We start from the raw sequence: 57,671 nt of genomic DNA, 5'->3' as shown, positions 1-57,671 counted from the left end.
GGTTCGTACGGAATTTGGTGACGCGAAGGAGAAGGCAGATGTCCGGCCACTCTAAATGGGCTACGACGAAGCACAAGAAGGCCGTGATTGACGCCAAGCGCGGCAAGCTCTTCGCGAAGCTGATCAAGAACATCGAGGTCGCGGCCCGCACCGGCGGTGTGGACCCCGAGGGCAACCCGACCCTCGTGGACGCGATCCAGAAGGCGAAGAAGAGTTCGGTCCCGAACAAGAACATCGACTCCGCGGTCAAGCGCGGTGGCGGTCTCGAGGCGGGCGGCGTCGACTACCAGACGATCATGTACGAGGGTTACGGCCCCAACGGTGTCGCGGTGCTCATCGAGTGCCTCACCGACAACCGCAACCGTGCCGCGTCCGACGTCCGGGTCGCCATGACCCGCAACGGCGGCTCGATGGCCGACCCGGGTTCCGTCTCGTACCTCTTCAACCGCAAGGGCGTCGTCATCGTCCCCAAGGGGGAGCTGACCGAGGACGACGTGCTCGGTGCCGTCCTCGAAGCGGGCGCCGAGGAGGTCAACGACCTCGGCGACAGCTACCAGGTCGTCAGCGAGGCCACCGACATGGTCGCGGTGCGCACCGCGCTCCAGGAGGCGGGCATCGACTACGACTCGGCCGAGGCCGACTTCCTGCCCACCATGCAGGTCGACCTGGACGAGGAGGGCGCCCGCAAGATCTTCAAGCTGATCGACGCGCTGGAGGACAGCGACGACGTGCAGAACGTCTTCGCCAACTTCGACGTCAGCGACGAGGTCATGGCGAAGGTCGACGCCTGAGTCGCCTGTGACACAGCCGTTCCGGACGGGCCGGCGGGGGACACACCCCGTCGGCCCGCCGCATTGTCGGTGCCGACCGATAGCCTGCTGAAACAGTGGAACAGTTGACCGATCGGCAGGGAGGGGCGACCGTGCGCGTGCTCGGCGTGGACCCGGGACTGACCCGGTGCGGGGTCGGCGTGGTCGAGGGCGTCGCGGGCCGCCCGCTCACCATGCTCGGCGTGGGCGTCGTGCGCACCCCGGCCGACGCGGAGCTCGGTCACCGCCTGGTGGCCGTCGAGCGCGGCATCGAGGAATGGCTGGACGAGCACCGCCCCGACTGCGTCGCCGTCGAGCGGGTCTTCGCCCAGCACAACGTGCGTACGGTGATGGGCACCGCCCAGGCCAGCGCCGTCGCCATGCTCTGCGCCGCCCGGCGCGGACTCCCCGTCGCCCTGCACACGCCCAGCGAGGTCAAGGCCGCCGTCTCCGGCAGCGGACGCGCCGACAAGGCGCAGGTGGGAGCCATGGTGACCCGGCTCCTGCGACTGGACGCCCTGCCGAAGCCGGCCGACGCCGCGGACGCCCTGGCGCTCGCCATCTGCCACATCTGGCGCGCCCCCGTCCTCAACCGCCTCCAGCAGGCGCAGGCGGCGGCCGCCGCCCGCACCCCGCGCGTCCCGCGCACCGCAGCCGTACCCGTCCGGAAGGTCCCCCGATGATCGCCTTCGTCACCGGCCCCGTCGCCGCGCTCGCCCCGGCCACGGCCGTCATCGAGGTCGGCGGCATCGGCATGGCCGTGCAGTGCGCGCCCAACACGCTGGCCGCCCTGCGCGTCGGCCAGGAGGCCAGGCTCGCCACCTCACTCGTCGTCCGCGAGGACTCGCTGACCCTCTACGGCTTCGCCGACGACGACGAGCGGCAGGTCTTCGAGCTGCTCCAGACCGCCAGCGGCGTCGGCCCCCGGCTCGCCCAGGCCATGCTGGCCACGCACACCCCGGACGCCCTGCGGCTCGCCGTGGCCACCGGCGACGAGAAGGCGCTCACCGCCGTCTCCGGCATCGGCAAGAAGGGCGCCCAGAAGCTCCTGCTGGAACTGAAGGACCGGCTCGGCGAACCGATCGGCACCCACGCCCCCGGCCAGGGCATCGGCACCGCCGTCTCCGCCTCCTGGCGCGACCAGCTCCAGGCCGCCCTGATCGGCCTGGGCTACGCCACCCGCGAGGCCGACGAGGCGGTCGCCGCCGTCGCGCCCCAGGCCGAGGAAGCCCTCGCCGCCGGGGGCCAGGCACCCGTGCCGCAGCTGCTGCGCGCCGCCCTGCAGACCCTCAACCGGGCGCGCTGAGCGGCACGGGCCACCCTTCACACCCGGCCGGGCACCTGCGGCGGGGCACCGAGACATCCGAGGCGGGACAGGACGAGATGAACTGGGACGACACCGGAGCCGGCATGGACGACCGGCTCGACGAGCGGCTGGTCGACGCCGGCGCGGACGGCGACGACACCGCGGTCGAGGCCGCGCTGCGCCCCAAGGACCTGGACGAGTTCGTCGGACAGGAGAAGGTCCGCGAACAGCTCGACCTGGTCCTCAAGGCCGCCCGCGCCCGCGGCGCCACCGCCGACCACGTCCTGCTCTCCGGCGCGCCCGGCCTCGGCAAGACCACCCTCTCCATGATCATCGCGGCCGAGATGAACGCCCCGATCCGGATCACCTCGGGACCGGCCATCCAGCACGCCGGCGACCTCGCGGCGATCCTCTCCTCGCTCCAGGAGGGCGAGGTGCTGTTCCTGGACGAGATCCACCGCATGTCCCGGCCCGCCGAGGAGATGCTGTACATGGCCATGGAGGACTTCCGGGTCGACGTCATCGTCGGCAAGGGCCCCGGCGCCACCGCGATCCCGCTGGAGCTGCCCCCCTTCACGCTGGTCGGCGCCACCACCCGGGCCGGACTGCTGCCGCCCCCGCTGCGCGACCGCTTCGGCTTCACCGGGCACATGGAGTTCTACGCCCCCGCCGAGCTGGAACGGGTGATCCACCGCTCCGCCCGCCTGCTCGACGTCGAGCTGGACGCCGAGGGCGCCGCCGAGATCGCCGGGCGCTCGCGGGGCACGCCCCGGATCGCGAACCGGCTGCTGCGCCGCGTGCGGGACTACGCCCAGGTCAAGGCCGACGGCCGGATCGACCGCGAGATCGCCTCGGCGGCCCTCGGGGTGTACGAGGTCGACGCCCGGGGCCTGGACCGGCTGGACCGGGCGGTGCTCGGGGCGCTGCTCAAGCTCTTCGGCGGGGGTCCGGTGGGCCTGTCCACGCTCGCGGTGGCCGTGGGGGAGGAGCGCGAGACCGTCGAGGAGGTCGCCGAGCCCTTCCTCGTACGAGAAGGACTGCTGGCCAGGACACCGCGCGGACGGGTCGCCACCCCGGCTGCCTGGGCCCACCTGGGGCTCGTTCCTCCGCAGCACGGCGTAACGGGACAACAGGGCCTGTTCGGGGCGTGATGGGTCACAGGTTGACCGGAAGCGGAACCACGGTGCCATGCTGGGCGTTGTTCCATCGATGCGGACTCGCTTAGACTCCGCCGATGCCGCCCGTAACGGGTCGGTGTACCCACCCCCGTAGACCAGGCCGTTCTTCAGTGCGGTCGTGCGAAGGAAATTCGTCCCGTGAATCCCGTGACTCTCCTCCCCTTCATCGTGCTCATCGGGGCCATGTTCCTGATGACGCGGTCCGCCAAGAAGAAGCAGGCGGCGGCTGCGGCCATGCGCAATGACATGCAGCCCGGCACCGGCGTCCGCACGATCGGGGGCATGTACGCCACCGTCAAGGAGCTTCACGACGACACGGTCCTCCTCGAGGTCGCCCCGGGCGTCCACGCCGTGTACGCGAAGAACGCGATCGGCGCCGTCCTGGACGACGCGGAGTACAACCGCATCGTCCACGGTGACGACCCGGAGCTCGACGTCGACGGCGCGGTCGTGCCCGACGACGCCTCCTCGCTGACCGAGGCCGACGACGCCAAGACCGACCTGGTCAAGAAGACGGACTCGGACGACGACGCCGACGCCGCGGACGACAAGAAGTCCGACGGCAAGGCCGACGGCGAGGCCGACGCGAAGTAGCACACCGCGACCCGGGAATGCCGTGAGCCCACAGGCGTCCGGCACCCCGGTGCGTGCGTGCCTTCGCGGGGGCGGGTCCCCACTAAACTTCGTGGCCGCTCGGACGCATACCCGGCGCGGGGCGGTTGGACAGGGAGAAACGACAAGGTGGCAGCACCGAAGAAGGGCCGAGGCGCGGCCGGTGGTCAGGGGAAGCCAGGGCGTTCCCTGGCGCTGATCCTGATCGCCATGGTCGCCCTCACGGGCGGGATGTTCCTGGCCGACCAGCCGACGCCGCGACTCGGCATCGACCTGGCGGGCGGCACCTCCATCACGCTGGAGGCCAAGGCCGAGCCGGGCCAGGAGCAGGCGATCAACAAGACCAACATGGACACCGCGGTCGACATCATGAACCGCCGTGTCAACGGTCTTGGGGTCAGCGAGGCCGAGGTCCAGACCCAGGGCAATCGCAACATCATCGTCAACATCCCCAAGGGCACGAACTCCGCAGAGGCCAGGGCACAGGTCGGCACCACCGCCAAGCTGTACTTCCGGCCGGTGCTGACGGTCGCCCCGGGCACGCCCACCCCGGAGCCGAGCGCCTCGCCCTCCGGCAAGGCCAGCAGCTCGCCCTCGCCCAAGGCGTCCGCCTCGGAGAAGGCGACGGACGGCGACAAGGCCGCCAGCCCCTCGTCCAAGCCGTCCGCGTCGGCCACCACTCAGGGCCGCGCGGTCACCGGCGCCCTGAAGGCCGACTCCTCGCCGTCGCCGAAGGCCAGCGCCACGCCCAAGGCCAGTGAGTCCGCGTCCGCCGAGGACCAGGCCGCCGCCGCCAAGCTCCAGAAGCAGTTCGAGTCGCTCGACTGCTCCAGCAAGGCGTCCCGCTCCAAGGCCGCCCTGGGCAGCAAGGCCGGCGACACGGTCGTGGCCTGCAGCCAAGAGGGCGACATGAAGTACGTGCTCGGCCCGGCCGAGGTGTCCGGCACCGAGGTCGACAGCGCCAAGGCCGCCTTCGACCAGCAGCGCGGCATGTGGATCGTCCAGATGGAGTTCTCCGGCAAGGGCTCCAAGCAGTTCCAGACGATCACCAAGAAACTCTCCACGCAGCAGGAGCCGCAGAACCAGTTCGCCATCGCGCTGGACGGCGAGGTCGTCTCCGCCCCCCGGGTCAGCGAGCAGCTGAGCGGCAGCGCCGAGATCTCCGGCAGCTTCAACCAGGACTCCGCGGAGGCGCTGGCCAACCAGCTCTCCTACGGCGCGCTCCCGCTCTCCTTCAAGGAGCAGAGCGTCACCACCGTCACCGCCGCGCTCGGCGGCGAGCAGCTGAAGGCCGGGCTCATCGCCGGCGCCATCGGCCTCGCCCTCGTGGTCATCTACCTGGTGGCCTACTACCGCGGTCTGGCGTTCATCGCCCTGCTCAGCCTCCTGGTCTCCGGCATCCTCAGCTACACGATCATGTCGCTGCTCGGCCCGGCCATCGGCTTCGCGCTGAACCTCCCGGCCGTCTGCGGTGCCATCGTGGCCATCGGTATCACCGCCGACTCCTTCATCGTGTACTTCGAACGCGTACGGGACGAGATCCGCGAGGGCCGTACGCTGCGCCCCGCCGTGGAACGCGGCTGGCCGCGCGCCCGGCGCACCATCCTGGTCTCCGACTTCGTGTCGTTCCTCGCCGCCGCCGTGCTCTTCGTGGTCACCGTCGGCAAGGTCCAGGGCTTCGCGTTCACGCTGGGCCTCACCACCCTGCTCGACGTCGTCGTGGTGTTCTTCTTCACCAAGCCGCTCATGACGATCATGGCCCGCAAGAAGTTCTTCGCCTCCGGCCACCCGTGGTCCGGTCTGGACCCGAAGCGCCTCGGCGCCAAGCCGCCGCTGCGCCGTTCCCGCCGTGTCAACGCCCCCACCGAACCGAAGGAGGCGTGAGATGTCGCGACTCGGGAATCTCGGCGCCCGTCTCTACCGAGGCGAGGTCGGCTACGACTTCATCGGCAAGCGCAAGATCTGGTACGGCGTCTCCGTCCTGATCACCATCACGGCCATCCTCGGTCTGGTGGTCAGCGGCCTGAACATGGGCATCGAGTTCAAGGGCGGTGCCGTCTTCACCACCCCGAAGACGAGCGTGTCCGTCTCCGAGGCGGAGGACCTGGCGTCGGACGCCTCCGGCCACCAGGCCATCGTCCAGAAGCTCGGCAACGGCGGTCTGCGCATCCAGATCACCGAGGTCGACACCAAGAAGTCCGACGAAATCCAGGACAAGCTCGCCCAGGACCTCGACGTCCCGCGCGAGAAGATCGCGGCCGACCTCGTCGGTCCCAGCTGGGGCGAGCAGATCGCCAACAAGGCGTGGACCGGCCTCGGTGTCTTCATGATCCTGGTCGTGATCTACCTGGCCATCGCCTTCGAGTGGCGGATGGCGGTGGCGGCCCTCGTCGCACTGATCCACGACATCACCATCACGGTCGGCGTCTACGCCCTGGTCGGCTTCGAGGTCACCCCGGGCACCGTGATCGGTCTGCTGACCATCCTCGGTTACTCCCTCTACGACACGGTCGTCGTCTTCGACAGCCTCAAGGAGGGCACGAAGGGGATCACCAAGCAGACCCGGTGGACGTACAGCGACGTCGCCAACCGCTCCATCAACGGCACGCTGGTCCGCTCGATCAACACCACCGTCGTCGCCCTGCTGCCGGTCGCCGGTCTGCTCTTCATCGGCGGCGGTGTCCTCGGCGCCGGCATGCTGAACGACATCTCGCTCGCCCTCTTCGTCGGCCTCGCGGCCGGTGCGTACTCCTCGATCTTCATCGCCACCCCGCTGGTCGCCGACCTCAAGGAACGCGAGCCGCAGATGAAGGCCCTGAAGAAGCGGGTCCTCGCCAAGCGCGCGGCCGCCGCCGCCAAGGGCGAGGCCACCGAGGCCGAGCAGGCCGAGCTGGACGGGGCCGGCTACGAGGACGCCGCCCCCGCCGGTGCGGTCGTCGGTCAGCGCCGTGAGCCCAGGGGCCACGGCCGCACCCCGGGGAAGCACTGATGACCAGCACCACCGAGAGCACCAGGGAACTCCTGCTCAGCCGCATCCGTGACGTGGCGGACTACCCGAAGCCGGGCGTGATGTTCAAGGACATCACCCCGCTGCTCGCGGACCCGGTCGCCTTCACGGCCCTCACCGACGCCCTCGCGGAACTGTGCCTGCGGCACGGCGCCACGAAGATCGTCGGCCTGGAGGCCCGCGGCTTCATCCTGGCCGCCCCGGTCGCGGTCCGGGCCGGCCTCGGCTTCGTACCGGTCCGCAAGGCCGGGAAGCTGCCGGGTGCCACGCTCAGCCAGGCGTACGAGCTGGAGTACGGCACCGCCGAGATCGAGATCCACGCGGAGGACCTGTCCGCCGACGACCGGATCATGGTCATCGACGACGTACTCGCCACCGGCGGCACCGCCGACGCGTCCCTGGAGCTCATCCGCAGGGCCGGCGCCCAGGTCGCCGGGGTCGCCGTCCTCATGGAGCTGGGCTTCCTGGACGGCCGGGCCCGCCTGGCCGACAGCCTGCGCGGGGCCCCGCTGGAGGCCCTGATCACGGTCTGAGGACCTGCCGCACCGACGCCGACGGGCACCCGGGAACAACCGGGTGCCCGTCGGCGTTGTCAGGGCTCTCACGGTCCCCGGGGGAGGACCGGCCGCCAGGTCGTTACGATGGCCCTTCCGGGTGTGTCCGGATCCGCACGAGGAGCGCTCTTGCCAGACGAGGCCCAGCCAGTCGCCGCCCCGCAGCCCGACAAGCCCGCGGCGGCCTCCGCCACGCCCGCGAAGCAGCAGCCCGCGGAGAAGCCCAAGCCTCCGGCGCCCCAGCCCGGCGCGGGCCCGGCGTCCGCCGAGGCGAACGGCCCCGCGCCCGCTTCGCCCGCCCAGCCGGCCGCGCCCGCCCCCACCGCGCCCAAGCCCCCCGCGAAGCCCGCCGCCGGGACCACCTCGCCCACCGGTCCCGCCTCCCGCTCCGGCGGTTCCTCCAACCGCGTCCGGGCCCGCCTCGCCCGCCTCGGCGTCCAGCGCTCCAGCCCGTACAACCCGGTCCTCGAACCGCTGCTGCGCATCGTCCGCGGCAACGACGCCAAGACCGAGACCTCCACGCTGCGCCAGATCGAGCGGGCCTACCAGGTCGCCGAGCGCTGGCACCGCGGCCAGAAGCGCAAGAGCGGCGACCCCTACATCACGCACCCGCTCGCCGTGACGACGATCCTCGCCGAGCTGGGTATGGATCCGGCCACCCTGATGGCCGGGCTGCTGCACGACACGGTCGAGGACACCGAGTACGGTTTGGACACCCTGCGCCGCGACTTCGGCGACCAGGTCGCCCTGCTGGTCGACGGCGTCACCAAGCTGGACAAGGTCAAGTTCGGCGAGGCCGCGCAGGCCGAGACCGTGCGCAAGATGGTCGTCGCCATGGCCAAGGACCCGCGCGTCCTGGTCATCAAGCTCGCCGACCGGCTGCACAACATGCGCACCATGCGGTACCTCAAGCGGGAGAAGCAGGAGAAGAAGGCCCGCGAGACGCTGGAGATCTACGCCCCGCTCGCCCACCGCCTGGGCATGAACACCATCAAGTGGGAGCTGGAGGACCTCGCCTTCGCGATCCTCTACCCCAAGATGTACGACGAGATCGTGCGGCTGGTGGCCGAGCGCGCGCCCAAGCGCGACGAATACCTCGCCATCGTCACCGACGAGGTCCAGGCAGACCTGCGCGCCGCCCGCATCAAGGCCACCGTCACCGGACGCCCCAAGCACTACTACAGCGTCTACCAGAAGATGATCGTGCGGGGCCGCGACTTCGCCGAGATCTACGACCTGGTCGGTATCCGGGTCCTCGTGGACACCGTCCGCGACTGCTACGCGGCGCTCGGCACCGTGCACGCGCGATGGAATCCGGTCCCCGGCCGGTTCAAGGACTACATCGCGATGCCCAAGTTCAACATGTACCAGTCACTGCACACCACGGTGATCGGCCCCAGCGGCAAGCCCGTCGAGCTCCAGATCCGTACGTTCGACATGCACCGCCGCGCCGAGTACGGCATCGCCGCCCACTGGAAGTACAAGCAGGAGGCCGTCGCGGGCGCCTCCAAGGTGCGCACCGACGTCCCCAAGAACAGCGGGCGCGGCCAGGACACGGTCAACGACATGGCGTGGCTCCGCCAGCTCCTGGACTGGCAGAAGGAGACCGAGGACCCCAGCGAGTTCCTGGAGTCGCTGCGCTTCGACCTCTCGCGCAACGAGGTCTTCGTCTTCACGCCCAAGGGCGATGTGATAGCGCTGCCGGCCGGGGCCACCCCGGTCGACTTCGCCTACGCCGTCCACACGGAGGTCGGCCACCGCACGATAGGAGCACGGGTCAACGGCCGGCTCGTGCCGCTGGAGTCCACGCTCGACAACGGCGACCTCGTGGAGGTCTTCACCTCCAAGGCGGCCGGCGCCGGGCCCTCCCGCGACTGGCTGGGCTTCGTCAAGTCGCCCCGGGCCCGAAACAAGATCCGTGCCTGGTTCTCCAAGGAGCGCCGCGACGAGGCGATCGAGCAGGGCAAGGACGCCATCGCGCGGGCCATGCGCAAGCAGAACCTGCCGATCCAGCGCATCCTGACCGGCGACTCGCTCGTCACCCTGGCGCACGAGATGCGCTACCCCGACATCTCGTCCCTGTACGCCGCGATCGGCGAGGGCCACGTCGCCGCGGCGGGCGTCGTGCAGAAGCTGGTCCAGGCCCTCGGCGGCGAGGACGCGGCCAACGAGGACCTGGAGGAGAGCACCCCGCCCTCCCGCAGCCGCGCCAAGCGCCGCTCCAACGCCGACCCCGGGGTCGTCGTCAAGGGCGTCGAGGACGTATGGGTCAAACTCGCCCGCTGTTGTACGCCCGTGCCCGGCGACCCCATCATCGGCTTCGTCACCCGGGGCAGCGGCGTCTCCGTGCACCGCGCCGACTGCGTGAACGTCGACTCGCTCTCCCAGCAGCCGGAACGGATCCTGGACGTCGAGTGGGCGCCCACCCAGTCCTCGGTCTTCCTGGTCGCGATCCAGGTCGAGGCGCTGGACCGCTCCCGGCTCCTGTCGGACGTCACCCGGGTCCTCTCGGACCAGCACGTCAACATCCTGTCCGCGGCCGTGCAGACCTCCCGCGACCGGGTCGCCACCTCGCGCTTCACCTTCGAGATGGGCGACCCGAAGCACCTCGGCCACGTCCTGAAGGCCGTACGGGGCGTGGAGGGCGTCTACGACGTCTACCGGGTGACCTCGGCCCGCCGGCCGTAGTCACGGATACGAAGAGGGGCCCTTCCGCCTGGTGCGGAAGGGCCCCTCTCGCGAAGCACGGGACCGGATCAGCCGCCGAACTCCTCCAGGCCCTTGAGTGCCTGGTCGAGCAGGGCCTGCCGGCCCTCCAGCTCACGGGCCAGCTTGTCCGCACGGGCGTTGTTGCCCGAGGCGCGGGCCGCGTCGATCTGGCCGCGCAGCTTGTCCACGGCCGCCTGGAGCTGACCGGTCAGACCCGCGGCGCGGGCCCGCGCCTCCGGGTTCGTCCGGCGCCACTCGGCCTCCTCGGCCTCCTGGAGCGCCCGCTCCACCGCCTGCATCCGCCCCTCGACCTTGGGACGGGCGTCTCGCGGTACGTGCCCGATGGCCTCCCAGCGCTCGTTGATGCCCCGGAACGCGGCCCTGGCCGCCTTCAGGTCCGTCACCGGCACCAGCTTCTCGGCCTCGTCGGCGAGCTCCTCCTTCAGCTTGAGGTTCTCGCCCTGCTCCGCGTCGCGCTCCGCGAAGACCTCGCCACGGGCGGCGAAGAAGACGTCCTGGGCACCGCGGAAACGGTTCCACAGCTCGTCCTCGGCCTCGCGCTGGGCGCGGCCCGCCGCCTTCCACTGCGTCATCAGGTCGCGGTAGCGGGCGGCCGTCGCCCCCCAGTCCGTCGACCCGGAGAGCGCCTCGGCCTCCACGACCAGCTTCTCCTTGACCTTGCGGGCCTCCTCGCGCTGGGCGTCCAGCGAGGCGAAGTGGGCCTTGCGGCGCTTGGAGAACGCCGAGCGGGCGTGCGAGAAGCGGTGCCACAGCTCGTCGTCGGACTTGCGGTCGAGCCTGGGCAGGCCCTTCCACGTGTCCACGAGGGCGCGCAGCCGCTCGCCCGCGGAGCGCCACTGCTCGCTCTGCGCCAGCTCCTCGGCCTCGGCGACCAGGGCCTCCTTGGCGTGCTTCGCCTCGTCGGCCTGCTTCGCCTTCTGGGCCTTGCGCTCCTCGCGCCGCGACTCGACCGTCGTGACGAGCGCGTCCAGCCGCTTGCGCAGCGCGTCCAGGTCGCCGACGGCGTGGTGCTCGTCGACCTGGGTGCGCAGGTGCTCGATGGCGGTCGTCGCGTCCTTCGCGGACAGATCGGTGGTCTTCACCCGCCGTTCGAGGAGGCCGATCTCGACCGCAATGCCCTCGTACTTGCGCTCGAAGTAGGCCAGGGCCTCCGCCGGTGAACCGGCCTGCCACGATCCGACGACCTGCTCGCCATCGGCTGTACGCACGTACACGGTGCCTGTCTCATCGACACGGCCCCACGGGTCGCTGCTCACAGCGCCTCCTCCACCTGATGCCCGTGAGGGGGTCACCCCCTGGCATCGTCCACAGTTTCCTGGGGCGGGCACCGCCCGCCCTGCACGACGCCAATCTAGGCGACGGGCCGCCCGGCTGTCCGCACTCCGCACGGCCGGATTTATTCGCCGCCCGGCGGACCCGCCCCCGGAATCACACCTTGTCGACGGTCAGCTTCGAGATGTTCACGGCCTTCTTCGGCGCACCGTCGGGGCCGCCGCCCTCGACGCCGGCCTTGCCGACGGTCTCGACGATCTTCAGCGACTTCTCGTCCATCGTGCCGAACGGCGTGTACGTGGGCGGCAGCTTGCTGTCCTTGTAGACGAGGAAGAACTGGCTGCCGCCCGTGTGCGGCTGGCCCGTGTTGGCCATCGCCACCGTGCCCGCCCGGTAGACCACATCGCCCTTCGAGTCGGCCTTGCCCAGCGCGGTCAGGTTCTCGTCAGGGATCGTGTAACCCGGGCCGCCGCTGCTGTCCCCCTTGGGGTCGCCGCACTGCAGCACGAAGATGTTCTCCGTGGTCAGCCGGTGGCACTTGGTGCCGTCGAAGAACTTCTTGTCGGCCAGCGACTTGAAGGAGTTCGTCGTGTGGGGAGTCTTCGACGCGTCCATGGTGAACGCGATGTCGCCCTGGCTCGTCTTGAGCGACATCGTGTACTTGGCCTTCTTGTCGATCTTCATCGCCGGCTCCGGCTTCGCCTCCTCCGTGGGCGAGGGCGACGCCTCGGCCGACGGGCTCTGGCTCGCCGCCGCGTCCGTCTTGTCCTTGTCGTCGTCCCCGCTGGTGGCGAGGTACGTCGCGCCCACGATGACCGCCACCACGGCGACGGCCGAGGTGATGGCGAGCGTCAGCCGCCTGGTGCGCCGGCGGGCCTCCTCCCGGCGCCGCTGCTGCCGCTCGTACTTCTCCCGGGCGAGCTGCCGCCGCCGCTGATCGCTGGTGACCACCGGGTGTTCTCCTTGTACGTCGTGTGTTCGGGCCTGGGTCGCCCCGTACCGTATATGGGTTAGCTGTGGAATGAGGAGCGCCGGTAGGCTCTGAACTGCTGTGACCTCGCGGTCGCTCTTCCGTGCAGGACTACCGATTGAGGACGATCGTGCTGATTGCCGGGTTCCCCGCCGGGGCCTGGGGGACCAACTGTTACCTGGTCGCCCCCGCCGCGGGTGAGGAGTGCGTGATCATCGACCCGGGCCACCAGGCCGCCGCCGGAGTCGGGGAAACGCTGAAGAAGCATCGGCTCAAGCCCGTCGCCGTCGTCCTGACGCACGGCCACATCGACCATGTCGCCTCGGTCGTCCCGGTGTGCGGCGCGCACGACGTCCCCGCCTGGATCCACCCCGAGGACCGCTACATGATGAGCGACCCGGAGAAGGCCCTCGGCCGCTCCATCGAGATGCCGCTCATGGGCGAGCTGACGGTGGGCGAGCCGGACGACGTCCAGGAGCTGACCGACGGCGCCCGGCTCAGCCTCGCGGGCATGGAGTTCGGCGTCTCGCACGCGCCCGGCCATACCAAGGGGTCGGTGACGTTCAGGATGCCCGAGACGCCGGAGGTCCCGCCGGTCCTCTTCTCGGGCGACCTGCTCTTCGCCGGCTCCGTCGGACGCACCGACCTGCCCGGCGGCGACCACGCCGAGCTCCTCGAGTCGCTGGCCCGTGTGTGCCTGCCGCTCGACGACTCGACCGTGGTGCTGTCCGGCCACGGCCCCCAGACGACCATCGGCCGCGAGCGCGCCACCAACCCGTTTCTGACCGGGATGACCGGTGCGGACGCGCCCCGACGAGGAATGTGACGAGAGCGACATCGTGAGCACCTTCAAGGCCCCCAAGGGCACGTACGACCTGACCCCGCCGGACTCCGCGAAGTACCTGGCGGTGCGCGAGGCGATCGCCGCCCCGCTGAAGAACTCCGGCTACGGCTACATCGAGACCCCCGGCTTCGAGGACGTGGCCCTCTTCTCGCGCGGCGTCGGTGAGTCCACCGACATCGTCACCAAGGAGATGTACACCCTCACCACCAAGGGCGGCTCCCAGCTCGCCCTGCGCCCCGAGGGCACCGCATCGGTGCTCCGCGCAGCCCTGGAGGCCAACCTCCACAAGCTGGGCAACCTGCCGGTCAAGCTCTGGTACTCCGGCTCGTACTACCGCTACGAGCGTCCGCAGAAGGGCCGCTACCGCCACTTCTCGCAGGTCGGGGCCGAGGCCATCGGCGCCGAGGACCCGGCGCTCGACGCCGAGCTGATCATCCTCGCCGACCAGGCGTACCGCGCGCTGGGCCTGCGCGAGTTCCGGATCCTGCTGAACTCGCTGGGCGACAAGGAGTGCCGCCCCGTCTACCGGGACGCGCTTCAGGGCTTCCTGCGCGAGCTCGACCTGGACGACGAGACCCGCCGGCGCATCGAGATCAACCCGCTGCGGGTCCTCGACGACAAGCGCCCCGAGGTGCAGAAGCAGCTGAGCGGCGCCCCGGTGCTGCGCGACTTCCTGTGCGACGCGTGCAAGGCGTACCACGAGCAGGTCCGCGACCTGCTCAACGAGGCGGGCGTGAGCTACGAGGACGACGAGAGGCTGGTCCGCGGCCTCGACTACTACACGCGCACCACCTTCGAGTTCGTCCACGACGGGCTCGGCTCGCAGTCCGCGGTGGGCGGCGGCGGCCGCTACGACGGGCTCTCCGAGATGATCGGCGGCCCGGCGCTCCCGTCGGTCGGCTGGGCGCTCGGCGTGGACCGCACGGTCCTCGCCCTGGAGGCCGAGGGCATCGAGCTCGACCTGCCCTCCACCACCAGCGTCTTCGCGGTCCCGCTCGGCGAGGAGGCTCGCCGGGTCCTGTTCGGCGTCGTCACCCGGCTGCGCCGCGAAGGCGTGGCCGCGGACTTCGCGTTCGGCGGCCGGGGGCTGAAGGGCGCGATGAAGAGCGCCAACCGCTCGGGCGCCCGGTTCACGATCGTGGCCGGCGAGCGCGACCTGGCCGAGGGCCACGTCCAGCTCAAGGACATGGAGTCCGGCGAGCAGACGCCGGTCCCCGTCTCCGACGTGGTCGAGACGGTCCGCGCACGCCTGGCCTGAGACAGGGGGCGGGCGGTGCGCGACCGCCCTCTGCCGTCAACGCTGTGGGCGTGGATTCATCCCGCACGGTGATTCCGTCCGTGCGGGATGTGACGCCCGAGGGAGGGGTGGGCGGGACGCGAGGGCCGTCGTCGCGGCTGCGGGGCCCGGGATCCGCCCCCGCACGGGCTCGCTGCGTCGCGTACGCCTTTATGTGCATCGAACGGAAGAGCGGCCGAGTCGTACGGCACAATGACCCTGCCCCAGCAGGCTACTCAGTGACGGAAACGGCGATATGACGACTGCAGCGGTTGACCATCCCTCCTCCGACCAGGACGAGAGGGGCGGGAAGCGGACGATCGGCGGCAGCCGCGCGCTGGCCATCCTGCTCATCATCACGGGCGCCGCCGGAACGCTCGCCGCATGGGTCATCACGCTCGACAAGCTCAAGATGATGGAGGACCCCTCCTTCGTCCCCGGCTGCAGCCTCAACCCCGTGGTCGCCTGCGGCAACATCATGAAGAGCGAGCAGGCGTCCGCCTTCGGCTTCCCCAACCCCTGGCTCGGCATGGTCACCTACCCGGTGATCATCGGCATCGGCCTGGCCCTGCTCGCCGGAGCCCGCTTCCGGCCCTGGTACTGGCTCGGCATGAACGCGGGCACGCTGTTCGGTGTCGGCTTCTGCACCTGGCTCCAGTACCAGTCGCTGTACCACATCAACTCGCTGTGCCTGTGGTGCTGCCTGGCCTGGGTCGCCACCATCTTCATGTTCTGCTACGTCACCACGCACAACATCCGGCACGGGATCATCCCCGCGCCCTCCTGGCTGCGCAACGGCCTCACCGAGTTCCACTGGGTGCCGCCGGTGCTGTGGATCGGCATCATCGGCATGCTCATCCTGACCCGCTGGTGGGACTTCTGGACCAGCTGACCCCCCCCCGCCGCCGGGCCGGACCACCGGCCCGGCCGCGTTGTCAGTGCGGTGACATAGGCTTCGAGACGTGGAGCCCGACCTTTTCACCGCCGCTGCCGAAGACCGCCAGGAGAAGGATCCGTCCAGCAGCCCGCTGGCCGTCCGGATGCGTCCGCGTACGCTGGACGAGGTCGTCGGCCAGCAGCATCTGCTCAAGCCGGGCTCGCCCCTGCGCCGCCTGGTCGGCGAGAGCGGCGGCGGGCCGGCCGGCCCCTCCTCGGTCATCCTCTGGGGCCCGCCCGGCATCGGCAAGACCACCCTCGCGTACGTGGTCAGCAAGGCGACGAACAAGCGCTTCGTGGAGCTCTCCGCGATCACCGCGGGCGTCAAGGAAGTCCGCGCCGTGATCGAAGGCGCCCGCCGCGCCACCGGGGGCTACGGCAAGGAGACCGTCCTCTTCCTGGACGAGATCCACCGCTTCTCCAAGGCCCAGCAGGACTCCCTGCTGCCCGCCGTCGAGAACCGCTGGGTCACCCTGATCGCCGCGACCACGGAGAACCCGTACTTCTCCGTCATCTCGCCGCTCCTCTCGCGTTCGCTGCTCCTCACGCTGGAGCCCCTGACCGACGACGACCTGCGCGGTCTGCTGCGCCGCGCCCTCACCGACGAGCGCGGACTGGGCGGCGCGGTGACCCTCCCGGAGGAAGCCGAGGAGCACCTGCTGCGCATCGCCGGGGGTGACGCCCGCCGCGCGCTGACCGCCCTGGAGGCCGCCGCCGGGGCCGCGCTGTCCAAGCAGGAGGAGGAGATCACGCTCCTCACCCTGGAGGAGACGGTCGACCGGGCGGCCGTGAAGTACGACCGGGACGGCGACCAGCACTACGACGTGGCCAGCGCTCTGATCAAGTCCATCCGGGGCTCCGACGTGGACGCGGCCCTGCACTACCTGGCCCGCATGATCGAGGCGGGGGAGGACCCGAGGTTCATCGCCCGGCGGCTGATGATCTCGGCCAGCGAGGACATCGGCCTCGCCGACCCGACGGCGCTGCCCACCGCGGTCGCGGCCGCCCAGGCGGTGGCCCTGATCGGTTTCCCCGAGGCGGCGCTCACCCTCAGCCACGCCACCATCGCCCTGGCGCTGGCCCCCAAGTCCAACGCGGCGACGCTGGCGATCTCCGCCGCCCGCGAGGACATCCGCAAGGGGCTGGCGGGCCCGGTCCCGGCCCATCTCCGCGACGGCCACTACAAGGGCGCGGCCAAGCTGGGCCACGCCCAGGGCTACGTCTACCCGCACGACGTGCCCGGCGGCATCGCCGCCCAGCAGTACGCGCCGGACGCGGTGAGCGACAAGCAGTACTACCGCCCCACCCGCTACGGCGCCGAGGCGCGGTACGCGGACGTGGTGGACCGGGTCAGGGAGCGGCTGGGCCGGACGGACGGCGAGGGCGGGACGGGCACCACGGCCTGAGTCCCGAGCGTGTGCTCCTCAGCGGGCGGCGGCCGCGAAGAGCGTGTGCATCGCGTGGCTGAGCTCCACCACGTCCCGCACCGGCCGGGGGAACTCGAAGCGCGCGTCGAAGCAGTTGCCGCCCCGCTCGCGGAAGCGCACCCGCAGCCCGAGCCGGTCCAGGGCCAGCGGCACCACGTCCGGCCGGTGCTCGGCGCAGGTGCGCCCGGCCCGCTCGCCGAGCAGTTCGCACAGCGACGCCAGTTCCTCGCCGTGTGCCGCGTACAGATGCTGGAGCAGGTCCGCCTCGTGCGCGGCGAGCGGGTCGGGGGCGGCGTCGCGGAAGCTGTCGGCGTCCACGCCCTCCACGCCCCACAGGTCGTCGATGTGCGCCTCGTCCGTCTCCAGGCACAGCATCGTCCGCCCGGGGCCCGCCATCCCGGGAACGGCGGTCAGCCGGCCGCTGACGCGGGCCCGGCCCCGGATGCGGTGGGGTACCGAGACCGGAGCGACGTCCGTGATCTCCAGCACGGCCGGCAGCCCGTCGTCCCGGGCGTGCGCCGCGGCCCGTACGGCCGGGGAGTCCGCGGGGAATTCCAGGAACAGGTCGCCGTCCGGGCCCACGCCCCGGGACAGCGGCATGAGCTGGTCCGAGCCCGCCGCTTCGAGCCCGGGAACGAGCAGTACCGCGGAGCAGGTACTCTGTACGAGAGTTCGTGTGCGCTCGGCTGCTGACGGCATCCGTGTGATTTCAAGCCCGCTGGGACGCGGCTGACCACGATCTGATCGGTCCTCCGTCATCTCGACGCCCTCAGGCGCGTCGATGCTGTCTGTGCTGTCCGTGACGTGTGTGGTGTTCCCAGGGCGAGACATGCGATCTCCTTGAGTAAGGTGAGCCTAACCTAACCTACAACGGAGGTCTGGAGAACGTGCCTAATCAGTCGCGTCCCAAGGTCAAGAAGAGCCGCGCGCTCGGCATCGCGCTGACGCCGAAGGCGGTCAAGTACTTCGAGGCCCGCCCCTACCCGCCGGGCGAGCACGGCCGCGGCCGCAAGCAGAACTCGGACTACAAGGTCCGTCTGCTCGAGAAGCAGCGTCTGCGCGCGCAGTACGACATCAGCGAGCGCCAGATGGCGCGTGCCTACGACCGCGCCAAGAAGGCCGAGGGCAAGACGGGTGAGGCGCTGGTCGTCGAGCTCGAGCGCCGTCTCGACGCGCTGGTCCTGCGTTCGGGCATCGCCCGGACCATCTACCAGGCCCGCCAGATGGTCGTCCACGGCCACATCGAGGTCAACGGTGGCAAGGTCGACAAGCCGTCGTTCCGCGTCCGCCCGGACGACGTCGTCCAGGTCCGCGAGCGCAGCCGCTCCAAGGTCCCCTTCCAGGTGGCCCGCGAGGGTGGTTACGACACCGACGGTGAGACCCCGCGCTACCTCCAGGTGAACCTGAAGGCCCTGGCCTTCCGCCTTGACCGGGACCCGAACCGCAAGGAAATCCCCGTGATCTGCGACGAGCAGCTCGTCGTCGAGTACTACGCCCGCTGATCCAGGCGTAGCCGCTCGTCACCGGCGCTCAGGCCCGCCCCTTCCCGTTCCCCGGGGAGGCGGCGGGCTTTCGCGTTCTCCCGCGCCAGGAGCGCCCGGGCCACCGCCGCGTCCGGTGTCAGCTCCCCGCCCGCCCCGAGCGCCTTTGCGTAGCGCGTCCCGCCCAGTTCCCGCAGCGCCAGCTCCTCGCAGCGGGCCCTCGGCGCCCCGTAGTACGCCGAGCCGAACAGCGGCAGGCCGACCGAGGGCCAGATCCGGTCGGCGGCCCCCTGGAGCAGCGCCGCCTCGGCCGCGTCCCCCTCGGTGACCGTGACCAGGGCCAGCAGTTCGAGGACGAGGACCGTGCCGAGCAGGTCGTGGAACCCGTGGCTGATCGCCAGTGATTCCAGGAGCAGCCGCCGGGCCCCTCCCGGGTCGCCCCGTTCCAGGGCGGCGTAGGCCAGGACGTACAGCGCGTAGCTCAGGGCCCACCGCTCGCCGTGGTCCTCGCAGATGTCCCGGACCTCCTCGCAGATCGCGACGGCCTGATCCGCGTCCCCCAGGAAGCCGGTGGCCATGGCCAGTTCGACCTGGGCCATCAGGACGTTGCTGTTCAGCTCGCCCAACTCCCGGTAGCGGCGGAGCGCGTCGTCCAGGAGACCCCGGGCCCGCTCCATGTCGTCGGTGACCAGGGCCAGGCAGCCGGTGCGGTGGACGGCGTACGCGGCGGCGGTGGCGTCGTCCGCGGCCTCGGCCTCCTCCCGGCACTCGGTGAGCGCGGAGATCGCCCCGACCGGGTCCCCCTGGAGGACCGCGACGTACCCCAGCACCCACAGGGCCTTCAGCCGCGAGGAGTCGTACGGGGTCTCCTCCTCCAGTACGTGCTCCAGCCAGTGCCGGCCCTCCGAAAGGCGCCCGCAGCCGACCCACAGGAACCACAGCGTGCCCGCCAGATACTGCGCCAGATGCGCCTCCTGCGGGGTCTCCAGCGAGCACTCCATGGCCCGGCGCAGATTCGGCAGCTCGCTCTCGGCCCGGGCCGCCACCTCGGCCTGCCGCGGGCTGAACCAGTCCAGCTCGCACCAGGTCGCCAGCCCCAGGAACCAGTCGCGGTGCCGCCGGCGCAGCCGGTCGGTGTCCCCGGTGGCGGCCAGCCACTCGGCGCCGTACTCGCGCACGGTGTCCAGCATCCGGTAGCGGGTGCCGGCGGGGGAGTCCTCGCGCAGCACCACGGACTGGGCCAGCAGCCCGGACAGCACGTCGAGCACCGAGTCGGCGGGCAGGTCGGGCCCGCTGCAGATGTACTCGACGGCCTCCAGGTCGAACTGCCCGGCGAAGACCGAGAGCCGGGCCCACAGCAGCCGCTGCGGAGGGGCGCACAGCTCATGGCTCCAGCCGATGGCCGTGCGCAGCGTCTGGTGCCGCTCCAGCGCGCCCCGGCTGCCCCCGGTCAGCAGCCGGAAGCGGTCGTCCAGCCGTTGCAGGACCTGCTCGGTCGACAGGGCCCGCAGCCGTCCCGCCGCCAGTTCGAGGGCCAGCGGGATGCCGTCGAGCCGGCGGCACAGTTCCCGGGCGTGGCCGCGGTCGTGCTCGGTCAGCCGGAAGTCGGGCCGGACCCGGGCGGCGCGCTCGGCGAACAGCCGGAGCGCGTCCTCGTCGGTCATGGTCGCGAGCGGGTGGACGGCCTCGCCCGCCAGCTCCAGCGGCAGCCGCCCCGCCGCGAGGACCCGCAGCCGCGGGGCGCGGCGCAGCAGCTCCCGTACCAGCGCGGCGCAGTCGTCCACCAGGTGTTCGAAGCCGTCGACCACCAGGAGGAGGCTGCGGTCGGCGCAGTGCTCGACGATGGCGGCCAGGGGCGGCCGGGTGGTGTGGTCGGTGAGCCCCAGGGCCTCGGCCACGGCGTGTTCCAGCAGCCCGGAGTCGTGGACGGCGGACAGCTCCACCAGCCACACCCCGTCGCAGTACCGTTTCTCCAGCAGCGTCGCCGCTCTGGTGACCAGGCGGGTCTTGCCGACGCCGCCCACCCCGGTCACGGTGACGAGCCGGGACTCCTCGAGGGAGCGGGCGAGAGCGGCCAGCTCGCTCTCCCGGCCCACGAAGTCGCTCAGCTCGGCGGGCAGATTGCCCGGATGCGGATGTGCGGCGGTGTCGTCGGCGGCCGGGGTACCGGAGTCGCCGGCGGGCGGAGAAGGGCGCTGAGGGCGTCGCATGAGACACGCAGAGTACTGGCTTGAAAGCGCTCCGTACAATCTCGCCGTGAGGATCCCCGCCGCCCGCCCGGTCATGCGGTACGGGGCGCGAGCCCCGGCGCGATAGGCTCGGGGGAAGGTGACCGGCCGCCATGACGGCCCTCGCCGCAGAGCAGGAGAACAAGACAGAGACTGACGACAAGCCAGAGAGCGCGGTGCACTGTGTCCGGTGGTGAGGTGGCCGGGATCCTGGTGGCCGTCTTCTGGGCGATCCTGGTTTCGTTCCTCGCCGTCGTGCTGGTGAGGCTCGCCCAGACGCTCAGGGCGACCACCAGACTCGTGGCGGACGTGACCGAACAGGCCGTCCCCCTGCTCGCGGACGCCTCCGCGACCGTGCGCGCCGCGCAGACCCAGCTCGACAAGGTCGACGCCATCGCGACGGACGTGCAGGAAGTCACCTCCAACGCCTCCGCGCTCTCCACCACGGTCGCCTCCGCCTTCGGCGGGCCGCTGGTCAAGGTCGCCGCGTTCGGCTACGGGGTCCGGCAGGCCATCGGCCGCCGGTCCGCCCCCGAACCGGAGGCACGGACCCGGCGCTCGGTGATCGTCGGCCGGACCGTCCCCTCCGCGCGCGGCAGGAAGCGCGGCGGCCGAAATTCCCGCGGATCTAAGGACTGACGCAGCGATGTTCCGCCGTACGTTCTGGTTCACCGCCGGCGCAGCCGCCGGGGTGTGGGCCACCACCAAGGTCAATCGGAAGATCAAGCAGCTGACCCCGGAAAGCCTCGCGGCGCAGGCCGCCGACAAGGCGATCGTGGCCGGTCACAAGCTCAAGGACTTCGCGCTGGACGTCCGCGAGGGCATGGTCAGGCGCGAGGCCGAACTCGGCGAGGCGCTGGGTCTCGAAGCGGCGGACCCGCGCGAGCTGCCGCCGGCCCGCCGCCCGGCCGTCGAGGCGGCCGACGCGGACCCCCGCCCGGCCCCCGCCACGTACCGCAAGCTCCCCTACCACTCGTACAACCGGAATGAGGACCACTGATGGAGTCGGCAGAAATTCGTCGCCGCTGGCTGAGCTTCTACGAGGAGCGCGGTCACACCGTTGTCCCTTCGGCGTCGCTCATCGCGGACGACCCGACTCTGCTGCTGGTCCCCGCCGGCATGGTGCCGTTCAAGCCCTACTTCCTCGGTGAGGTCAAGCCGCCCGCGCCGCGCGTCACCAGCGTGCAGAAGTGCGTGCGTACGCCGGACATCGAGGAGGTCGGCAAGACCACCCGGCACGGCACCTTCTTCCAGATGTGCGGCAACTTCTCGTTCGGCGACTACTTCAAGGAAGGCGCCATCGCGTACGCCTGGGAGCTGCTGACAAGCTCCGTGGCGGACGGCGGCTTCGGGCTCGACCCCGAGCGCCTGTGGATCACGGTCTACCTGGACGACGACGAGGCCGAGGCCATCTGGCGCGACAAGATCGGCGTCCCGGCCGAGCGCATCCAGCGCCTGGGCAAGAAGGACAACTTCTGGTCCATGGGCGTCCCCGGCCCGTGCGGCCCGTGCTCCGAGATCAACTACGACCGCGGCCCCGAGTTCGGCGTCGAGGGCGGCCCGGCCGTCAACGACGAGCGGTACGTGGAGATCTGGAACCTGGTCTTCATGCAGTACGAGCGCGGCGCCGGCGAGGGCAAGGACGACTTCCCGATCCTCGGTGACCTGCCCTCCAAGAACATCGACACCGGTCTCGGCCTCGAACGCCTCGCGATGATCCTGCAGGGCGTGCAGAACATGTACGAGACCGACACGCTGCGCGTCGTCATGGACCGCGCCACCGAGCTGACCGGTGTGCGTTACGGCGCGGCCGACGCCACCGACGTCTCGCTGCGCGTGGTCGCCGACCACATCCGCACCTCCGTCATGCTCATCGGCGACGGCGTGACCCCCGGCAACGAGGGCCGCGGCTACGTCCTGCGCCGCATCATGCGCCGGGCGATCCGCAACATGCGCCTGATGGGCGCCACCGGCTCCGTCGTCCGCGAGCTGGTCGACGTCGTGGTCAACACGATGGGGCAGCAGTACCCGGAGCTGATCACCGACCGCAAGCGCATCGAGACCGTCGCGCTCGCGGAGGAGGCCGCCTTCCTCAAGGCCCTGAAGGGCGGCACCAACATCCTGGAGACCGCCGTCACCGAGACCAAGGCCGCGGGCGGCACGGTCCTCGCCGGCGACAAGGCGTTCCTGCTCCACGACACCTGGGGCTTCCCGATCGACCTGACCCTGGAGATGGCCGCCGAGCAGGGGCTCTCCGTGGACGAGGACGGCTTCCGCCGCCTCATGCAGGAGCAGCGGGCCAAGGCCAAGGCGGACGCCAAGGCCAAGAAGACCGGCCACGCCGACCTGTCCGCCTACCGCGAGGTCGCCGACAACTCCGGCGTCACCGAGTTCACCGGCTACACCATGACCGAGGGCGAGTCGACGATCGTCGGCCTCCTCGTGGACGGTGTCCCCTCGCCCGCCGCCACCGAGGGCGACGAGGTCGAGGTCGTCCTCGACCGCACCCCGTTCTACGCCGAGGGCGGCGGTCAGCTCGCCGACCAGGGCCGCATCCGGCTCGACAGCGGCGCCGTCATCGTGGTCCGCGACGTCCAGCAGCCGGTCCCGGGCGTCTCCGTGCACAAGGGCTCCGTCCAGGTCGGCGAGGTCACGGTCGGCGCGTCCGCGTACGCGGCCATCGACTCCACCCGCCGCCGCGCCATCGCCCGCGCCCACAGCGCCACGCACCTCACGCACCAGGCGCTGCGCGACGCGCTCGGCCCGACGGCCGCCCAGGCCGGTTCGGAGAACTCCCCGGGCCGCTTCCGCTTCGACTTCGGTTCGCCCGCCGCCGTGCCCGGCACGGTCCTCACCGACGTCGAGCAGAAGATCAACGAGGTCCTGGCCCGCGAGCTCGACGTGCAGGCCGAGGTCATGTCGATCGACGAGGCGAAGAAGCAGGGCGCCATCGCCGAGTTCGGCGAGAAGTACGGCGAGCGGGTCCGGGTCGTCACCATCGGGGACTTCTCCAAGGAGCTCTGCGGCGGTACGCACGTCCACAACACCGCGCAGCTCGGTCTGGTCAAGCTGCTCGGTGAGTCGTCCATCGGGTCCGGCGTGCGCCGCATCGAGGCCCTGGTCGGCGTCGACGCGTACAACTTCCTGGCCAGGGAGCACACGGTCGTGGCCCAGCTCCAGGAGCTGGTCAAGGGCCGCTCCGAGGAGCTGCCGGAGAAGATCGCGGGCATGCTCGGCAAGCTGAAGGACGCCGAGAAGGAGATCGAGAAGTTCCGTGCGGAGAAGGTCCTCGCGGCCGCCGCCGGTCTCGTGGACTCCGCGATCGACGTCCGGGGCGTCGCCCTGGTCACCGGCCAGGTCCCGGACGGCACCTCCGCCGACGACCTGCGCAAGCTCGTCCTCGACGTGCGCGGCCGTATCCAGGGCGGCCGCCCGGCCGTCGTCGCGCTGTTCACGACGGCCAACGGGCGCCCGCTGACCGTCATCGCGACCAATGAGGCGGCCCGCGAGCGCGGACTCAAGGCCGGCGCCCTCGTCCGCGCCGCCGCCAAGACCCTCGGCGGCGGGGGCGGCGGCAAGCCGGACGTCGCCCAGGGCGGCGGCCAGAACCCGGAGGCGATCGGCGCCGCCGTCGCCGCCGTCGAACGCCTCGTCACCGAGACGGCGTGACGCCGCACATGACGCAGATGCGCCGCGGTCGCCGGCTGGCGATCGACGTCGGGGACGCCCGGATCGGGGTCGCCTCGTGCGACCCCGACGGGATCCTCGCGACGCCGGTGGAGACCGTGCCGGGACGCGATGTCCCGGCCGCCCACCGGCGGCTGGGACAGCTCGTCGCGGAGTACGAGCCGATCGAGGTCGTCGTCGGGCTGCCGCGCTCCCTGGGCGGCGGCGAGGGCCCGGCCGCCGCCAAGGTCCGCGCCTTCGCCGACGTGCTCGCCCGAGCGGTCGCACCCATTCCGGTGCGGTTGATCGACGAGAGGATGACCACAGTAACGGCGAGTCAGGGGCTCCGTGCCTCGGGCGTGAAGTCCAAAAAGGGCCGTTCCGTCATCGACCAGGCTGCCGCTGTGGTGATCCTGCAGAACGCTCTGGAGTCGGAGCGCGCTTCGGGCAATCCGCCGGGCGAGGCCGTCGAAGTAGTGGTCTGATCGCAATACGGTAACGTTCCGCGCGATGCGGCGGTGTTCGAACAAGCACCGCACAGCAAAGAGACGGAACATCGTCTCGCGGCTCAAGGGGATCGATGACTGAGTATGGCCGGGGCCCCGGCTCCGAACCGTGGCATCCCGAGGACCCCTTGTACGGGGACCAGGGGTGGGGCGGCCAGCAGCCTGCCCACGGCCAGGCCCAGTACGACGGCCAGAACCAGTACGACGGCACCCACCAGTACGGCGCCCAGCAGCAGTACCCGCAGGGCCAGCACGACCCGTACCAGCAGCAGCCGCAGGACCCGTACGCCACGCAGCAGCACCAGCAGCCGGGCCCCTACGCCGCGCAGCAGCAGGACCCGTACGCCCAGCAGCAGTACCAGCAGCAGTACCAGCAGCAGGCGTACGGGAACCAGCACCCGCAGGACCCGTACGGTCAGCAGCCCCAGCAGCCGCAGCCCGGCTACGACACCGGCTGGGACACGGGCCAGCAGGCGGTGCCGCCGTACGACGGCCAGCCCGCCGCCACGTACGGCTACGGCGAGACGAACGACTACTACGGCACCCCTGAGGCGTACCCGCCCCCGCAGCCCCCGGGCCGCCGCGAGGCCGCACCGGCCCCGGCCCCGGAGCAGACCCCGGACTGGGACCCGGCGGAGCCGCCGGAGGAGACCCACCCCTTCTTCACGGGCGTGGACGAGAAGAAGGACGGCCGCAAGGCCCCCCGGGACGACGACTACGACGACGATGACGACGACCGCGACACCCGCGACGGGGGCGGCGAGCGTCGGGGCAAGGGCAAGAAGAAGAAGGGCCGCAGCGGCTGCGCGTGCCTGGTCGTCTCCCTCGTCCTGGTCGCCGGCGTCGGCGGCGCGGGCTACTTCGGCTACTCCTTCTACCAGGACCGCTTCGGCCCCGCCCCGGACTACTCGGGCAGCGGCTCCGGCTCGGTCGAGGTGGAGATCCCGAAGGGCGCGTACGGGTACGACATCGGCAACATCCTGAAGAAGGCCGGCGTCGTGAAGAGCGTCGACGCCTTCGTCTCGGCGCAGAACGAGAACCCGAAGGGGAAGGGGATCCAGGCGGGGGTCTACCTCCTCCATTCGCAGATGTCGGCGGCCGAGGCCGTGAAGATGATGGTGGACCCGAAGAGCCAGAATCTTCTGATCATCCCGGAGGGCACGCCGAACCGGCTGGTGTACGCCTCGATCGACACGAAGCTGGGCGTCGCCAAGGGAACGACCGCCAAGGTGGCCAAGAAGGAGTCGGGCAGCCTCGGCCTGCCGGACTGGGCGAAGAACCACAAGGACGTCATCGACCCCCTGGAGGGGTTCCTCTACCCGGCCGCCTACCCGGTCACCAAGGGCATGAAGCCGGAGACCGTCCTCAAGTCGATGGTGTCCCGCGCCAACGAGGAGTACGAGAAGGCGGACCTGGCGGAGAACGCCAAGAAACTGAAGCTCGAGAGCCCCTGGCAGCTGATCACCGTCGCCAGCCTCGTCCAGGCCGAGGGCAAGTACAAGCACGACTTCGACAAGGTCGCGCGGGTCGTCTACAACCGGCTCAAGCCCAACAACGTCGAGACCAACGGGCTGCTCGACTTCGACTCCACCGTGAACTACGCGAAGAAGTCGAGCACGCTCGACATCGGGGCCGTCTCGGATCTCCGGGAATTCAAGCACCCGTATAACACGTACTACATCCACGGTCTGCCGCCGGGCCCCATCAACAACCCCGGCGACGCGGCCCTGCAGTCCGCCATAAAGCCCACCCCCGGCCCCTGGTACTACTTCGTTTCGGTGACGGAGGACAAGACGGTCTTCGCCGTGACCAACGAGGAGCACGAGCGGAACCGCGAGAAGTACAAGAAGGAGCAGTCGGGCCAGTGAGCACCCACCACCGGGCAGCCGTCCTCGGCTCGCCCATCGCCCACTCGCTCTCCCCGGTGCTGCACCGGGCCGCGTACGCCGAACTCGGCCTCGACGACTGGTCGTACGGCCGGTTCGAGGTCGACGAGCAGGCGCTGCCGGGATTCATCGAGGGGCTGGACGGGAGCTGGGCCGGACTCTCGCTCACCATGCCGCTGAAGCGGGCGGTCATCCCGCTGCTCGACGGGATCACCGGCACCGCCGCCTCCGTCGAGGCCGTGAACACCGTGGTCTTCGGTGAGGACGGCCGCCGCACCGGTGACAACACCGACATCCCCGGCATGGTCGCGGCCCTGCGCGAACGCGGCGTCGAGAAGGTGGAGTCCGCCGCGATCCTCGGCGCCGGCGCCACCGCGTCCTCCGCCCTGGCGGCGCTGTCCGGCATCTGCGCCGGGCCCGTCACCGCGTACGTCCGCAGCGCGGCCCGCGCCGACGAGATGCGCGGCTGGGGCGAACGGCTCGGCGTCGACATCCGCGTCGCCGACTGGGCGGAGGCCGACCGGGCGCTGACCGCGCCCCTCGTCATCGCCACCACCCCCGCCGGCGCGGCCGACGCGCTGGCCGGGTCCGTGCCGGAGCGGCCCGGCACACTGTTCGACGTGCTGTACGAGCCGTGGCCGACCCGGCTCGCCTCCGCCTGGGCGGGCCGCGGCGGCGCAGTCGTCGGAGGTCTCGACCTCCTCGTGCACCAGGCGGTCCTCCAGGTCGAGCAGATGACGGGCCGCTCGCCCGCCCCGCTCGCCGCCATGCGCAAGGCGGGCGAAGAGGCGCTGGCCGCCCGCTGACGCCCGCCCGGCCCCGCCCGAGCCGTCCGTCTGCTGGACCGACGGCGGGGCGGGGGCCCCGGTCGTGGGAGGATCGGAGGCGGCGGGCCAGGGCCGCGCACCCGGTCGCGCCGCTGGATTTCAGGCGCGAGCATGAGGAGCACCGTTGAGCAGGTTGCGCTGGCTGACCGCGGGGGAGTCGCACGGCCCCGCACTGGTGGCGACGCTGGAGGGCCTTCCCGCCGGCGTCCCGGTCACCACGGAGATGGTGGCGGACGCGCTCGCCCGGCGGCGGCTCGGTTACGGCCGCGGTGCGCGGATGAAGTTCGAGCGGGACGAGGTCACTTTCCTCGGCGGTGTCCGGCACGGCCTCACCATGGGCTCCCCGGTCGCCGTGATGGTGGGCAACACCGAGTGGCCCAAGTGGGAGCAGGTCATGTCGGCCGACCCGGTCGACCCCCAGGTGCTGGCCGAGCAGGCCCGTAACGCCCCGCTGACCCGGCCCCGCCCCGGCCACGCCGACCTGGCCGGCATGCAGAAGTACGGCTTCGACGAGGCCCGGCCGGTCCTGGAGCGCGCGAGCGCCCGGGAGACCGCCGCCCGCGTCGCCCTCGGTGCCGTTGCCCGGTCCTACCTCAAGGAGACCGCGGGCATCGAGATCGTCAGCCATGTCGTGGAGCTGGCCGCCGCCAAGGCGCCGTACGGGGTCTACCCGGTCCCCTCCGACGTGGAGCGGCTCGACGCCGACCCGGTGCGCTGCCTCGACGCCGACGCGAGCAAGGCGATGGTCGCCGAGATCGACCAGGCCCACAAGGACGGCGACACCCTCGGCGGCGTCGTCGAGGTGCTGGCGTACGGCGTGCCCGTCGGCCTCGGCTCGCACGTGCACTGGGACCGCCGGCTCGACGCCCGCCTCGCCGGCGCGCTCATGGGCATCCAGGCCATCAAGGGCGTCGAGGTCGGCGACGGCTTCGACCTCGCCCGGGTGCCCGGGTCCAAGGCGCACGACGAGATCCTGGTGACCGAGGACGGCATCAAGCGCGCCTCCGGCCGGGCCGGCGGCACCGAGGGCGGACTCACCACCGGTGAGCTGCTGCGCGTCCGCGCCGCGATGAAGCCGATCGCCACCGTGCCGCGCGCGCTGGCCACCGTCGACGTGGTGACCGGCGAGCCCGCCAAGGCCCACCACCAGCGCTCCGACGTCTGCGCCGTCCCGGCCGCCGGCATCGTCGCCGAGGCGATGGTCGCCCTGGTCCTGGCCGACGCCGTGGCGGAGAAGTTCGGCGGCGACAGCGTCACCGAGACCAGCCGCAATGTGCGGTCGTACCTCGACCACCTCCAGATCCGATGACCGGACCCCTGGTCGTCCTGGTCGGCCCCATGGGCGTCGGCAAGTCCACGGTCGGCGAACTGCTCGCCGGCCGGCTGGGCACCGGCTACCGGGACACCGACGCGGACGTCGTCGCCACGGCCGGGAAGCCCATCGCGGAGATCTTCTTCGACGAGGGCGAGGACCACTTCCGCGCGCTGGAGCGGGACGCCGTCCGCGCCGCCGTCGCCGAGCACACCGGCGTCCTGTCGCTCGGCGGCGGGGCCGTCCTGGACGAGTCGACCCGCGCGCTGCTCGCCGGCCGCCCGGTCGTCTACCTCTCGATGGACGTGGACGAGGCGGTCAAGCGGGTCGGGCTCAACACCGCCCGCCCGCTGCTCGCGGTCAACCCGCGCCGGCAGTGGCGCGAGCTGATGGAGGCCCGCAGGCACCTCTACACCGAGGTCGCCCGCACGGTCGTCGCCACCGACGAGCGCACACCCGAAGAGGTCGCCCAGGCGGTCCTCGACGCACTGGAGCTGCCGGACGGGGCCCCGTCCGGCCGGGAGAACACACCATGACCCAGCAGGCACCCACCCGCGTCCGCATCGCCGGCAGCGCGGGCACCGACCCCTACGAGGTACTGATCGGCCGGCAGCTCCTCGGTGAGCTGCCCGGGCTCATCGGTGAGCGGGCCAAGCGCGTCGCGGTCCTCCACCCCGAGGCGCTCGCCGAGACCGGCGAGGCGGTCCGCCAGGACCTCGCCGGCCAGGGCTACGAGGCGATCGCGATCCAGCTGCCCAACGCCGAGGAGGCCAAGACCGTCGAGGTCGCCGCCTACTGCTGGAAGGCGCTCGGCCAGACCGGCTTCACCCGCACCGACGTCATCGTCGGCGTCGGCGGCGGCGCCACCACCGACGTGGCGGGCTTCGTCGCGGCGTCCTGGCTGCGCGGAGTGCGCTGGATCGCCGTGCCGACGACCGTGCTCGGCATGGTCGACGCGGCCGTCGGCGGCAAGACGGGCATCAACACCGCCGAGGGCAAGAACCTCGTCGGCGCCTTCCACCCGCCGGCCGGGGTCCTCTGCGACCTGGCCGCCCTGGACTCGCTGCCCGTCCACGACTACGTCTCCGGCATGGCCGAGATCATCAAGGCGGGCTTCATCGCCGACCCGGTGATCCTCGACCTGATCGAACAGGACCCGCAGGCCGCCCGTACGCCCACCGGACCGCACACCGCGGAGCTCATCGAGCGCTCCATCCGGGTCAAGGCCGACGTCGTCTCCAGCGACCTCAAGGAGTCCGGACTCCGCGAGATCCTGAACTACGGCCACACCCTGGGCCACGCGATCGAGAAGAACGAGCGCTACAAGTGGCGCCACGGTGCCGCCGTCTCCGTCGGCATGGTCTTCGCCGCCGAACTGGGCCGGCTGGCCGGCCGCCTGGACGACGCCACCGCCGACCGGCACCGCGCGATCCTGGAGTCCGTCGGGCTGCCGCTCACCTACCGGGGCGACCAGTGGCCGAAGCTGCTGGAGAACATGAAGGTCGACAAGAAGTCGCGCGGCGACCTGCTGCGCTTCATCGTCCTGGACGGCCTCGGCAAGCCCGCCGTCCTGGAGGGTCCCGACCCGGCAGTCCTGCTCGCCGCCTACGGGGAGGTCTCGGCATGACCCGCCGGGTCCTCGTGCTCAACGGCCCCAACCTCGGCCGGCTCGGCTCCCGCGAGCCCGACGTCTACGGCGCCACGTCGTACGCCGGGCTCGTGGAGGCGTGCCGCACCCTCGGCAAGGAGCTCGGTCTCGACCCCGACGTGCGCGAGACCAACGACGAGGGCGAGCTGATCCGCTGGCTCCACGAGGCCGCCGACGGATCGATTCCGGTCGTCATCAACCCGGGTGCGTTCACGCACTACTCGTACGGGATGCGGGACGCGGCCGCCCAGCGCACCGCCCCGCTGATCGAGGTCCACATCTCGAACCCGTACGCACGGGAGGAATTCCGCCACACCTCGGTGATCGCCCCGGTCGCGACCGGGACCGTGGCCGGATTCGGCATCGGCTCCTACCGGCTCGCGCTGCGCGCCCTGGCGGACGAACTCGCGGACTGAGCCGGGCGCGTGCGGGCTCGCGGGCACCCGGGGTGTCCCGCCCGGCCGGGGCCGCGACGCCCGGTACCTCCCCCGCTCTCCACTCCGTTCGAGCGGGGGAGACCGCACCGAGGACGCTCCGGCGACCTCGCTCGCAGCGCACCGGACGCCGCGGCCCGGTCCGGCCCCGACCGGCAGGGCACTTCAGACCCTCCCCGGCCGTTGTCCGTCCGGCGGCCGGGGAAGGTACGGTTGCCGTTGCACCAGCGCCAGTTGCCTGTACGAGACGGAGTTGCACCGGATGCAGCACGCAGTGGGGGCCCCGCTGCCTCCGCCCCGGGGTCCCGGAAACGGTCCCGCCGGCTGGCCGCACCAGGCCCAGCACCCCGGCCCGCCGCACCAGCCCCCGGCCGGCCCGCCCGCCGGGCACCCCGGCCCGCCGCCCGCGGGCCCGCCCGTGCCGCAGAGCCACGGCTGGAGCGGACCGGCACCGCAGCAGGCCCCGGCCACCCGCGAGACCACCGGGCACATCCAGCTGCCGCCCGGCAGACCCGTACCGCTGCCCGCGCCGCCCGCAGAGCCCGGCACGGGCAACGCGACGCTCGCGGTGCTCCTCATCGGCCCGGCGGGCGCCGGGAAGACCACCGTGGCCCGGCTCTGGGCGGCCCGGCGCCGGGTGCCCACCGCTCACGTCAGCCTGGACGACGTCCGGGAGTGGGTCTGCTCCGGCTTCGCCGACCCGCAGGCCGGGTGGAACGACCAGTCGGAGGCCCAGTACCGGCTGGCCCGCCGCACCTGCGGCTTCGCCGCCCGCAACTTCCTGGCCAACGGGATCTCCTGCATCCTGGACGACGCGGTCTTCCCCGACCGGCCGGTCGTCGGCCTCGGCGGCTGGAAGCGGCACGTCGGCCCCGGGCTCCTGCCCGTCGTGCTGCTGCCCGGCCTGGAGATCGTCCTGGAGCGCAACGCCGAGCGCAGCGGCAACCGCCGCCTCTCCGACGAGGAGGTCGCCCGTATCCACGGCCGGATGGCCGGCTGGTACGGTTCCGGGCTCCCGATCATCGACAACTCGACCTACGACGTGGAGACCACCGCCCGGGTCCTGGACGACATACTCGCCCGCTCCCTGGCCAGCCCTCCTTCCTGGTGAGGCGGCGGCGCCCGCCCTGCCCACGGGCGCCCGTCCCCCCGGTCGGATGCGCCCGCCGCGCGGGCTCGGCGCCGCGCTCGTACGCTCGACGCATGTCAGAGGTGTACGCCGTCCGACGCGGGCTGCTCCGCGACCGGTGCGCCGCAGTCGGATCCGCGGCCGCCCTGGTCTCCCGCCCCGCCAACGTCCGCTACCTGGCCGGGGGCGCGCCCCCGGGTGCCGTGCTGCTGCTGGGCCCCGGCGAGGACGTCCTGCTCTGCCCCCGCCCGCCGACCGGTGATCCGGCCGACGGACGCACCGACGAGCACCTGCGGGTCGACCTGCTGCCGGTGGCCGGCGGGGACCCCGTGGTCGCCGCCGCAGACGTGGCCGCCGGGGCCGGCGCGGAGTCGCTGGCCGTCGAGGAGCACGACCTGACGGTCGCCCGGCACCGGGCCATGGCCTCGGTCGCCCCCAAGCTGCGGCTGGCCGACCTGGGCGCGACGGTCGAGCAGTTGCGCATCGTCAAGGACGAGGAGGAGATCGGCTGCCTGCGGATCGCGGCCGAGATCACCGACCAGGCGCTGGGCGAACTCCTCGAATCGATCCTCGTCGGCCGCACCGAACGTCACCTGGCGCTGGAGCTGGAGCGCCGGCTGGTGGACCACGGTGCCGACGGTCCCGCCTTCGCGACCTCCGTCGCCACCGGTCCCCACTCCGGCCGGGGCCGCCACCGGCCCTCGGACCGGCGGGTGGAGGAGGGAGATTTCCTCTCGGTCTGCCTGGGCGCCAACTACCGGGGCTACCGCTGCGAGATCGGCCGGACCTTCGTCATCGGAACGGCGCCCGCCGACTGGCAGATCGAGCTGTACGAGCTGGTTTTCGCCGCTCAGCGGGCCGGCCGCGAGGCCCTGCTGCCCGGCGCCGAGTACCGCGACGTGGACCGGGCCGCCCGCCATCTCCTGGACTCCGCGGGCCACGGCGAGGGCCTGGCGCCCTTCACGGGCCACGGGGTGGGGCTCGAAATCGACGAGGACCCGCAGCTGGCACCCGCGGCCATGGGTAAACTGGACGCTTGTGTGCCGGTCACCGTCGAACCGGGGGTCCACCTCCCGGGCCGGGGCGGGGTCCGGATCGATGACACGCTCGTCGTGCGCCCCGAGGCGGACGGCGGACCCGAGCTACTCACCATTACGACCAAGGAGCTGCTCGCGCTCTAGCGCGCGTTTCTCGGTCGTTCCACCAGCTTCAGCCCAGGAGATTCCGCAACCGTGGCTTCCACGAACGACCTCAAGAACGGCATGGTGCTCAAGCTCGACGGGGGCCAGCTCTGGTCCGTAGTCGAGTTCCAGCACGTCAAGCCCGGCAAGGGCCCGGCCTTCGTGCGCACCAAGCTCAAGAACGTGCTCTCCGGCAAGGTCGTCGACAAGACCTTCAACGCCGGCATCAAGGTCGAGACGGCCACGGTCGACAAGCGCGACATGCAGTTCTCGTACATGGACGGCGAGTACTTCGTCTTCATGGACATGGACACCTACGACCAGCTGATGGTCGACCGCAAGGCCGTCGGCGACGCCGCCAACTTCCTGATCGAGGGCTTCACCGCCTCCGTCGCCCAGCACGACGGCGAGGTGCTCTACGTCGAGCTGCCGGCCGCCGTCGAGCTGACCATCCAGCACACCGACCCGGGCGTCCAGGGCGACCGCTCCACCGGCGGCACCAAGCCGGCCACGCTGGAGACCGGCTACGAGATCGGTGTCCCGCTCTTCATCACCACCGGTGAGAAGATCAAGGTCGACACCCGCTCCGGCGAGTACCTCAGCCGGGTGAACAAGTAGTCGTGGCTGCTCGTAACACGGCACGCAAGCGTGCCTTCCAGATCCTCTTCGAGGCCGACCAGCGCGGCGAGTCCGTGCTGACGGTCCTCGCGGACTGGGTACGGCACTCGCGGTCCGACACCCGCCAGCCGCCGGTCACCGAGTACACGATGGAGCTCGTGGAGGGGTACGCGCCGTACGCGGAGCGCATCGACGACCTCATCGTCACCTACTCCGAGGGCTGGGACCTCGACCGCATGCCGGTCGCCGACCGGAACATCCTGCGGCTCGGCGCGTACGAGCTGATCTGGGTGGACGGGACCCCGGACGCGGTGGTCATCGACGAGGCGGTGCAGATCGCCAAGGAGTTCTCCACCGACGACTCCCCGTCCTTCGTGAACGGCCTGCTGGCCCGTTTCAAGGACCTCAAGCCGAATCTCCGCCGGGAGCAGTGACCCGGCGGCGTTTTCCGCCGACGAAGGGCCCACGGCTGATGCCGTGGGCCCTTCGGCATGTCCGCGCGTGCCTCTCGGGCGTACGGAAAAAGCCGGGTTCGGCGGGGCGTCCGTGAGGAGCCCCGCCGAACCCGGCGGCACGTTTCTCCGAGGTGCTGCTCAGCCCTCGTCGTGGGCGACGGCGCGGCGCGCGTCCGCGTCGAGCACGCCCCAGCTGATCAGCTGCTCCGTCAGCACCGAAGGCGACTGGTCGTAGATCACGGCCAGCGTGCGCAGGTCGTCCTGGCGGATCGACAGCACCTTGCCGTTGTAGTCGCCGCGCTGGCTCTGGATCGTCGCCGCGTAACGCTGGAGGGGGCCGGCCTTCTCCGGGGGCACGTGCGCCAGGCGCTCCAGCTGGAGGACCAGCTTCGGCGGCGGCTCGGCGGCACCGCCGGGCGTCGTGCCCGGCAGGAGCTCCTGGACCGGGACGCCGTAGAAGTCCGCCAGCTCGGCAAGGCGCTGCACGGTCACGGCACGGTCGCCGCGCTCGTACGAACCGACCACGACGGCCTTCCAGCGGCCCTGGGACTTCTCCTCCACGCCGTGGAGGGAGAGGCCCTGCTGGGTGCGGATGGCACGGAGCTTGGCCCCGAGCTGTTTTGCGTATTCGCTGGACATAAGGCTCCCCGGACGCTGGAACGTACGCGGCTGGGCCGCGTGGCTGGTAACTCACTGTGAGGTTACGCAGCGTTACTTGGTCGCGTCAAGCTGAGATGGTCCGTACCGGCTCTCCCCGGGGGTGGGGACGAGGTCCGGCAAGGGCCCTGGTAACGTGGATGACGCAATTTCGACGTCCTTTAAGGTCCGTCCCGTGAGGCGGAGAAGGAGGTCCGTTTCTTATGGACGCACAGCACGACGCCACCGGCAACGCGGCACGCCCCGTTCTGGAGGCTCCCGACATCGCCCGGGCTCTGACCCGCATCGCCCACGAGATCGTCGAACGTGCCAAGGGCGCCGACGACGTGGTGCTCCTCGGCATCCCGACCCGCGGGGTCTTCCTCGCCGGCCGGCTCGCCGCCAAGCTCGAGGAGATCACCGGCCGCACGATGCCGGTCGGCTCCCTCGACATCACCATGTACCGCGACGACCTGAGGCTGCGCCCCGCGCGCGCCCTCGCCCGCACCGAGATCCCCGGCGAGGGCATCGAGGGCCGCCTGGTCGTCCTGGTGGACGACGTCCTCTTCTCCGGCCGCACGATCCGCGCCGCCCTCGACGCGCTCGGCGACATCGGCCGGCCCCGCGCGGTGCAGCTGGCGGTCCTCGTCGACCGCGGCCACCGCGAACTGCCGATCCGCGCCGACTACGTCGGCAAGAACCTCCCCACGTCGCTGCGGGAGACGGTCAAGGTCCAGCTCGCCGAGGAGGACGGCCGCGACGCCGTGCTGCTCGGGGTCGAGCCGGCCGCCCCCGCGGTCGAGCGCTAGCTCCCTGCCCGTACGGCCCACCCGCCGTGCGGCGGCTTCCGCGCGCCCGCATGCCTGAAACCTCCAGCCACCCGGAGAACACCCAGATGAAGCGTCACCTCATCTCGGCCGCCGACCTCACCCGCGACGACGCCGTCCTGATCCTCGACACCGCCGAGGAGATGGCCAGGGTCGCGGACCGGCCGATCAAGAAGCTCCCGACCCTGCGCGGCCGGACCGTCGTCAACCTCTTCTTCGAGGACTCGACGCGTACCCGCATCTCCTTCGAGGCGGCGGCCAAACGGCTGTCCGCCGACGTCATCAACTTCTCCGCGAAGGGTTCGTCCGTCTCCAAGGGCGAATCCCTCAAGGACACCGCCCTCACCCTGGAGGCGATGGGCGCCGACGCCGTCGTCATCCGCCACGGCGCCTCCGGAGCCCCGTACCGGCTGGCCACCTCGGGCTGGATCGACGGTGCCGTCGTCAACGCGGGCGACGGCACCCACGAGCACCCCACCCAGGCCCTGCTGGACGCCTTCACGATGCGCCGCCGGCTCGTCGGCGCCGACGCGGGGCTCGGCAAGGACCTCGACGGCCGCCGGATCACCATCGTCGGCGACATCCTGCACAGCCGGGTCGCCCGTTCCAACGTGCACCTGCTGAACACGCTCGGCGCCCACGTCACCCTCGTCGCCCCGCCCACCCTGGTCCCGGTCGGCGTCGAGCAGTGGCCCTGCGACGTCAGCTACGGCCTGGACGAGGTGCTGCACCGGTCCGACGCTGTGATGATGCTTCGTGTGCAGCGCGAGCGGATGAACGCCGCCTACTTCCCGACCGAGCGCGAGTACTCGCGCCGCTACGGCCTGGACGGCGAGCGGATGGCGAAGATGCCCGAGCACGCCGTCGTCATGCACCCCGGTCCCATGGTCCGCGGCATGGAGATCACCGCCGAGGTCGCCGACTCCGACCGCTGCACGGTCGTCGAGCAGGTCGCCAACGGCGTCTCCATCCGCATGGCCGTGCTCTACCTGCTGCTCGGCGGCTACGAGTCAGCCACCCCCACCGCCGCCCGTACCGAGGAGAACAAGTAACCATGAGCAAGATCCTTATCCGCGGCGCGAAGGTACTCGGCGGCGACCCGCAGGACGTCCTCATCGACGGCGAGACCATCGCCGCCGTCGGCACCGGTCTCGACGCCGGCGACGCCACCGTGATCGAGGCGGCCGGCCAGGTCCTGCTGCCCGGCCTGGTGGACCTCCACACCCATCTGCGCGAGCCCGGCCGCGAGGACTCCGAGACCGTCCTCACCGGCACCAGGGCCGCCGCGGCCGGCGGCTTCACCGCCGTCCACGCCATGGCCAACACCTTCCCGGTCGCCGACACCGCCGGAGTGGTCGAGCAGGTCTGGCGCCTCGGCAAGGAGTCCGGCTACTGCGACGTCCAGCCCGTCGGCGCCGTCACCGTCGGCCTGGAGGGCAAGCAGCTCGCCGAGCTCGGCGCCATGCACGACTCCGCCGCCGGCGTGAAGGTCTTCTCCGACGACGGCAAGTGCGTGGATGACGCGGTCATCATGCGCCGCGCCCTGGAGTACGTGAAGGCGTTCGACGGCGTCGTCGCCCAGCACGCCCAGGAGCCCCGCCTCACCGAGGGCGCCCAGATGAACGAGGGCGTCGTCTCGGCCGAGCTGGGCCTCGGCGGCTGGCCCGCCGTCGCCGAGGAGTCGATCATCGCCCGCGACGTCCTGCTCGCCGCGCACGTGGGCTCCCGGGTCCACATCTGCCACCTGTCGACCGCCGGCTCCGTGGAGATCGTGCGCTGGGCCAAGTCCAAGGGGTGGAACGTCACCGCCGAGGTCACCCCGCACCACCTGCTCCTCACCGACGAGCTCGTCCGCAGCTACAACCCCGTCTACAAGGTGAACCCGCCGCTGCGCACCGAGGCCGACGTCATGGCCCTGCGCGAGGCGCTCGCCGACGGCACGATCGACTGCGTCGCCACCGACCACGCCCCGCACCCGCACGAGGACAAGGACTGCGAGTGGGCCGCGGCGGCCATGGGCATGGTGGGCCTGGAGACCGCGCTCTCCGTCGTCCAGCAGACGATGGTCGAGACCGGGCTGCTCGACTGGGCCGGCGTCGCCGACCGCATGTCGGCGCGCCCCGCGGCCATCGGACGGCTCGAAGGACACGGCCGCCCCGTCTCGGCCGGTGAGCCCGCCAACCTCACGCTGGTCGATCCGGCATACCGTGGAGAGGTGGACCCCGCGGGTTTCGCCTCCCGCAGCCGCAACACCCCGTACGAGGGGCGCGAGCTGCCCGGCCGAGTGACCCACACCTTCCTGCGGGGCCGTGCCACGGTCGTCGACGGGAAGCTCGCGTGACAACACAGACCCTGTACCAACTGGCCGCCGAGCAGAAGTCGGCTGAAGTGACCGACTGGTCCGCGCGGATCAGCTGGGTGATCGGACTCGTCGTCCTCGTCGTGTTCGTCTACTGGCTGATGCGCCAGGGCTGGAAGTGGCGCGGAAGCCTCCAGTCCGGCCTGCCCGCCCCGGCCACCGCGCCGGAAGGCTTCGCGGACGGCGAGAAGCTGCTCACCCTCTCCGGCCGCTACCACGCGTCGACCACCGCCGGGCAGTGGCTCGACCGGATCGTCGCCCACGGCCTCGGCACCCGCAGCCGCGTCGAGCTCACCCTCACCGCCGAGGGCCTCGACGTCGTACGGCCAGGCGCCGCGGACTTCTTCGTCCCGGCCGCCGACCTGCGCGGCGCCCGCACCGAAAGGGCACTGGCGGGCAAGGTCCTGCCCGAGGGCGGACTCCTCGTCATCACCTGGGCGCTCGGCGACCGGCTGATCGACTCCGGATTCCGCTCCGACCACTCGGCCGAACACCCCACCTGGGTCGACGCCGTCAACCACCTCACCAGCACTACGGAAGGCATCGCACGATGACGACCTCCACCCGGGGAGCCCAGGCTCCCGCCGTACTCGTCCTGGAGGACGGCCGCACCTTCCGCGGCCGCGCCTACGGGGCTGTGGGGGAGACCTTCGGCGAGGCGGTCTTCTCCACCGGCATGACCGGTTACCAGGAGACGCTGACCGACCCCTCGTACCACCGCCAGGTCGTCGTGATGACCGCCCCGCACGTCGGCAACACCGGCGTCAACGACGAGGACCCCGAGTCGAAGCAGATCTGGGTCTCCGGCTACGTCGTCCGCGACCCCGCCCGGACCCCCTCCAACTGGCGCTCCCGCCGCTCCCTCGACGAGGAGCTCGCCAACCAGGGCGTCGTCGGCATCAGCGGCGTCGACACCCGCGCCCTCACCCGCCATCTGCGCGAGCGCGGCGCGATGCGCGTCGGCATCTTCTCCGGCGAGGCCGTCACCGACGAGGCCACGATGCTGGCCCGCGTCCAGGAGGCCCCCGAGATGACGGGCGCCGACCTGTCCGCCGAGGTCGCCACCAAGGAGGCGTACGTCGTCCCCGCGATCGGCACCAAGAAGTTCACCGTCGCCGCGATCGACCTCGGCATCAAGGGCATGACCCCGCACCGGATGGCCGAGCGCGGCATCGAGGTGCATGTGCTGCCCGCCACCGCCACGCTGGAGGAGATCTACGCGGTCGCCCCCGACGGCGTCTTCTTCTCCAACGGCCCCGGCGACCCGTCCACCGCCGACCACCCGGTCGCCCTGATGCAGGGCGTCCTGGAGCGGCGGACCCCGCTGTTCGGCATCTGCTTCGGCAACCAGATCCTGGGCCGCGCGCTCGGCTTCGGCACGTACAAGCTGAAGTACGGCCACCGCGGCATCAACCAACCCGTGCAGGACCGCTCGACCGGCAAGGTCGAGGTCACCGCCCACAACCACGGCTTCGCCGTCGACGCCCCGCTCGACAAGGTCTCCGACACCGCCTACGGCCGCGCCGAGGTCTCCCACGTCTGCCTGAACGACCAGGTCGTCGAGGGCCTCCAGCTGCTCGACCGGCCGGCCTTCAGCGTCCAGTACCACCCCGAGGCGGCGGCCGGCCCGCACGACGCCGCGTACCTCTTCGACCGCTTCACGTCTTTGATGAACACCGTCCTGATGGAGGGCCAGCGTGCCTAAGCGCTCCGATATCCAGTCCGTCCTGGTCATCGGCTCCGGCCCGATCGTCATCGGGCAGGCCGCCGAGTTCGACTACTCCGGCACCCAGGCGTGCCGCGTGCTCAAGGCCGAGGGCCTGCGCGTCATCCTGGTGAACTCCAACCCGGCGACGATCATGACCGACCCGGAGATCGCCGACGCCACGTACGTCGAGCCGATCACCCCGGAATTCGTCGAGAAGATCATCGCCAAGGAGCGCCCCGACGCACTGCTGCCCACCCTGGGCGGCCAGACCGCGCTCAACACCGCGATCTCCATGCACGAGAACGGTGTCCTGGAGAAGTACGGCGTCGAGCTCATCGGCGCCAACGTCGAGGCCATCAACAAGGGCGAGGACCGCGACCTCTTCAAGGGCGTCGTGGAGGCCGTCAAGGAGAAGATCGGCTACGGCGAGTCCGCCCGCTCGGTCATCTGCCACTCCATGGACGACGTCCTCGCCGGCGTCGACACGCTCGGTGGCTACCCGGTCGTCGTCCGCCCCTCCTTCACCATGGGCGGCGCCGGCTCCGGCTTCGCGCACGACGAGGAGGAGCTGCGCCGCATCGCGGGCCAGGGCCTCACGCTCTCCCCGACCACCGAGGTGCTGCTCGAAGAGTCCATCCTCGGCTGGAAGGAGTACGAGCTGGAGCTGATGCGCGACCGCAACGACAACGTCGTGGTCGTCTGCTCCATCGAGAACTTCGACCCGATGGGCGTCCACACCGGTGACTCGATCACCGTCGCCCCGGCGATGACCCTCACCGACCGCGAGTACCAGCGGCTGCGCGACATCGGCATCGCGATCATCCGCGAGGTCGGCGTCGACACCGGCGGCTGCAACATCCAGTTCGCGATCGACCCCGCCGACGGCCGCGTCATCGTCATCGAGATGAACCCGCGCGTCTCCCGCTCCTCGGCGCTCGCCTCCAAGGCCACCGGCTTCCCGATCGCCAAGATCGCCGCCAAGCTGGCCGTCGGCTACACGCTGGACGAGATCCCCAACGACATCACCGAGAAGACCCCGGCCTCCTTCGAGCCGACCCTCGACTACGTCGTCGTCAAGGCCCCGCGCTTCGCCTTCGAGAAGTTCCCCTCCGCCGACTCCACCCTCACCACCACCATGAAGTCGGTGGGCGAGGCCATGGCGATCGGCCGGAACTTCACCGAGGCCCTGCAGAAGGCCCTGCGCTCCCTGGAGAAGAAGGGCTCGCAGTTCACCTTCACCGGCGACCCCGGCGACAAGGCCGAGCTGCTGGCCGAGGCGGTCCGCCCGACCGACGGCCGCATCAACACGGTCATGCAGGCGATCCGGGCCGGCGCCACCCAGGAGGAGGTCTTCGACGCCACGAAGATCGACCCCTGGTTCGTGGACCAGCTCTTCCTGATCAAGGAGATCGCCGACGAGCTGGCCGCCGCCGGCAAGCTCGGCCCCGAGCTGCTCGCCGAGGCCAAGCGGCACGGCTTCTCCGACGTCCAGATCGCGGAGATCCGCGGCCTGCGCGAGGACGTCGTCCGCGAGGTCCGCCACGCGCTCGGCATCCGCCCGGTCTACAAGACGGTCGACACCTGCGCCGCCGAGTTCGCCGCGAAGACCCCGTACTTCTACTCCTCCTACGACGAGGAGAGCGAGGTCGCGCCGCGCACCAAGCCCGCGGTGATCATCCTGGGCTCCGGCCCCAACCGCATCGGCCAGGGCATCGAGTTCGACTACTCCTGCGTCCACGCCTCCTTCGCGCTCAGCGACGCCGGCTACGAGACCGTGATGGTCAACTGCAACCCGGAGACGGTCTCCACCGACTACGACACCTCCGACCGCCTGTACTTCGAGCCCCTGACGCTGGAAGACGTGCTGGAGATCGTGCACGCCGAGTCCCTGGCGGGCCCGGTCGCGGGCGTCGTCGTCCAACTCGGCGGCCAGACCCCGCTGGGCCTGTCGCAGGCGCTCAAGGACAACGGCGTGCCCGTCGTCGGCACCTCCCCGGAGGCGATCCACGCCGCCGAGGACCGCGGCGCCTTCGGCCGCGTCCTTGCCGAGGCCGGCCTGCCCGCCCCCAAGCACGGCACCGCCACCACCTTCGCCGAGGCCAAGGAGATCGCCGACGAGATCGGCTACCCCGTCCTCGTCCGCCCCTCGTACGTGCTCGGCGGGCGCGGCATGGAGATCGTGTACGACGAGACCCGGCTCTCCGCGTACATCGCCGAGTCCACCGAGATCAGCCCCACCCGGCCGGTCCTGGTCGACCGCTTCCTCGACGACGCCATCGAGATCGACGTCGACGCCCTCTACGACGGCACCGAGCTCTACCTCGGCGGCGTCATGGAGCACATCGAGGAGGCCGGCATCCACTCCGGCGACTCCGCCTGCGCGCTGCCCCCGATCACCCTCGGCGGCCACGACGTCAAGCGGCTGCGCGCCTCCACCGAGGCCATCGCCAAGGGCGTCGGCGTCCGCGGCCTGATCAACATCCAGTTCGCGCTCTCCGGCGACATCCTCTACGTCCTGGAGGCCAACCCGCGCGCGTCGCGGACCGTGCCCTTCACCTCGAAGGCGACCGCGGTCCCGCTCGCCAAGGCCGCCGCCCGCATCTCGCTGGGCGCGACCGTGGCCGAGCTGCGCGAGGAGGGCCTGCTGCCGAAGAGCGGCGACGGCGGCACGCTGCCGCTGGACGCGCCGATCTCCGTCAAGGAGGCCGTCATGCCGTGGTCGCGCTTCCGCGACATCCACGGCCGCGGCGTCGACACCATCCTCGGCCCGGAGATGCGCTCCACCGGCGAGGTCATGGGCATCGACTCGGTCTTCGGCACCGCGTACGCCAAGTCGCAGGCCGGCGCCTACGGGCCGCTGCCCACCAAGGGACGCGCGTTCATCTCGGTGGCCAACCGCGACAAGCGCTCGATGATCTTCCCGGCCCGCGAGCTGGTCGCCCACGGCTTCGAGTTGCTGGCCACCTCCGGCACCGCCGAGGTCCTCAAGCGCAACGGCATCAACGCCACGGTCGTGCGCAAGCAGTCCGAGGGCGAGGGCCCGGACGGCGAGCCGACCATCGTCCAGCTGATCCACGAGGGCGGTGTCGACCTCATCGTCAACACCCCGTACGGGACCGGGGGCCGGCTCGACGGCTACGAGATCCGCACCGCGGCCGTCGCCCGCTCCGTGCCCTGCCTGACCACGGTCCAGGCGCTCGCCGCGGCCGTCCAGGGCATCGACGCCCTCAACAACGGAGACGTCGGCGTCCGTTCCCTCCAGGAACACGCGGAACATCTGACCGCGGCCCGCGACTAGCCCGCTCCCAGGGGGACACCGGAAACGGTGTCCCCCTCTTCATGAGGACACCGTGATGTACAAGTTCTTCTTCCAGCTGGTCTTCAAGCGCATGGACCCGGAGCAGGCCCATCACCTGGCCTTCCGCTGGATCCGCCTCGCCGCCCGCGTCCCCGTGCTGCGCACCTGCCTGGCCGCCGCCCTCGCCCCCCGCTACACGTCGCTGCGCACCGAGGCCCTGGGCCTGCGGATGCACGGCCCCTTCGGGCTCGCCGCGGGCTTCGACAAGAACGCCGTGGCGATCGACGGCATGGCGATGCTGGGCTTCGACCACGTCGAGATCGGCACCGTGACCGGCGAGGCGCAGCCCGGCAACCCGAAGAAGCGGCTGTTCCGCCTGGTGGCGGACCGCGCGCTGATCAACCGCATGGGCTTCAACAACGAGGGCTCCGCCGCCGTCGCGGCCCGGCTCGCCGCCCGCACCCCGGTCTTCCGCACCACCGTCGGCGTCAACATCGGCAAGACCAAGGCCGTCCCCGAGGCCGACGCCGCAGCCGACTACGTGAAGTCCACCGAGCGCCTGGCCGCCCACGCGGACTACCTCGTCGTCAACGTCTCCTCGCCCAACACCCCCGGCCTGCGCAACCTCCAGGCCACCGAGTCGCTGCGCCCGCTGCTCACCGCCGTGCGCGAGGCGGCCGACCGCACCGTCACCCGCCGCCGCGTCCCGCTGCTCGTCAAGATCGCCCCGGACCTCGCGGACGAGGACGTCGACGCGGTCGCCGATCTGGCCGTCGAGCTGGGCCTGGACGGCATCATCGCCACCAACACCACCATCGCCCGCGACGGGCTGGGCCTGAAGTCCCCGGCGGCCCTGGTGAAGGAGACCGGCGGCCTGTCCGGCGCCCCCCTCAAGGAACGCTCCCTGGAGGTCCTCAGCCGCCTCCACCGGCGCGTGGGGGACCGGATCACCCTGGTGGGCGTCGGCGGCGTCGAGAACGCCGAGGACGCCTGGCAGCGCATCCTGGCCGGAGCCACCCTCGTCCAGGGCTACAGCGCCTTCATCTACGAGGGCCCGTTCTACGCCCGCGCGATCCACAAGGGCCTGGCCGCGCGCCTGGCCGCCTCCCCGTACGCCACACTCGCCGACGCCGTCGGCGCGGAATCCCGGAAGGCAGCGAAATGACCCTGGAACCCTTCGGCGCCCGGCTGCGCCACGCCATGGACACCCGAGGCCCGCTCTGCGTCGGCATCGACCCGCACGCCTCCCTGCTCAGCGCCTGGGGGCTCCCCGACGACGTGGCGGGCCTGGAGCGGTTCACCCGTACGGTCGTCGAGGCGCTGGCCGACCGGGTCGCCGTGCTCAAGCCGCAGTCCGCGTTCTTCGAGCGGTTCGGCTCGCGGGGCATCGCCGTCCTGGAGAAGGCCGTCGAGGAGGCGCGCGCGGCCGGGGCCCTGGTCCTGATGGACGCCAAGCGCGGCGACATCGGCTCCACCATGGGCGCCTACGCGGCGACCTACCTGGACAAGGACTCGCCGCTGTTCTCGGACGCGGTCACGGTCTCGCCGTACCTCGGCTTCGGCTCACTGCGGCCCGCGCTCGACGCGGCGGCGGTCTCCGGCGCCGGTGTCTTCGTCCTCGCCCTGACCTCCAACCCGGAGGGCGCCGAGGTGCAGCGCGCCACGGCTGCCGACGGCCGTCCGCTGGCCCAGCTGATGCTCGACCACATGGCCGCCGAGAACGCGGGCGCCGCCCCGCTCGGCTCGGTCGGGGCGGTCGTCGGCGCCACGCTCGGCGACGTGGGCGTGGACCTCGCGATCAACGGGCCGCTGCTCGCCCCCGGCATCGGCGCGCAGGGGGCGACCCCGGCCGATCTGCCGGGCGTCTTCGGCGACGCGGTGCGCAACGTGGTGCCCACCGTGAGCCGGGGCGTGCTGCGCCACGGGCCGGACATCGCGGGGCTGCGCGGCGCCGCCGAACGGTTCGCGGACGAGGTCCGCGCGGCGGTCTCGGACCGCTGACCCTGCCACGTAACCGTGTGTTGACGGAATCCTGACGAAAAAAACTCGGTCGTTATGCCTGAAAAGTCCTGGTCGGCAGAGGCTGACCAGGACTTTTCGTCTGTTCTCGCTGACTCCGGCGGCCTTGGCCGCTAGTCTCCGTCGAGAGCCGACGCGCACGGGGTGTTCGCGGCTCACCAGGTGAGGGGCGATCCCCGCTGCCTCACCGGTCCGTATCCGACAGATCGACATCCGAGGTGACGTAGGCGTGGCTCTTCCGCCCCTTACCCCTGAACAGCGCGCAGCCGCGCTCGAAAAGGCCGCCGCGGCTCGCCGGGAGCGGGCCGAGGTCAAGAATCGACTCAAGCACTCCGGCGCCTCCCTCCACGAGGTCATCAAGTCGGGCCAGGAGAACGACGTCATCGGCAAGATGAAGGTCTCCGCCCTGCTGGAGTCCCTGCCCGGTGTGGGCAAGGTCCGTGCCAAGCAGATCATGGAGCGGCTCGGCATCTCCGAGAGCCGCCGTGTGCGGGGTCTTGGCTCCAACCAGATCGCATCCCTGGAGCGCGAGTTCGGCGGCACCGCCGCCTGAGTTCTCAGGCACCCCTGAGAACCTGGATAATCGCTCCATGGCTGCAACATCCCGGGGGACGTCCCCCGTACCCCCGGACGTACGTCCGCGGCTGACCGTGCTCTCCGGCCCCTCGGGGGTCGGCAAGAGCACGGTCGTCGCGCATATGCGCAAGGTCCACCCCGAGGTGTGGCTCTCGGTGTCGGCGACGACCCGCAAGCCCCGCCCCGGCGAACGCAACGGCGTCCACTACTTCTTCGTGGACGACGAGGAGTTCGACAAGCTGGTCGCCAACGGCGAGCTGCTGGAATGGGCCGAGTTCGCCGGCAACCGCTACGGCACGCCGCGCCGCGCCGTGCAGGAGCGGCTGGAGGCGGGGGAGCCGGTGCTCCTGGAGATCGACCTCCAGGGCGCCCGGCTGGTCCGCCAGTCCATGGCCGACGCCCAGCTGGTCTTCCTCGCCCCGCCGAGCTGGGAGGAACTGGTCCGCCGGCTCACCGGCCGGGGGACCGAGGCGCCCGAGGTGATCGAACGCCGGCTCGGCGCCGCCAAGGTGGAACTGGCCGCCGAAGCGGAGTTCGACACGACGCTCGTCAACACCTCCGTCGAGGACGTGGCACGCGAGCTGCTAGCCTTGATGCTGGAGGCTTCCGGCCACCGCGCCGCCGGCGAGTGAACCACCGGCAGCGGGGCCCGGCATCAAGGCCCCTGACTGTCAAAGAATTCTTTGATCTTCATCCCCTTCGGAAGGCAGAGCGTGTCCTCTTCCATCACCACGCCCGAGGGCATCATCAACCCGCCGATTGATGAGCTCCTCGAAGCAACCGACTCGAAGTACAGCCTCGTGATCTACGCCGCCAAGCGCGCGCGCCAGATCAACGCGTACTACTCGCAGCTCGGTGAGGGCCTCCTCGAGTACGTCGGTCCGCTCGTCGACACCCACGTGCACGAGAAGCCGCTCTCGATCGCGCTCCGCGAGATCAACGCGGGCCTGCTCACGTCCGAGGCCATCGAGGGCCCCGCGCAGTAAGCAGCGACGACGCACCTTCACCCCGGGCCCGGCGGATCATCCGCCGGGCCCGGGGCCTTTCCTTTGGATCAGGCTGGATCAGGGAGCGGGGCGTGGTGCGTGTGGCTGCAAGGCGGAGGAGGGCGACAACGCGGAGCGTCGGCAACTGACGACAACGCGGCAGACACGCGTGCCACGCCCCGCGAGCCCAGCCTGATCCAAAGGGAAGGCCCGGGGCGTGTCCGGGCCGACCGACCGGCGCCCGCGCCCGTGAGGCAGCATGGAGGCGTACGCACGCAGGGTGCGTGACCGAGTGCGGGGAGACGCAGTGGACAAGCCGAAGGTCGTTCTGGGGGTCAGCGGCGGCATCGCCGCGTACAAGGCGTGCGAGCTGCTGCGCCGGCTGACCGAGTCCGGCCACGACGTACGGGTCGTCCCCACCGCGTCCGCCCTGAACTTCGTCGGGGCCGCGACCTGGTCCGCGCTCTCCGGCCACCCCGTCTCCACCGAGGTGTGGAACGACGTCCACGAGGTGCCCCACGTCCGGATCGGGCAGCACGCCGACCTCGTCGTCGTCGCCCCCGCCACCGCCGACATGCTCGCCAAGGCCGCCCACGGCCTCGCCGACGACCTGCTCACCAACACCCTGCTCACCGCCCGCTGCCCGGTCGTCTTCGCCCCGGCCATGCACACCGAGATGTGGGAGCACCCCGCCACCCAGGAGAACGTCGCGACGCTGCGCCGCCGGGGCGCCGTCGTCATCGAGCCCGCCGTCGGCCGCCTCACCGGCGTCGACACCGGCAAGGGCCGCCTCCCCGACCCGGGCGAGATCTACGAGGTCTGCCGCCGGGTCCTCGCCCGGGGCGCGGCCGCCCCCGACCTCGTGGGCCGGCACGTGGTGATCAGCGCCGGCGGTACGAGGGAACCCCTCGACCCGGTCCGCTACCTCGGCAACCGCTCCTCCGGCAAGCAGGGCTACGCGCTCGCCCGCACGGCCGTCGCGCGCGGCGCCCGGGTCACCCTGGTCGAGGCCAACACCGGGCTTCCCGACCCGTCCGGCGCCGACGTCGTCCGTGCCGGCACCGCGACACAGCTGCGCGAGGCCGTGCTGAAGGCGGCCCGGGACGCCGACGTCGTGGTCATGGCGGCCGCCGTCGCCGACTTCCGGCCCGCCGAGTACGCCACCGGGAAGATCAAGAAGAAGGACGGCCAGGAGCCCGCCCCCCTCGTGCTCGTCCGCAACCCGGACATCCTCGCCGAGGTCTCCGCCGAGCGCGCCACGCCCGGGCAGGTCGTCGTCGGATTCGCCGCCGAGACCGACGACGTCCTGGCCAACGGCCGCGAGAAACTGCGCCGCAAGGGCTGCGACCTGCTGGTGGTCAACGAGGTCGGGGAGCGCAAGACCTTCGGCGCCGAGGAGAACGAGGCCGTGGTGCTCGGCGCCGACGGCACCGAGACCCCCGTGCCCTACGGGCCCAAGGAGGCCCTGGCCGACACGGTGTGGGACCTCGTCGCGGCCCGCTTCGGATGAATTCGCGGTGACACGCCGGGGCGGACAGCGTCCCCGCGACACGGTCCGGGACCTTGCGGCAGCAGGCTTCCGGGGTGTTCCGGCCCCGGTGGGACTCGTCACAGGAGGGCCAAAGGGCGAGACACGCTGTCCGCCGGCCGGAGCTGACCGATAAACTGCTCTCTGGACCATGCCGGGCGCAGCTCCCGGACCGTCCGGCCAATGATCAGCCAGCAGCCGCTGCAACCCCAGGGAGCGATGTGTCCCGCCGTCTCTTCACCTCGGAATCCGTGACCGAGGGCCACCCCGACAAGATCGCCGACCAGATCAGCGACACCATTCTCGACGCGCTCCTGCGCGAGGACCCCTCCTCCCGCGTCGCCGTCGAGACCCTGATCACCACCGGTCTCGTGCACGTCGCGGGTGAGGTCACGACCAAGGCCTACGCCGACATTCCGACGCTGGTCCGCAACAAGGTTCTGGAGATCGGCTACGACTCCTCGAAGAAGGGCTTCGACGGCGCCTCCTGCGGTGTCTCGGTGTCCATCGGTGCCCAGTCCCCGGACATCGCCCAGGGCGTCGACACGGCGTACGAGAAGCGGGTCGAGGGCGATGAGGACGAGCTCGACAAGCAGGGCGCCGGCGACCAGGGCCTGATGTTCGGCTACGCCTGCGACGAGACCCCCGAGCTCATGCCGCTGCCGATCTACCTCGCGCACCGGCTCTCCCGCCGGCTGTCCGAGGTCCGCAAGAACGGGACCATCCCCTACCTGCGCCCCGACGGCAAGACCCAGGTCACCATCGAGTACGACGGCGACAAGGCCGTCCGCCTCGACACGGTCGTCGTCTCTTCGCAGCACGCCAGCGACATCGACCTCGACTCGCTGCTCGCGCCCGACATCCGCGAGTTCGTCGTCGAGCACGTGCTGAACCAGCTCATCGAGGACGGCATCAAGCTCGACACCGAGGGCTACCGCCTCCTGGTCAACCCGACCGGCCGCTTCGAGATCGGCGGCCCGATGGGCGACGCCGGTCTGACCGGCCGCAAGATCATCATCGACACCTACGGGGGCATGGCCCGCCACGGAGGCGGCGCCTTCTCCGGCAAGGACCCGTCGAAGGTGGACCGCTCGGCCGCCTACGCCATGCGCTGGGTCGCCAAGAACGTCGTCGCGGCCGGCCTCGCCGCCCGCTGCGAGGTCCAGGTCGCGTACGCGATCGGCAAGGCCGAGCCGGTGGGCCTCTTCGTGGAGACCTTCGGCACCGCCGCGGTCGACACCGAGAAGATCGAGCACGCCATCGGAGAGGTCTTCGACCTCCGCCCGGCCGCGATCATCCGCGACCTCGACCTGCTGCGCCCGATCTACGCCCAGACCGCCGCGTACGGCCACTTCGGCCGCGAGCTGCCCGACTTCACGTGGGAGCGCACGGACCGGGTGGACGCGCTGCGCGCCGCCGCCGGCCTGTAAGCACCGCGCACCGCCGGTCTGCCGCCGGAGCCCGGACACCGTGACGGTGTCCGGGCTCCGGCGTTTCACGGCCGGGGTCACGGGGCGGGCCGGCGCCGTTGTCCGAGGCGTCTGGTAGGGATGGAGCTGTGAGCAGCGAGAACGAGCGGTCCGACGAGCCCGGGGCCGGGGCGCCGGAACAGCTTGCGTTGATCCGGGAGGCCGTCCGCAAGGCGGACGTGCCGCGCGCCAAACCGCGCACCTGGCGCGGTGCCGCCCTCGCCGAGGAACTGCCCGTCGCCCGCGTCCTCGTCAACAAGGGCGCGCTCCACCTCGACCAGTACTTCGACTACGCCGTCCCCCAGGAGCTGGACGCCGACGCACAGCCCGGGGTGCGCGTCCGGGTCCGCTTCGGTGCCGGGGGCCGCCATGTGCGCGGCGGCCGGCGCGAGGGCGGCGGGCTCGTGGACGGCTTCCTCATCGAGCGGCTGGCCGAGTCCGACTACAACGGGGCGCTCGCCGCGCTCGCCTCCGTCGTCTCGCCCGAGCCGGTCCTCGGCCCCGGCCTCCTCGCCCTCGCCCGCGCCGTCGCCGACCGGTACGCGGGCAGCCTCGCCGACGTCCTCCAGCTCGCCGTCCCCCCACGCAACGCGCAGGCCGAGGCCAAGCCGTCGCCCGCGCCCCTGCCCGCCCCCGCGCCCCCCGCCCCCGGGAGCTGGGAGCGGTACGCGCAGGGACCCGCGTTCCTCTCCGCGCTGGCCGGCGGAGGCGCGCCCCGGGCCGTGTGGACCGCGCTGCCCGGACCGCACTGGCCGGCCGAGATCGCCGCGGCCGTGGCGGCCACCCTGTCCTCCGGGCGCGGCGCCCTCGTCGTCGTCCCCGACGGGCGGACCGCCGCCCGGGTCGACGCCGCGCTCACCGCCGCCCTCGGCGAGGGGCGGCACGCGCTGCTCACCGCCGGCTCCGGGCCCGGGAAGCGCTACCGGGAATGGCTCGCCGTGCGGCGCGGCTCCGTCCGGGCGGTGGTGGGAACCAGGGCGGCGATGTTCGCGCCCGTCGCCGACCTCGGGCTCGTCGTCGTCTGGGACGACGGGGACTCCAGCCACAGCGACGACCGCGCCCCTTTCCCGCACGTCCGGGAGGTCCTGGAGTTGCGGGCCACGCACGGCCGGTGCGCCTTCCTGCTCGGCTCCGTCAGCTGCACCGTGGAGGCCGCGCAGCTCGTGGAGAGCGGGTGGGCGCTGCCGCTGCGCGCCGACCGGGACCAGGTGCGGGCGGCGGCGCCCGTCATCCGCACCGTGGGTGACGGTGAGCTCGCGCGGGACGGGGCCGCGCGGGCCGCCCGGCTGCCCAGCCTCGCCTGGCAGACCGTCCGGGACGGGCTGCGCACCGGTCCGGTGCTGGTCCAGGTGCCCCGCCGGGGTTACGCCCCCCGGCTCGCCTGCGAGCGCTGCCGTGAGCCCGCCAGGTGCCGGCAGTGCGCAGGACCGCTGGAGGCGCCGGACCAGCAGGACCTGAACTGCGCGTGGTGCGGACGGGCCGAGACGTCCTGGCACTGCGTGGCCTGCGGCGGGCGGCGGCTGCGCGCCCAGATCGTGGGGGCCAGGCGCACGGCGGAGGAACTGGGCCGGGCGTTTCCGGCGGTGCCGGTGCGGACGTCGGGGCGCGACCACGTCCTCGACTCTGTGCCGGCCCAGCCCGCGCTGGTCGTCAGCACGCCGGGCGCCGAGCCGGTCGCCGAGGGCGGATACGCGGCGGCGCTCCTGCTCGACGGCTGGGCGATGGTCGGCCGGCCCGATCTGCGCGCCGGTGAGGAGGCACTGCGCCGGTGGACGGCCGCCGCCGCGCTGGTCCGGGGGCGGCCCGAGGGCGGCACGGTGGTCGTCGTCGCCGAGCCGACGCTGCGGCCCGTGCAGGCGCTGGTCCGCTGGGACCCGGTCGGCCACGCCAGGCGGGAGCTGGCGGAGCGGGCCGAGCTGGGCTTCCCGCCGGTGTCCCGGATGGCGTCGGTGACGGGGGAGCCGGAGGCGCTGGCCGCGTTTCTCGCGGGTGCGCGGTTGCCTTCGGACGCGGAGGTGCTGGGGCCGGTGCCGGTGCCGGCCGCGGTGCCGGGGCGGCCCCGGCGGGCGTTCGAGGCGCCGGCGGGGGAGGTCTGGGAGCGGGCGTTGGTGCGGGTGCCGCCCGGGAGCGGGGCGGCGCTGGCCGCGGCGTTGCGTGCTGCGCGCGTGGCGCGTGGTGGGGGTGGGGGAGCGGTGCGGGTGCGGGTGGATCCGGTGGACATCGGCTGAGGTCTTTGTCCTCAAGCGCCGGACGGGCTGGGTGTGGTGCCGCGGGTGTTCGGGTGCGGGCGCGTCTTGGCGAGGCCCTGTCCTCAAGCGCCGGACGGGCTTGATTTTGGCTGACGTGCCGCAGCCAGGCTTGGTTTTGCGCGGGCGCGACTGACGTGTGCGACTGACGTGTGAGTGCCGGCGCGGTTGATGCCCTGAGGCGGGCCGCCCCCTCGCGTGTCGAGGGGGCGGCCCGCTCACCCGTGGGTCAGCCGTTGCGGGGCCCAGGGAAGGGGTTGGGGCGGTCCGGCTGGGGTTGCGGGGTGCGGGCGGCCGGGACCGTGGGGGCGCGTTGGGGGACGACCTCGGCGGCCTCGGGCGCCGTGGGCTGCGGGGCCGTGCGCCGTGATCCGTAGCGGCGGTGGACGGCCTGTTTGGTGACCCCGAGGGCGGAGCCCACCGCGTCCCAGGAGAAGCCCAGTGAGCGGTCGAAGTCCACGGCCGCCGTGACCAGCGTCTCGACGCTGTCCCGCAGTTCCTGGGCCAGTCTCACCGTCGGGGCCGGGGCCCTGCCGTAGACGACGAAGCCCGCGGACGGGCCGGTGCGGCGCGGACGGTAGACGTTGCCCAGCTGAGCGGTGAGCGTGCGCAGTGCGTCCACCTGCCGCCGGACCCGCTCGATGTCCCGCACCAGGAGATGCAGGCTGGCCCGCGCTTGGGCGTCGTGGGTTGCGTGGTCGGCCATGAAGAAGCCTCTCGAACCGGCGTTGAAAGGGATCGGGCCGCACCAGGGCGGCTCGCTTCGGTCAATCTCTCTTGACCAACGCCGCACCCGGGGATCTGGTCACGCCCAGGGGGCGTATGCACACCTGCGAGGGGCGCGCGATCGCGCGTACGCCCCCCGGCCCGCCGCCCCATAGACTTGTGCGTTGCTCGTCACCGTAACGTTTCGGCCTGAGAGTCCGGCCTGAGAGGCAGTCAGCCACCCATGAAGCTCGTCTTCGCAGGCACCCCCGAGGTAGCCGTTCCCGCACTCGACGCCCTGATCGCCTCCGGCCGGCACGAGGTGGCCGCCGTCGTCACCCGGCCCGACGCCCCCGCGGGGCGTGGCCGGCGGCTGGTGGCCAGCCCGGTCGCCGAGCGCGCCGAGGAGGCCGGGATCGAGGTGCTGAAGCCCGCCAGGCCCCGGGACGAGGACTTCCTCGCGCGGCTGCGGGAGATCGCGCCGGACTGCTGCCCGGTCGTCGCGTACGGCGCGCTGCTGCCCAAGGCGGCGCTCGCCATTCCGGCGAAGGGCTGGGTCAATCTGCACTTCTCGCTGCTGCCCGCGTGGCGCGGCGCGGCCCCGGTGCAGCACGCGGTGATGTCCGGCGACGAGGTGACGGGGGCGTCCACCTTCCTCATCGAGGAGGGGCTCGACTCCGGGCCCGTCTACGGCGTGCTGACCGAGGAGGTCCGCCCGGCCGACACCAGCGGCGATCTGCTGACCCGGCTGGCGTTCGCCGGGTCCGGACTGCTGGCCGCGACCATGGACGGCATCGAGGACGGCACCCTGCACGCCGTGCCGCAGCCCGCCGACGGGGTCACCCTCGCGCCGAAGATCACCGTCGAGGACGCCCAGGTCCAGTGGTCCGCGCCCGCCCTGCGCGTCGACCGCGTCATCCGCGCCTGCACCCCCGCCCCCGGCGCGTGGACGCTGTTCCGCGGCGAGCGCCTGAAGCTCGTCCAGGCCACCCCCGCCGTCGACCGGTCCGAGCTGGCGCCCGGTGAGCTGTCGGTGGGCAAGAACAACGTGTTCGTCGGCACCGGGTCGCACGCGGTCGAGCTCCTGTGGGTGCAGCCGCAGGGCAAGAAGCCGATGCGCGCCGCCGACTGGGCGCGCGGGGTGCGCATCGTCCCCGGCGAGCTCGTCGGGAGCTGAGACCCCGGGGCGGGACGGCTGAGATCCCGGGGCGGGGACGTAGGCTGGGAGGGTTCGTCCTCTCGATCCTCAGCGGAGCACCTTTCACGTGAACGACCAGCCGCGTCGCCGTCCCGCCAAGCCCCACCGCCGCCCCCAGAAGGACCCGGTCCGCTTCCTCGCCTTCGAGGTCCTGCGGGCCGTCGACGAGCGCGACGCGTACGCGAACCTCGTCCTGCCCCCGCTGCTGAAGAAGGCCCGGGCCAAGGGCGACTTCGACCACCGCGACGCCGCCCTGGCGACCGAGCTGGTCTACGGCACGCTGCGCCGCCAGGGGACGTACGACGCGATCGTCGCCGCGTGCATCGACCGGCCGCTGCGCGAGGTGGACCCGCCGGTCCTGGACGTGCTGAACATGGGCGTGCACCAGCTCCTCGGCACCCGCATCCCGACCCACGCGGCGGTCTCCGCCAGCGTGGAGCTGGCCCGGGTGGTGCTGGGGGAGGGGCGCGCCAAGTTCGTCAACGCCGTCCTGCGCAAGGTGTCCGCCGACGACCTCGACGGCTGGGTCGCTAAGGTGGCCCCCGCCTACGAGGACGACGCCGAGGACCACCTCGCCGTCGTCCACTCGCACCCGCGCTGGGTCGTCTCCGCGCTCTGGGACGCCCTCGGCGGCGGCCGCGCCGGGATCGAGGACCTGCTCGACGCGGACAACGAGCGGCCCGAGGTCACCCTCGTCGCCCGCCCCGGCCGCTCCACCACCGCCGAGCTCACCGAGGAGCTGGGCGAGGACAACGCCCTGCCCGGCCGCTGGTCGCCCTACGCCGTGCGGATGGCCGAGGGCGGCGAGCCCGGCGCGCTGACCGCCGTGCGCGAGGGCCGGGCCGGGGTCCAGGACGAGGGCAGCCAGCTCGTCGCCGCCGCCCTGGCCGCCGCCCCGCTGGAGGGCCCCGACGCCCGCTGGCTCGACGGCTGCGCGGGCCCCGGTGGCAAGGCCGCCCTGCTCGCCGCCCTCGCGGCGGACCGCGGCGCCGCCCTGCTGGCCGCCGAGAAGCAGCCGCACCGCGCCCGCCTCGTGGAGCGCGCGCTGGCCGGCAACCCCGGCCCGTACCAGGTGATCACCGCCGACGGCACCCGCCCGCCGTGGCGCCCCGGCAGCTTCGACCGGGTCCTGATGGACGTGCCCTGCTCCGGGCTCGGCGCGCTCCGCCGCCGCCCCGAGGCCCGCTGGCGCCGCCGCAAGGAGGACCTGGAGGGCTTCGCCCCCCTCCAGCGCGGGCTGCTGCGCGAGGCGCTCAAGGCCGTACGGGTCGGCGGGATCGTCGGGTACGCGACCTGTTCGCCGCACCTCGCGGAGACCCGGGTCGTCGTGGAGGACGTGCTCAAGGGGCGCGGCGGGGCGCCCGTCGAGGCGGAGTGGATCGACGCCCGACCGCTGCTGCCGGGCGTGCCCGCGCTGGGCGACGGCCCCGACGTCCAGCTCTGGCCGCATCTGCACGGCACCGACGCGATGTACCTCGCGCTGCTCCGCCGTACCGGCTGATCAAGGCCCCGCGCCGGGACAAATCGCCGGGAATACGCGAACCGTAATGATCCCGTGAGCCTTTGGAGCGCACCGAGGCCGGGAAGTGACGCAGAACATGGCAGGCTTGGCCCATGGCCCAGATCAACCCGAGTATTCTCTCCGCCGATTTCGCGCGTCTCGCCGATGAGGCCAAGGCCGTCGAAGGCGCCGACTGGCTCCATGTCGATGTCATGGACAACCACTTCGTGCCCAATCTGACCCTCGGCGTTCCGATCGTGGAATCGCTCAGCAGGGCCACGGACACGCCGCTGGACTGCCATCTGATGATCGAGGACGCGGACCGCTGGGCACCCCAGTACGTCGAGGCGGGGGCCGGGTCGGTCACCTTCCACGCCGAGGCCGCCGCCGCCCCCGTGCGGCTGGCCCGGGAGATCCGCGCCAAGGGAGCCCGCGCCTCGATGGCGCTCAAGCCGGCGACGCCCATCGAGCCGTACGAGGACCTGCTCCCCGAGCTCGACATGCTGCTGATCATGACCGTGGAGCCGGGCTTCGGCGGCCAGGCGTTCCTGGACATCATGCTGCCGAAGATCCGCCGCACCCGTGAGTTGATCTCCAAGCACGGCCTCGATCTGTGGCTCCAGGTCGACGGCGGCGTCTCCGAGTCCACCATCGAGCGGTGCGCCGAGGCGGGCGCCGACGTCTTCGTCGCCGGCTCGGCGGTGTACGGGGCGGGGGACCCGGCCGCCGCGGTGCGGGCGCTGCGGGCCAAGGCCGACGGGGCCATCAGTGCGGCCGGCTGGGGCTGCGCGCACTGAGGCCGGGAACGGGCGTCGCCCGGGCCAAGGGCAGATGAACGGGTTCCGACGGGACCGGTCAGGGATCGCCGTATCTGACAGGATGAACGGCGTATCAAGAGCGTGAACAGCAGTGAGGAGAACGCGGTGTCTGCAATGTCGGCGGGCCGGTCCGCCCTGCGGATGGGGCCCGCGGAGCTGGTGCAGGCGGCGGCCATGGCCCGCCGCTTCTACCTCGAGGGCAAATCCAAGATCCAGATCGCCGAGGAGTTCGGCGTCAGCCGCTTCAAGGTCGCCCGGGTCCTGGAGACCGCTCTGGAGCGCGACCTCGTACGCATCGAGATCCGGGTCCCGGCCGAGCTGGACGCCGAGCGCTCCGACGCGCTCCGGGCCCGCTACGGACTGCGCCACGCGGTCGTCGTGGAGTCCCCGGCCGAGGAGCAGGACGACGCGGCCGACCCGGAGAACCTGGGCGAGGTCGCGGCCGACCTGCTCGGCGAACTGGTGAACGAGGGCGATGTGCTCGGGCTCGCCTGGGGCCGCTCCACCATCCACATGGCCGCCGCCCTGGACCGGCTGCCCCCGTGCACGGTCGTGCAGCTCACCGGGGTGTACGACGCGGGCACCGCCGAGCGCGGTTCGGTGGAGGCCGTGCGGCGCGCAGCCCAGGTCTCCGGCGGGGAGGCGCACCCGATCTACGCGCCGATGCTGCTGCCGGACCCGGCGACGGCCGCCGCGCTGCGGCACCAGACGGGGATCGCCCGCGCCTTCGAGTACTTCGACAAGGTGACGGTCGCGGCCGTCTCCATCGGTTCCTGGGAGCCCGGCATCTCGACCGTGCACGACATGCTCTCCGACGAGGAGCGCCGGCACTACGCCTCGCTCGGGGTCGCCGCCGAGATGTCGGCCCACCTCTTCGACGCGGAGGGCCGCCGGGTCGGCCGGGACCTCGGCGAGCGGTGCATCACCGTCGAGGCGGACCGGCTGCGCCGGATCCCCGAGGTGGTGGCGATCGCGGGCGGGCAGCGCAAGGCCGCCGCGATCGGCGCGGTGCTGCGGTCCGGCCTGGTCACCAGCCTGGTCACGGACACCGCCGCCGCCGACTACCTGCTGACCGAGTCGGCCGCCCCGCGCCGCCCGGCCCTGGAGCGCGCGGACCCGGACGGCGACTGAGGCGTACCAGCGGGAGAGGGGCGAGCGGTCACGGACCGCTCGCCCCTCTCCCGTACCTCCGGTGCTCAGTCCGGGGAGACGCCCAGGACCGTGGACTCCAGGTACTGCTCCGGCTGCTCGTACTGGCTGACGTCGGCCGGGTTGTAGCGGGGCGTCTGCCGGGACCAGTCGAGATTGCCGCGCATCCAGCTGCGCATGCCGTCGAGATACGGCTCCAGCATCCCCGCGAGCTGCGGATACGCCTCCAGCAGCTCGCGCTCCGCCGTCAGGAAGCGCTCCGTCTCGACGGCGAGTTCCGCGCAGACGTGCTCCAGCGCCTGCTGCTTGCCGTAGCCGCGGTGGTGGCGGACCAGGTGGACGAGGTTGTGGATCTC

At 71.9% G+C, this 57,671-nt stretch carries 53 protein-coding genes (1 of these 53 cut by a window edge); 46 read left to right on the top strand and 7 right to left on the bottom strand.

Features of this window, described 5'->3' with window-relative positions; all coding sequences use genetic code 11:
* Nucleotides 1–38: 38 nt before the first annotated feature.
* The 9 genes from ACLQ2N_RS31340 (at nt 39) to ACLQ2N_RS31300 (ending at nt 10,154) form a co-directional block, all read left to right on the top strand.
* Nucleotides 39–791, top strand: coding sequence for a YebC/PmpR family DNA-binding transcriptional regulator (locus tag ACLQ2N_RS31340; RefSeq protein WP_164404579.1), 753 nt, complete (start codon nt 39–41; stop codon nt 789–791).
* A gap of 131 nt (nt 792–922) precedes the next feature.
* A complete protein-coding gene (gene ruvC, locus ACLQ2N_RS31335; protein WP_425818464.1) occupies nt 923–1,492 on the top strand; it encodes a crossover junction endodeoxyribonuclease RuvC in 570 nt (189 codons plus the stop codon).
* The gene (ruvA, locus tag ACLQ2N_RS31330; protein WP_425818353.1) at nt 1,489–2,115 is read left to right on the top strand and encodes a Holliday junction branch migration protein RuvA; all 627 of its coding nucleotides are present in this window, start codon (nt 1,489–1,491) and stop codon (nt 2,113–2,115) included. Before ruvC ends, ruvA begins: the two co-directional genes overlap by 4 nt.
* A gap of 77 nt (nt 2,116–2,192) precedes the next feature.
* Complete coding sequence (ruvB, locus tag ACLQ2N_RS31325) at nt 2,193–3,266, top strand: Holliday junction branch migration DNA helicase RuvB (protein WP_164404577.1); 1,074 nt, start codon at nt 2,193–2,195, stop codon at nt 3,264–3,266.
* A gap of 165 nt (nt 3,267–3,431) precedes the next feature.
* Nucleotides 3,432–3,887, top strand: coding sequence for a preprotein translocase subunit YajC (gene yajC / locus ACLQ2N_RS31320; RefSeq protein WP_425818351.1), 456 nt, complete (start codon nt 3,432–3,434; stop codon nt 3,885–3,887).
* Nucleotides 3,888–4,034: 147 nt separating this feature from the next.
* Nucleotides 4,035–5,789 carry a protein translocase subunit SecD gene (gene secD / locus ACLQ2N_RS31315; RefSeq protein ID WP_425818349.1) on the top strand — a complete coding sequence of 585 codons (1,755 nt, stop codon included), beginning with the start codon at nt 4,035–4,037 and terminating at the stop codon, nt 5,787–5,789.
* A gap of 1 nt (nt 5,790) precedes the next feature.
* Nucleotides 5,791–6,894 (top strand): protein translocase subunit SecF, encoded by a 1,104-nt coding sequence (secF, locus tag ACLQ2N_RS31310; RefSeq protein ID WP_425818347.1) that lies wholly within the window; start codon nt 5,791–5,793, stop codon nt 6,892–6,894.
* A complete protein-coding gene (locus ACLQ2N_RS31305) occupies nt 6,894–7,445 on the top strand; it encodes an adenine phosphoribosyltransferase (protein WP_143624522.1) in 552 nt (183 codons plus the stop codon). Before secF ends, ACLQ2N_RS31305 begins: the two co-directional genes overlap by 1 nt.
* Before the next feature lie 150 nt (nt 7,446–7,595).
* Entirely contained in the window at nt 7,596–10,154 is a 2,559-nt protein-coding gene (locus ACLQ2N_RS31300; protein WP_425818345.1) for a RelA/SpoT family protein, read from the top strand.
* A 68-nt stretch (nt 10,155–10,222) separates the two neighbouring features.
* On the opposite strand, the gene ACLQ2N_RS31295 is transcribed toward ACLQ2N_RS31300, so the two are convergent.
* Both ACLQ2N_RS31295 and ACLQ2N_RS31290 read right to left on the bottom strand, forming a co-directional pair.
* A complete protein-coding gene (locus ACLQ2N_RS31295; RefSeq protein ID WP_425818343.1) occupies nt 10,223–11,452 on the bottom strand; it encodes a DUF349 domain-containing protein in 1,230 nt (409 codons plus the stop codon).
* 172 nt (nt 11,453–11,624) lie between these two features.
* The gene (locus ACLQ2N_RS31290; protein WP_425818341.1) at nt 11,625–12,419 is read right to left on the bottom strand and encodes a peptidylprolyl isomerase; all 795 of its coding nucleotides are present in this window, start codon (nt 12,417–12,419) and stop codon (nt 11,625–11,627) included.
* A gap of 149 nt (nt 12,420–12,568) precedes the next feature.
* Between ACLQ2N_RS31290 and ACLQ2N_RS31285 the strand changes: the two genes are divergently transcribed.
* The 4 genes from ACLQ2N_RS31285 (at nt 12,569) to ACLQ2N_RS31270 (ending at nt 16,900) form a co-directional block, all read left to right on the top strand.
* Entirely contained in the window at nt 12,569–13,264 is a 696-nt protein-coding gene (locus tag ACLQ2N_RS31285; RefSeq protein WP_425818339.1) for an MBL fold metallo-hydrolase, read from the top strand.
* Between the two features lie 13 nt (nt 13,265–13,277).
* The gene (hisS, locus tag ACLQ2N_RS31280) at nt 13,278–14,540 is read left to right on the top strand and encodes a histidine--tRNA ligase (RefSeq protein ID WP_425818337.1); all 1,263 of its coding nucleotides are present in this window, start codon (nt 13,278–13,280) and stop codon (nt 14,538–14,540) included.
* Nucleotides 14,541–14,814: 274 nt separating this feature from the next.
* A complete protein-coding gene (locus ACLQ2N_RS31275; protein WP_425818335.1) occupies nt 14,815–15,450 on the top strand; it encodes a vitamin K epoxide reductase family protein in 636 nt (211 codons plus the stop codon).
* A gap of 70 nt (nt 15,451–15,520) precedes the next feature.
* Nucleotides 15,521–16,900, top strand: a complete 1,380-nt coding sequence (locus ACLQ2N_RS31270) for a replication-associated recombination protein A (RefSeq protein WP_425818333.1) — start codon at nt 15,521–15,523, stop codon at nt 16,898–16,900.
* Nucleotides 16,901–16,918: 18 nt separating this feature from the next.
* On the opposite strand, the gene ACLQ2N_RS31265 is transcribed toward ACLQ2N_RS31270, so the two are convergent.
* Complete coding sequence (locus ACLQ2N_RS31265; protein WP_425818331.1) at nt 16,919–17,620, bottom strand: DUF2470 domain-containing protein; 702 nt, start codon at nt 17,618–17,620, stop codon at nt 16,919–16,921.
* Between the two features lie 188 nt (nt 17,621–17,808).
* Here ACLQ2N_RS31265 and rpsD point away from each other — a divergent pair, with 188 nt between their 5' ends.
* Nucleotides 17,809–18,423 carry a 30S ribosomal protein S4 gene (gene rpsD, locus ACLQ2N_RS31260; protein ID WP_018524225.1) on the top strand — a complete coding sequence of 205 codons (615 nt, stop codon included), beginning with the start codon at nt 17,809–17,811 and terminating at the stop codon, nt 18,421–18,423.
* Here rpsD and ACLQ2N_RS31255 read toward each other — a convergent pair.
* Entirely contained in the window at nt 18,411–20,612 is a 2,202-nt protein-coding gene (locus ACLQ2N_RS31255) for an ATP-binding protein (protein ID WP_425818329.1), read from the bottom strand. The two genes, rpsD and ACLQ2N_RS31255, sit on opposite strands and share 13 nt — an antisense overlap.
* Nucleotides 20,613–20,828: 216 nt before the next feature.
* Here ACLQ2N_RS31255 and ACLQ2N_RS31250 point away from each other — a divergent pair, with 216 nt between their 5' ends.
* From ACLQ2N_RS31250 to nusB, 14 genes are all read left to right on the top strand, one after another.
* Nucleotides 20,829–21,269: a DUF948 domain-containing protein gene (locus ACLQ2N_RS31250; protein WP_425818327.1), complete on the top strand. Its 441-nt coding sequence runs from the start codon at nt 20,829–20,831 to the stop codon at nt 21,267–21,269.
* Nucleotides 21,270–21,276: 7 nt separating this feature from the next.
* The gene (locus ACLQ2N_RS31245) at nt 21,277–21,630 is read left to right on the top strand and encodes a DUF6167 family protein (protein ID WP_425818325.1); all 354 of its coding nucleotides are present in this window, start codon (nt 21,277–21,279) and stop codon (nt 21,628–21,630) included.
* Nucleotides 21,630–24,299, top strand: coding sequence for an alanine--tRNA ligase (alaS, locus tag ACLQ2N_RS31240; protein ID WP_425818323.1), 2,670 nt, complete (start codon nt 21,630–21,632; stop codon nt 24,297–24,299). The genes ACLQ2N_RS31245 and alaS overlap by 1 nt, the downstream gene beginning before the upstream one ends.
* A gap of 8 nt (nt 24,300–24,307) precedes the next feature.
* Nucleotides 24,308–24,781, top strand: a complete 474-nt coding sequence (gene ruvX, locus ACLQ2N_RS31235) for a Holliday junction resolvase RuvX (protein ID WP_425818321.1) — start codon at nt 24,308–24,310, stop codon at nt 24,779–24,781.
* Nucleotides 24,782–24,876: 95 nt separating this feature from the next.
* A complete protein-coding gene (mltG, locus tag ACLQ2N_RS31230) occupies nt 24,877–26,670 on the top strand; it encodes an endolytic transglycosylase MltG (protein ID WP_425818319.1) in 1,794 nt (597 codons plus the stop codon).
* Nucleotides 26,667–27,494, top strand: coding sequence for a shikimate dehydrogenase (locus ACLQ2N_RS31225; RefSeq protein ID WP_425818317.1), 828 nt, complete (start codon nt 26,667–26,669; stop codon nt 27,492–27,494). Before mltG ends, ACLQ2N_RS31225 begins: the two co-directional genes overlap by 4 nt.
* A gap of 145 nt (nt 27,495–27,639) precedes the next feature.
* Nucleotides 27,640–28,824, top strand: a complete 1,185-nt coding sequence (gene aroC, locus ACLQ2N_RS31220; RefSeq protein ID WP_425818315.1) for a chorismate synthase — start codon at nt 27,640–27,642, stop codon at nt 28,822–28,824.
* Nucleotides 28,821–29,363 (top strand): shikimate kinase, encoded by a 543-nt coding sequence (locus ACLQ2N_RS31215; protein ID WP_425818313.1) that lies wholly within the window; start codon nt 28,821–28,823, stop codon nt 29,361–29,363. The genes aroC and ACLQ2N_RS31215 overlap by 4 nt, the downstream gene beginning before the upstream one ends.
* A complete protein-coding gene (aroB, locus tag ACLQ2N_RS31210; RefSeq protein WP_425818311.1) occupies nt 29,360–30,454 on the top strand; it encodes a 3-dehydroquinate synthase in 1,095 nt (364 codons plus the stop codon). The genes ACLQ2N_RS31215 and aroB overlap by 4 nt, the downstream gene beginning before the upstream one ends.
* Nucleotides 30,451–30,891, top strand: a complete 441-nt coding sequence (gene aroQ, locus ACLQ2N_RS31205; RefSeq protein ID WP_425818309.1) for a type II 3-dehydroquinate dehydratase — start codon at nt 30,451–30,453, stop codon at nt 30,889–30,891. Before aroB ends, aroQ begins: the two co-directional genes overlap by 4 nt.
* A gap of 280 nt (nt 30,892–31,171) precedes the next feature.
* Nucleotides 31,172–32,020: a Pro-rich N-terminal domain-containing protein gene (locus tag ACLQ2N_RS31200; protein WP_425818307.1), complete on the top strand. Its 849-nt coding sequence runs from the start codon at nt 31,172–31,174 to the stop codon at nt 32,018–32,020.
* A 92-nt stretch (nt 32,021–32,112) separates the two neighbouring features.
* A complete protein-coding gene (locus ACLQ2N_RS31195) occupies nt 32,113–33,219 on the top strand; it encodes an aminopeptidase P family protein (RefSeq protein ID WP_425818305.1) in 1,107 nt (368 codons plus the stop codon).
* Nucleotides 33,220–33,270: 51 nt separating this feature from the next.
* Nucleotides 33,271–33,837 carry an elongation factor P gene (gene efp / locus ACLQ2N_RS31190; protein ID WP_365684109.1) on the top strand — a complete coding sequence of 189 codons (567 nt, stop codon included), beginning with the start codon at nt 33,271–33,273 and terminating at the stop codon, nt 33,835–33,837.
* 2 nt (nt 33,838–33,839) lie between these two features.
* Nucleotides 33,840–34,271, top strand: a complete 432-nt coding sequence (gene nusB / locus ACLQ2N_RS31185; protein ID WP_425818303.1) for a transcription antitermination factor NusB — start codon at nt 33,840–33,842, stop codon at nt 34,269–34,271.
* Nucleotides 34,272–34,430: 159 nt separating this feature from the next.
* Here the strand turns inward: nusB and bldD are convergent, their stop codons facing one another.
* Complete coding sequence (gene bldD, locus ACLQ2N_RS31180) at nt 34,431–34,931, bottom strand: transcriptional regulator BldD (protein ID WP_018103903.1); 501 nt, start codon at nt 34,929–34,931, stop codon at nt 34,431–34,433.
* Between the two features lie 221 nt (nt 34,932–35,152).
* Here bldD and pyrR point away from each other — a divergent pair, with 221 nt between their 5' ends.
* The 14 genes from pyrR (at nt 35,153) to ACLQ2N_RS31110 (ending at nt 51,926) form a co-directional block, all read left to right on the top strand.
* Entirely contained in the window at nt 35,153–35,737 is a 585-nt protein-coding gene (pyrR, locus tag ACLQ2N_RS31175; RefSeq protein WP_425818300.1) for a bifunctional pyr operon transcriptional regulator/uracil phosphoribosyltransferase PyrR, read from the top strand.
* An 86-nt stretch (nt 35,738–35,823) separates the two neighbouring features.
* Nucleotides 35,824–36,807, top strand: coding sequence for an aspartate carbamoyltransferase catalytic subunit (locus ACLQ2N_RS31170; RefSeq protein WP_425818462.1), 984 nt, complete (start codon nt 35,824–35,826; stop codon nt 36,805–36,807).
* A gap of 2 nt (nt 36,808–36,809) precedes the next feature.
* Nucleotides 36,810–38,096, top strand: a complete 1,287-nt coding sequence (locus tag ACLQ2N_RS31165) for a dihydroorotase (RefSeq protein ID WP_073967773.1) — start codon at nt 36,810–36,812, stop codon at nt 38,094–38,096.
* Complete coding sequence (locus ACLQ2N_RS31160) at nt 38,093–38,668, top strand: hypothetical protein (protein WP_425818298.1); 576 nt, start codon at nt 38,093–38,095, stop codon at nt 38,666–38,668. The genes ACLQ2N_RS31165 and ACLQ2N_RS31160 overlap by 4 nt, the downstream gene beginning before the upstream one ends.
* Nucleotides 38,665–39,819 carry a glutamine-hydrolyzing carbamoyl-phosphate synthase small subunit gene (gene carA / locus ACLQ2N_RS31155; RefSeq protein ID WP_425818296.1) on the top strand — a complete coding sequence of 385 codons (1,155 nt, stop codon included), beginning with the start codon at nt 38,665–38,667 and terminating at the stop codon, nt 39,817–39,819. The genes ACLQ2N_RS31160 and carA overlap by 4 nt, the downstream gene beginning before the upstream one ends.
* A complete protein-coding gene (gene carB, locus ACLQ2N_RS31150) occupies nt 39,812–43,120 on the top strand; it encodes a carbamoyl-phosphate synthase large subunit (protein ID WP_425818294.1) in 3,309 nt (1,102 codons plus the stop codon). The genes carA and carB overlap by 8 nt, the downstream gene beginning before the upstream one ends.
* 55 nt (nt 43,121–43,175) lie before the next feature.
* Entirely contained in the window at nt 43,176–44,285 is a 1,110-nt protein-coding gene (locus ACLQ2N_RS31145) for a quinone-dependent dihydroorotate dehydrogenase (RefSeq protein WP_425818292.1), read from the top strand.
* Entirely contained in the window at nt 44,282–45,121 is an 840-nt protein-coding gene (gene pyrF, locus ACLQ2N_RS31140; RefSeq protein ID WP_425818290.1) for an orotidine-5'-phosphate decarboxylase, read from the top strand. The genes ACLQ2N_RS31145 and pyrF overlap by 4 nt, the downstream gene beginning before the upstream one ends.
* A gap of 247 nt (nt 45,122–45,368) precedes the next feature.
* The gene (locus ACLQ2N_RS31135) at nt 45,369–45,692 is read left to right on the top strand and encodes an integration host factor (RefSeq protein WP_018103912.1); all 324 of its coding nucleotides are present in this window, start codon (nt 45,369–45,371) and stop codon (nt 45,690–45,692) included.
* Between the two features lie 37 nt (nt 45,693–45,729).
* On the top strand, nt 45,730–46,347 hold the full coding sequence (gene gmk, locus ACLQ2N_RS31130) for a guanylate kinase (protein ID WP_425818288.1): 618 nt from the start codon (nt 45,730–45,732) through the stop codon (nt 46,345–46,347).
* An 81-nt stretch (nt 46,348–46,428) separates the two neighbouring features.
* Nucleotides 46,429–46,701 carry a DNA-directed RNA polymerase subunit omega gene (gene rpoZ, locus ACLQ2N_RS31125; RefSeq protein ID WP_003970369.1) on the top strand — a complete coding sequence of 91 codons (273 nt, stop codon included), beginning with the start codon at nt 46,429–46,431 and terminating at the stop codon, nt 46,699–46,701.
* Between the two features lie 307 nt (nt 46,702–47,008).
* Complete coding sequence (gene coaBC, locus ACLQ2N_RS31120; RefSeq protein WP_425818284.1) at nt 47,009–48,211, top strand: bifunctional phosphopantothenoylcysteine decarboxylase/phosphopantothenate--cysteine ligase CoaBC; 1,203 nt, start codon at nt 47,009–47,011, stop codon at nt 48,209–48,211.
* Between the two features lie 239 nt (nt 48,212–48,450).
* Complete coding sequence (gene metK, locus ACLQ2N_RS31115) at nt 48,451–49,659, top strand: methionine adenosyltransferase (RefSeq protein WP_164402777.1); 1,209 nt, start codon at nt 48,451–48,453, stop codon at nt 49,657–49,659.
* 128 nt (nt 49,660–49,787) lie between these two features.
* A complete protein-coding gene (locus ACLQ2N_RS31110; protein ID WP_425818282.1) occupies nt 49,788–51,926 on the top strand; it encodes a primosomal protein N' in 2,139 nt (712 codons plus the stop codon).
* Nucleotides 51,927–52,173: 247 nt separating this feature from the next.
* Here the strand turns inward: ACLQ2N_RS31110 and ACLQ2N_RS31105 are convergent, their stop codons facing one another.
* The gene (locus tag ACLQ2N_RS31105; protein WP_425818280.1) at nt 52,174–52,650 is read right to left on the bottom strand and encodes a hypothetical protein; all 477 of its coding nucleotides are present in this window, start codon (nt 52,648–52,650) and stop codon (nt 52,174–52,176) included.
* 243 nt (nt 52,651–52,893) lie between these two features.
* On the opposite strand from ACLQ2N_RS31105, the gene fmt reads away from it, so the two are divergent.
* The 4 genes from fmt (at nt 52,894) to ACLQ2N_RS31085 (ending at nt 57,297) form a co-directional block, all read left to right on the top strand.
* A complete protein-coding gene (gene fmt, locus ACLQ2N_RS31100; protein WP_425818278.1) occupies nt 52,894–53,826 on the top strand; it encodes a methionyl-tRNA formyltransferase in 933 nt (310 codons plus the stop codon).
* An 88-nt stretch (nt 53,827–53,914) separates the two neighbouring features.
* On the top strand, nt 53,915–55,348 hold the full coding sequence (locus ACLQ2N_RS31095) for an RsmB/NOP family class I SAM-dependent RNA methyltransferase (RefSeq protein ID WP_425818276.1): 1,434 nt from the start codon (nt 53,915–53,917) through the stop codon (nt 55,346–55,348).
* A gap of 113 nt (nt 55,349–55,461) precedes the next feature.
* On the top strand, nt 55,462–56,145 hold the full coding sequence (gene rpe, locus ACLQ2N_RS31090) for a ribulose-phosphate 3-epimerase (protein WP_425818274.1): 684 nt from the start codon (nt 55,462–55,464) through the stop codon (nt 56,143–56,145).
* A gap of 135 nt (nt 56,146–56,280) precedes the next feature.
* The gene (locus ACLQ2N_RS31085; RefSeq protein WP_018103922.1) at nt 56,281–57,297 is read left to right on the top strand and encodes a sugar-binding transcriptional regulator; all 1,017 of its coding nucleotides are present in this window, start codon (nt 56,281–56,283) and stop codon (nt 57,295–57,297) included.
* A gap of 65 nt (nt 57,298–57,362) precedes the next feature.
* Here the strand turns inward: ACLQ2N_RS31085 and ACLQ2N_RS31080 are convergent, their stop codons facing one another.
* Nucleotides 57,363–57,671, bottom strand: the final stretch of a protein-coding gene (locus ACLQ2N_RS31080; protein WP_425818272.1) for a terpene synthase family protein. 714 nt of this gene lie beyond the right edge of the window; the window shows 309 of its 1,023 coding nt (coding positions 715–1,023); the start codon falls outside the window, past its right edge — the gene reads right to left on this strand; its stop codon occupies nt 57,363–57,365.

This window comes from Streptomyces sp. DT224, assembly GCF_049844595.1.
Classification (GTDB): domain Bacteria; phylum Actinomycetota; class Actinomycetes; order Streptomycetales; family Streptomycetaceae; genus Streptomyces.
The sequence above is the reverse complement of the archived record's forward strand: the minus strand, read 5'-3'. Positions and strand labels throughout refer to the sequence as shown.

Coding starts and splice junctions, on each gene's coding strand:
- rpe (WP_425818274.1), top strand. CDS start 55,462: ATGGCCCAGATCAACCCGAGTATTCTCTCCGCCGATTTCGCGCGTCTC.
- ACLQ2N_RS31275 (WP_425818335.1), top strand. CDS start 14,815: ATGACGACTGCAGCGGTTGACCATCCCTCCTCCGACCAGGACGAGAGG.
- ACLQ2N_RS31145 (WP_425818292.1), top strand. CDS start 43,176: ATGTACAAGTTCTTCTTCCAGCTGGTCTTCAAGCGCATGGACCCGGAG.
- ACLQ2N_RS31105 (WP_425818280.1), bottom strand. CDS start 52,650: ATGGCCGACCACGCAACCCACGACGCCCAAGCGCGGGCCAGCCTGCAT.
- aroQ (WP_425818309.1), top strand. CDS start 30,451: ATGACCCGCCGGGTCCTCGTGCTCAACGGCCCCAACCTCGGCCGGCTC.
- secF (WP_425818347.1), top strand. CDS start 5,791: ATGTCGCGACTCGGGAATCTCGGCGCCCGTCTCTACCGAGGCGAGGTC.
- fmt (WP_425818278.1), top strand. CDS start 52,894: ATGAAGCTCGTCTTCGCAGGCACCCCCGAGGTAGCCGTTCCCGCACTC.
- ACLQ2N_RS31340 (WP_164404579.1), top strand. CDS start 39: ATGTCCGGCCACTCTAAATGGGCTACGACGAAGCACAAGAAGGCCGTG.
- ACLQ2N_RS31245 (WP_425818325.1), top strand. CDS start 21,277: ATGTTCCGCCGTACGTTCTGGTTCACCGCCGGCGCAGCCGCCGGGGTG.
- bldD (WP_018103903.1), bottom strand. CDS start 34,931: ATGTCCAGCGAATACGCAAAACAGCTCGGGGCCAAGCTCCGTGCCATC.
- ACLQ2N_RS31305 (WP_143624522.1), top strand. CDS start 6,894: ATGACCAGCACCACCGAGAGCACCAGGGAACTCCTGCTCAGCCGCATC.
- pyrF (WP_425818290.1), top strand. CDS start 44,282: ATGACCCTGGAACCCTTCGGCGCCCGGCTGCGCCACGCCATGGACACC.
- alaS (WP_425818323.1), top strand. CDS start 21,630: ATGGAGTCGGCAGAAATTCGTCGCCGCTGGCTGAGCTTCTACGAGGAG.
- aroB (WP_425818311.1), top strand. CDS start 29,360: ATGACCCAGCAGGCACCCACCCGCGTCCGCATCGCCGGCAGCGCGGGC.
- carA (WP_425818296.1), top strand. CDS start 38,665: ATGACGACCTCCACCCGGGGAGCCCAGGCTCCCGCCGTACTCGTCCTG.
- ACLQ2N_RS31170 (WP_425818462.1), top strand. CDS start 35,824: ATGAAGCGTCACCTCATCTCGGCCGCCGACCTCACCCGCGACGACGCC.
- ACLQ2N_RS31165 (WP_073967773.1), top strand. CDS start 36,810: ATGAGCAAGATCCTTATCCGCGGCGCGAAGGTACTCGGCGGCGACCCG.
- pyrR (WP_425818300.1), top strand. CDS start 35,153: ATGGACGCACAGCACGACGCCACCGGCAACGCGGCACGCCCCGTTCTG.
- ACLQ2N_RS31085 (WP_018103922.1), top strand. CDS start 56,281: ATGTCGGCGGGCCGGTCCGCCCTGCGGATGGGGCCCGCGGAGCTGGTG.
- ACLQ2N_RS31215 (WP_425818313.1), top strand. CDS start 28,821: ATGACCGGACCCCTGGTCGTCCTGGTCGGCCCCATGGGCGTCGGCAAG.
- ruvA (WP_425818353.1), top strand. CDS start 1,489: ATGATCGCCTTCGTCACCGGCCCCGTCGCCGCGCTCGCCCCGGCCACG.
- ruvB (WP_164404577.1), top strand. CDS start 2,193: ATGAACTGGGACGACACCGGAGCCGGCATGGACGACCGGCTCGACGAG.
- ACLQ2N_RS31195 (WP_425818305.1), top strand. CDS start 32,113: ATGTCAGAGGTGTACGCCGTCCGACGCGGGCTGCTCCGCGACCGGTGC.
- gmk (WP_425818288.1), top strand. CDS start 45,730: ATGGCTGCAACATCCCGGGGGACGTCCCCCGTACCCCCGGACGTACGT.
- ruvX (WP_425818321.1), top strand. CDS start 24,308: ATGACGCAGATGCGCCGCGGTCGCCGGCTGGCGATCGACGTCGGGGAC.
- ACLQ2N_RS31265 (WP_425818331.1), bottom strand. CDS start 17,620: ATGCCGTCAGCAGCCGAGCGCACACGAACTCTCGTACAGAGTACCTGC.
- ACLQ2N_RS31255 (WP_425818329.1), bottom strand. CDS start 20,612: ATGCGACGCCCTCAGCGCCCTTCTCCGCCCGCCGGCGACTCCGGTACC.
- mltG (WP_425818319.1), top strand. CDS start 24,877: ATGACTGAGTATGGCCGGGGCCCCGGCTCCGAACCGTGGCATCCCGAG.
- ACLQ2N_RS31200 (WP_425818307.1), top strand. CDS start 31,172: ATGCAGCACGCAGTGGGGGCCCCGCTGCCTCCGCCCCGGGGTCCCGGA.